General features: G+C 55.6%; 53 protein-coding genes, 2 tRNA genes and 1 riboswitch (2 of these 56 cut by a window edge). Of the genes, 17 read left to right on the top strand and 38 right to left on the bottom strand.

What is annotated here, in order from left to right:
• Positions 1–1,278, top strand: the 3' portion of a protein-coding gene (locus tag BUA85_RS08760; protein ID WP_072900576.1) for an ABC transporter ATP-binding protein. It extends 318 nt beyond the left edge of the window; 1,278 of the gene's 1,596 nt are visible here — the last part of the coding sequence; the start codon falls outside the window, past its left edge; its stop codon occupies positions 1,276–1,278.
• Here BUA85_RS08760 and BUA85_RS08755 read toward each other — a convergent pair whose 3' ends face one another.
• Positions 1,279–2,727 (bottom strand): D-alanyl-D-alanine carboxypeptidase family protein, encoded by a 1,449-nt coding sequence (locus BUA85_RS08755; RefSeq protein WP_083526229.1) that lies wholly within the window; start codon positions 2,725–2,727, stop codon positions 1,279–1,281.
• 318 nt (positions 2,728–3,045) lie between these two features.
• Between BUA85_RS08755 and clpS the strand changes: the two genes are divergently transcribed.
• Genes clpS through BUA85_RS08740 form a run of 3 tightly spaced genes read left to right on the top strand, consistent with a single transcriptional unit; the run spans position 3,046 to position 5,242 of the window.
• Positions 3,046–3,387 (top strand): ATP-dependent Clp protease adapter ClpS, encoded by a 342-nt coding sequence (gene clpS / locus BUA85_RS08750; RefSeq protein ID WP_072900575.1) that lies wholly within the window; start codon positions 3,046–3,048, stop codon positions 3,385–3,387.
• 23 nt (positions 3,388–3,410) lie between these two features.
• Positions 3,411–4,385 carry a class I SAM-dependent methyltransferase gene (locus BUA85_RS08745; RefSeq protein WP_072900574.1) on the top strand — a complete coding sequence of 325 codons (975 nt, stop codon included), beginning with the start codon at positions 3,411–3,413 and terminating at the stop codon, positions 4,383–4,385.
• A 44-nt stretch (positions 4,386–4,429) separates the two neighbouring features.
• On the top strand, positions 4,430–5,242 hold the full coding sequence (locus BUA85_RS08740) for an SDR family NAD(P)-dependent oxidoreductase (RefSeq protein ID WP_072900573.1): 813 nt from the start codon (positions 4,430–4,432) through the stop codon (positions 5,240–5,242).
• Here the strand turns inward: BUA85_RS08740 and BUA85_RS08735 are convergent.
• Positions 5,239–5,625 carry a hypothetical protein gene (locus BUA85_RS08735; RefSeq protein ID WP_083526228.1) on the bottom strand — a complete coding sequence of 129 codons (387 nt, stop codon included), beginning with the start codon at positions 5,623–5,625 and terminating at the stop codon, positions 5,239–5,241. The genes BUA85_RS08740 and BUA85_RS08735 overlap by 4 nt on opposite strands.
• 98 nt (positions 5,626–5,723) lie before the next feature.
• Here BUA85_RS08735 and hemF point away from each other — a divergent pair, with 98 nt between their 5' ends.
• Positions 5,724–6,614: an oxygen-dependent coproporphyrinogen oxidase gene (hemF, locus tag BUA85_RS08730; protein WP_072900571.1), complete on the top strand. Its 891-nt coding sequence runs from the start codon at positions 5,724–5,726 to the stop codon at positions 6,612–6,614.
• Here hemF and BUA85_RS08725 read toward each other — a convergent pair.
• Both BUA85_RS08725 and hemE read right to left on the bottom strand, forming a co-directional pair.
• On the bottom strand, positions 6,611–6,967 hold the full coding sequence (locus BUA85_RS08725) for a hypothetical protein (RefSeq protein ID WP_131802782.1): 357 nt from the start codon (positions 6,965–6,967) through the stop codon (positions 6,611–6,613). The genes hemF and BUA85_RS08725 overlap by 4 nt on opposite strands.
• A 17-nt stretch (positions 6,968–6,984) precedes the next feature.
• A complete protein-coding gene (gene hemE / locus BUA85_RS08720) occupies positions 6,985–8,019 on the bottom strand; it encodes a uroporphyrinogen decarboxylase (protein ID WP_072900569.1) in 1,035 nt (344 codons plus the stop codon).
• Positions 8,020–8,100: 81 nt separating this feature from the next.
• Between hemE and hemC the strand changes: the two genes are divergently transcribed.
• Positions 8,101–9,048 carry a hydroxymethylbilane synthase gene (hemC, locus tag BUA85_RS08715; protein WP_072900568.1) on the top strand — a complete coding sequence of 316 codons (948 nt, stop codon included), beginning with the start codon at positions 8,101–8,103 and terminating at the stop codon, positions 9,046–9,048.
• Here the strand turns inward: hemC and BUA85_RS08710 are convergent.
• Entirely contained in the window at positions 9,045–10,451 is a 1,407-nt protein-coding gene (locus tag BUA85_RS08710) for an FAD-binding oxidoreductase (protein ID WP_072900567.1), read from the bottom strand. The genes hemC and BUA85_RS08710 overlap by 4 nt on opposite strands.
• A 132-nt stretch (positions 10,452–10,583) precedes the next feature.
• Positions 10,584–10,660 (bottom strand) — tRNA-Met (locus tag BUA85_RS08705).
• Positions 10,661–10,779: 119 nt separating this feature from the next.
• Between BUA85_RS08705 and BUA85_RS08700 the strand changes: the two genes are divergently transcribed.
• Positions 10,780–14,355: a hydantoinase B/oxoprolinase family protein gene (locus BUA85_RS08700; protein ID WP_072900566.1), complete on the top strand. Its 3,576-nt coding sequence runs from the start codon at positions 10,780–10,782 to the stop codon at positions 14,353–14,355.
• On the opposite strand, the gene BUA85_RS08695 is transcribed toward BUA85_RS08700, so the two are convergent.
• Positions 14,346–15,356, bottom strand: coding sequence for a cytochrome d ubiquinol oxidase subunit II (locus tag BUA85_RS08695; RefSeq protein WP_072900565.1), 1,011 nt, complete (start codon positions 15,354–15,356; stop codon positions 14,346–14,348). The genes BUA85_RS08700 and BUA85_RS08695 overlap by 10 nt on opposite strands.
• Positions 15,357–15,361: 5 nt before the next feature.
• Entirely contained in the window at positions 15,362–16,738 is a 1,377-nt protein-coding gene (locus tag BUA85_RS08690; protein WP_072900564.1) for a cytochrome ubiquinol oxidase subunit I, read from the bottom strand.
• A gap of 188 nt (positions 16,739–16,926) precedes the next feature.
• Between BUA85_RS08690 and uraH the strand changes: the two genes are divergently transcribed.
• Entirely contained in the window at positions 16,927–17,286 is a 360-nt protein-coding gene (uraH, locus tag BUA85_RS08685; protein WP_072900563.1) for a hydroxyisourate hydrolase, read from the top strand.
• Here uraH and BUA85_RS08680 read toward each other — a convergent pair.
• The 10 genes from BUA85_RS08680 to BUA85_RS08635 all read right to left on the bottom strand — a co-directional run bounded on the left by BUA85_RS08680 (position 17,283) and on the right by BUA85_RS08635 (position 28,603).
• Positions 17,283–18,251, bottom strand: a complete 969-nt coding sequence (locus BUA85_RS08680; protein WP_072900562.1) for an aldose epimerase family protein — start codon at positions 18,249–18,251, stop codon at positions 17,283–17,285. The two genes, uraH and BUA85_RS08680, sit on opposite strands and share 4 nt — an antisense overlap.
• Positions 18,251–20,152: a beta-galactosidase gene (locus BUA85_RS08675; protein ID WP_072900561.1), complete on the bottom strand. Its 1,902-nt coding sequence runs from the start codon at positions 20,150–20,152 to the stop codon at positions 18,251–18,253. The genes BUA85_RS08680 and BUA85_RS08675 overlap by 1 nt, the downstream gene beginning before the upstream one ends.
• Before the next feature lie 47 nt (positions 20,153–20,199).
• On the bottom strand, positions 20,200–21,021 hold the full coding sequence (locus BUA85_RS08670) for an SMP-30/gluconolactonase/LRE family protein (protein ID WP_072900560.1): 822 nt from the start codon (positions 21,019–21,021) through the stop codon (positions 20,200–20,202).
• Positions 21,018–21,623: a 2-dehydro-3-deoxy-6-phosphogalactonate aldolase gene (locus tag BUA85_RS08665; protein WP_072900559.1), complete on the bottom strand. Its 606-nt coding sequence runs from the start codon at positions 21,621–21,623 to the stop codon at positions 21,018–21,020. Before BUA85_RS08665 ends, BUA85_RS08670 begins: the two co-directional genes overlap by 4 nt.
• Positions 21,624–21,626: 3 nt before the next feature.
• Positions 21,627–22,517, bottom strand: coding sequence for a 2-dehydro-3-deoxygalactonokinase (locus BUA85_RS08660; protein ID WP_072900558.1), 891 nt, complete (start codon positions 22,515–22,517; stop codon positions 21,627–21,629).
• Positions 22,514–23,275, bottom strand: coding sequence for an SDR family NAD(P)-dependent oxidoreductase (locus BUA85_RS08655; protein ID WP_072900557.1), 762 nt, complete (start codon positions 23,273–23,275; stop codon positions 22,514–22,516). Before BUA85_RS08655 ends, BUA85_RS08660 begins: the two co-directional genes overlap by 4 nt.
• Positions 23,272–25,434: an alpha-galactosidase gene (locus tag BUA85_RS08650; RefSeq protein WP_242649031.1), complete on the bottom strand. Its 2,163-nt coding sequence runs from the start codon at positions 25,432–25,434 to the stop codon at positions 23,272–23,274. Before BUA85_RS08650 ends, BUA85_RS08655 begins: the two co-directional genes overlap by 4 nt.
• 12 nt (positions 25,435–25,446) lie before the next feature.
• Positions 25,447–26,295, bottom strand: coding sequence for a carbohydrate ABC transporter permease (locus tag BUA85_RS08645; protein WP_072900556.1), 849 nt, complete (start codon positions 26,293–26,295; stop codon positions 25,447–25,449).
• A 13-nt stretch (positions 26,296–26,308) separates the two neighbouring features.
• Complete coding sequence (locus BUA85_RS08640; protein WP_072900555.1) at positions 26,309–27,250, bottom strand: carbohydrate ABC transporter permease; 942 nt, start codon at positions 27,248–27,250, stop codon at positions 26,309–26,311.
• Positions 27,251–27,343: 93 nt separating this feature from the next.
• On the bottom strand, positions 27,344–28,603 hold the full coding sequence (locus tag BUA85_RS08635) for an ABC transporter substrate-binding protein (RefSeq protein ID WP_072900870.1): 1,260 nt from the start codon (positions 28,601–28,603) through the stop codon (positions 27,344–27,346).
• A 177-nt stretch (positions 28,604–28,780) separates the two neighbouring features.
• On the opposite strand from BUA85_RS08635, the gene BUA85_RS08630 reads away from it, so the two are divergent.
• Positions 28,781–29,584, top strand: coding sequence for an IclR family transcriptional regulator (locus BUA85_RS08630; RefSeq protein ID WP_072900869.1), 804 nt, complete (start codon positions 28,781–28,783; stop codon positions 29,582–29,584).
• 3 nt (positions 29,585–29,587) lie between these two features.
• Complete coding sequence (locus BUA85_RS08625; protein WP_072900554.1) at positions 29,588–30,649, top strand: ABC transporter ATP-binding protein; 1,062 nt, start codon at positions 29,588–29,590, stop codon at positions 30,647–30,649.
• A 51-nt stretch (positions 30,650–30,700) separates the two neighbouring features.
• Here BUA85_RS08625 and BUA85_RS08620 read toward each other — a convergent pair whose 3' ends face one another.
• From BUA85_RS08620 to pdxR, 10 genes are all read right to left on the bottom strand, one after another.
• Positions 30,701–31,582 (bottom strand): dimethyl sulfoxide reductase anchor subunit family protein, encoded by an 882-nt coding sequence (locus BUA85_RS08620; protein ID WP_072900553.1) that lies wholly within the window; start codon positions 31,580–31,582, stop codon positions 30,701–30,703.
• On the bottom strand, positions 31,582–32,343 hold the full coding sequence (locus BUA85_RS08615) for a 4Fe-4S dicluster domain-containing protein (protein WP_072900552.1): 762 nt from the start codon (positions 32,341–32,343) through the stop codon (positions 31,582–31,584). The genes BUA85_RS08620 and BUA85_RS08615 overlap by 1 nt, the downstream gene beginning before the upstream one ends.
• Positions 32,340–32,489 (bottom strand): hypothetical protein, encoded by a 150-nt coding sequence (locus BUA85_RS16795; RefSeq protein WP_165611601.1) that lies wholly within the window; start codon positions 32,487–32,489, stop codon positions 32,340–32,342. The genes BUA85_RS08615 and BUA85_RS16795 overlap by 4 nt, the downstream gene beginning before the upstream one ends.
• Positions 32,486–35,308, bottom strand: a complete 2,823-nt coding sequence (locus BUA85_RS08610; protein ID WP_072900551.1) for a molybdopterin oxidoreductase family protein — start codon at positions 35,306–35,308, stop codon at positions 32,486–32,488. Before BUA85_RS08610 ends, BUA85_RS16795 begins: the two co-directional genes overlap by 4 nt.
• A gap of 11 nt (positions 35,309–35,319) precedes the next feature.
• A complete protein-coding gene (locus tag BUA85_RS08605) occupies positions 35,320–36,081 on the bottom strand; it encodes a sulfite exporter TauE/SafE family protein (protein WP_072900550.1) in 762 nt (253 codons plus the stop codon).
• A complete protein-coding gene (locus tag BUA85_RS08600; RefSeq protein WP_072900549.1) occupies positions 36,078–37,142 on the bottom strand; it encodes an acetate/propionate family kinase in 1,065 nt (354 codons plus the stop codon). The genes BUA85_RS08605 and BUA85_RS08600 overlap by 4 nt, the downstream gene beginning before the upstream one ends.
• Positions 37,139–38,077 carry a phosphate acyltransferase gene (locus BUA85_RS08595; RefSeq protein WP_072900548.1) on the bottom strand — a complete coding sequence of 313 codons (939 nt, stop codon included), beginning with the start codon at positions 38,075–38,077 and terminating at the stop codon, positions 37,139–37,141. The genes BUA85_RS08600 and BUA85_RS08595 overlap by 4 nt, the downstream gene beginning before the upstream one ends.
• A 9-nt stretch (positions 38,078–38,086) precedes the next feature.
• Positions 38,087–38,827: a TSUP family transporter gene (locus tag BUA85_RS08590; RefSeq protein WP_072900547.1), complete on the bottom strand. Its 741-nt coding sequence runs from the start codon at positions 38,825–38,827 to the stop codon at positions 38,087–38,089.
• Positions 38,828–38,830: 3 nt separating this feature from the next.
• On the bottom strand, positions 38,831–40,603 hold the full coding sequence (gene xsc, locus BUA85_RS08585) for a sulfoacetaldehyde acetyltransferase (RefSeq protein WP_072900546.1): 1,773 nt from the start codon (positions 40,601–40,603) through the stop codon (positions 38,831–38,833).
• A gap of 186 nt (positions 40,604–40,789) precedes the next feature.
• Positions 40,790–42,262, bottom strand: coding sequence for a MocR-like pyridoxine biosynthesis transcription factor PdxR (gene pdxR, locus BUA85_RS08580; RefSeq protein ID WP_072900545.1), 1,473 nt, complete (start codon positions 42,260–42,262; stop codon positions 40,790–40,792).
• Between the two features lie 116 nt (positions 42,263–42,378).
• A riboswitch (FMN riboswitch) is annotated at positions 42,379–42,519 on the top strand.
• Positions 42,520–42,588: 69 nt separating this feature from the next.
• On the opposite strand from pdxR, the gene BUA85_RS08575 reads away from it, so the two are divergent.
• Positions 42,589–43,455 carry a DMT family transporter gene (locus tag BUA85_RS08575; protein ID WP_072900544.1) on the top strand — a complete coding sequence of 289 codons (867 nt, stop codon included), beginning with the start codon at positions 42,589–42,591 and terminating at the stop codon, positions 43,453–43,455.
• A gap of 56 nt (positions 43,456–43,511) precedes the next feature.
• Here the strand turns inward: BUA85_RS08575 and BUA85_RS08570 are convergent, their stop codons facing one another.
• The 4 genes from BUA85_RS08570 to uvrB all read right to left on the bottom strand — a co-directional run bounded on the left by BUA85_RS08570 (position 43,512) and on the right by uvrB (position 48,179).
• The gene (locus tag BUA85_RS08570; protein ID WP_072900543.1) at positions 43,512–44,897 is read right to left on the bottom strand and encodes an aminotransferase family protein; all 1,386 of its coding nucleotides are present in this window, start codon (positions 44,895–44,897) and stop codon (positions 43,512–43,514) included.
• Positions 44,898–45,040: 143 nt separating this feature from the next.
• Positions 45,041–45,517 (bottom strand): HugZ family pyridoxamine 5'-phosphate oxidase, encoded by a 477-nt coding sequence (locus tag BUA85_RS08565; RefSeq protein WP_072900542.1) that lies wholly within the window; start codon positions 45,515–45,517, stop codon positions 45,041–45,043.
• Positions 45,514–45,981 carry an excinuclease ABC subunit B gene (locus BUA85_RS08560; protein ID WP_242649030.1) on the bottom strand — a complete coding sequence of 156 codons (468 nt, stop codon included), beginning with the start codon at positions 45,979–45,981 and terminating at the stop codon, positions 45,514–45,516. Before BUA85_RS08560 ends, BUA85_RS08565 begins: the two co-directional genes overlap by 4 nt.
• Positions 45,972–48,179 carry an excinuclease ABC subunit UvrB gene (uvrB, locus tag BUA85_RS08555; protein ID WP_072900541.1) on the bottom strand — a complete coding sequence of 736 codons (2,208 nt, stop codon included), beginning with the start codon at positions 48,177–48,179 and terminating at the stop codon, positions 45,972–45,974. Before uvrB ends, BUA85_RS08560 begins: the two co-directional genes overlap by 10 nt.
• A gap of 155 nt (positions 48,180–48,334) precedes the next feature.
• On the opposite strand from uvrB, the gene BUA85_RS08550 reads away from it, so the two are divergent.
• Together BUA85_RS08550 and BUA85_RS08545 are read left to right on the top strand one after the other, a co-directional pair.
• Positions 48,335–49,564 (top strand): aminopeptidase, encoded by a 1,230-nt coding sequence (locus BUA85_RS08550; RefSeq protein WP_072900867.1) that lies wholly within the window; start codon positions 48,335–48,337, stop codon positions 49,562–49,564.
• A 56-nt stretch (positions 49,565–49,620) separates the two neighbouring features.
• Positions 49,621–49,932: an ETC complex I subunit gene (locus tag BUA85_RS08545; RefSeq protein ID WP_072900540.1), complete on the top strand. Its 312-nt coding sequence runs from the start codon at positions 49,621–49,623 to the stop codon at positions 49,930–49,932.
• Between the two features lie 4 nt (positions 49,933–49,936).
• On the opposite strand, the gene bluB is transcribed toward BUA85_RS08545, so the two are convergent.
• Complete coding sequence (gene bluB / locus BUA85_RS08540; protein ID WP_072900539.1) at positions 49,937–50,560, bottom strand: 5,6-dimethylbenzimidazole synthase; 624 nt, start codon at positions 50,558–50,560, stop codon at positions 49,937–49,939.
• A 95-nt stretch (positions 50,561–50,655) separates the two neighbouring features.
• Between bluB and BUA85_RS08535 the strand changes: the two genes are divergently transcribed.
• Positions 50,656–50,732: transfer RNA gene (locus BUA85_RS08535), tRNA-Arg, on the top strand.
• Between the two features lie 251 nt (positions 50,733–50,983).
• Positions 50,984–51,493: a CAP domain-containing protein gene (locus BUA85_RS08530; RefSeq protein WP_072900538.1), complete on the top strand. Its 510-nt coding sequence runs from the start codon at positions 50,984–50,986 to the stop codon at positions 51,491–51,493.
• Here the strand turns inward: BUA85_RS08530 and BUA85_RS08525 are convergent.
• The 3 genes from BUA85_RS08525 to BUA85_RS08515 all read right to left on the bottom strand — a co-directional run bounded on the left by BUA85_RS08525 (position 51,490) and on the right by BUA85_RS08515 (position 54,360).
• Entirely contained in the window at positions 51,490–52,431 is a 942-nt protein-coding gene (locus tag BUA85_RS08525) for a phosphatidate cytidylyltransferase (RefSeq protein ID WP_072900537.1), read from the bottom strand. The genes BUA85_RS08530 and BUA85_RS08525 overlap by 4 nt on opposite strands.
• Entirely contained in the window at positions 52,428–53,069 is a 642-nt protein-coding gene (locus BUA85_RS08520) for a lysophospholipid acyltransferase family protein (protein ID WP_072900536.1), read from the bottom strand. Before BUA85_RS08520 ends, BUA85_RS08525 begins: the two co-directional genes overlap by 4 nt.
• A 64-nt stretch (positions 53,070–53,133) precedes the next feature.
• Positions 53,134–54,360, bottom strand: coding sequence for a mandelate racemase/muconate lactonizing enzyme family protein (locus BUA85_RS08515; RefSeq protein ID WP_072900535.1), 1,227 nt, complete (start codon positions 54,358–54,360; stop codon positions 53,134–53,136).
• A gap of 43 nt (positions 54,361–54,403) precedes the next feature.
• Between BUA85_RS08515 and BUA85_RS08510 the strand changes: the two genes are divergently transcribed.
• Both BUA85_RS08510 and BUA85_RS16790 read left to right on the top strand, forming a co-directional pair.
• Entirely contained in the window at positions 54,404–54,709 is a 306-nt protein-coding gene (locus tag BUA85_RS08510; protein ID WP_083526227.1) for a GNAT family N-acetyltransferase, read from the top strand.
• Positions 54,693–54,845 (top strand): GNAT family N-acetyltransferase, encoded by a 153-nt coding sequence (locus BUA85_RS16790; protein WP_165611600.1) that lies wholly within the window; start codon positions 54,693–54,695, stop codon positions 54,843–54,845. The genes BUA85_RS08510 and BUA85_RS16790 overlap by 17 nt, the downstream gene beginning before the upstream one ends.
• Here BUA85_RS16790 and BUA85_RS08505 read toward each other — a convergent pair.
• Complete coding sequence (locus BUA85_RS08505; protein WP_072900534.1) at positions 54,842–55,924, bottom strand: Zn-dependent alcohol dehydrogenase; 1,083 nt, start codon at positions 55,922–55,924, stop codon at positions 54,842–54,844. The two genes, BUA85_RS16790 and BUA85_RS08505, sit on opposite strands and share 4 nt — an antisense overlap.
• Before the next feature lie 67 nt (positions 55,925–55,991).
• Positions 55,992–56,248 carry the end of a TCR/Tet family MFS transporter gene (locus BUA85_RS08500; protein ID WP_072900533.1) on the bottom strand. The gene runs 964 nt beyond the window's last position, so 257 of the gene's 1,221 nt are visible here — the last part of the coding sequence; its start codon lies off the right edge, out of view; the stop codon is at positions 55,992–55,994.

Below are 56,248 nucleotides of genomic sequence, written 5' to 3'. Positions count from 1 at the left end.
ACGCTTGAAAAGCAGTTGACCGAATCCATCGAACTGCACCAAGGGCTTCGAGGCGATGCCGTGCGTGAGCGGATCATCGAACTGCTCACACAGGTTGGGATACACGATCCTGAAACGCGGCTTGGGTCATATCCGCATCAGCTGTCCGGTGGTCAGCGGCAGCGAGTGATGATCGCTATGGCTTTGGCAAACGGACCCGAGCTGTTGATTGCGGATGAGCCGACAACGGCTTTGGACGTGACGATCCAAGCACAAATCCTTGATCTACTGGCAGAGTTAAAGCGGGATGTTGGCATGTCGATGCTGTTCATCACCCACGATCTGACAATCGTTCGAAAGATCGCGGATCGTGTCTGCGTGATGAAAGACGGTGAAATCGTCGAACACGGGCCCACGGCCGAGATATTCGAGAACCCGCAGCATCCTTATACGAAGACATTGTTGGCGGCGGAGTCGGGCGGGCGACCTGCGCCTGTGCCTGTTGAAGCCGATACCGTCGTGGAGACCGACAGTTTGCGCATCTGGTTCCCCATCCAGCGCGGATTGTTGAAACGCACGGTTGGCCATGTGAAGGCTGTGAACAGCGCGACATTGGACGTGCGGGCAGGGGAGACTTTGGGCGTTGTGGGCGAGTCTGGCTCCGGTAAGACAACGCTTGCCTTGGCGATCATGCGGCTTCTGCAATCGGAAGGGCGGATCAGTTTCCGAAACTCTGACATTCATACGTTGAGTCAAAGGCAGATGCGACCTTTGCGCAGCGACATGCAGATCGTTTTCCAGGACCCCTTCGGTAGCTTGAGCCCGCGCATGACGGTAGAGCAGATCATTGCCGAAGGGCTGACGGTGCATCAAGTCGACCCCGATCGGAAGCCACGCGAATTGGTTGGCGAGATCATGAGCGAGGTGGGCTTGGACCCTGACCTGATGGATCGTTACCCGCATGAATTCTCGGGCGGTCAGCGGCAGCGTATTGCGATCGCGCGGGCGATGATCCTGCGGCCTAAGCTTGTGATTTTGGACGAACCGACATCAGCCTTGGATATGACAGTGCAGGTGCAGATCGTCGAATTGCTGCGCGATCTGCAAGAAAAGTATGGGCTGGCTTATCTGTTTATCAGCCATGACCTGAAGGTTGTGCGCGCCTTGTCTCACAAGGTGATGGTGATGAAGCAAGGGGACGTAGTGGAAGCAGGAACGGCCGAAGAAATTTTCGATGCACCGCAGACAGATTACACCAAAACGTTGATGGCCGCGGCCTTTGAAGGCCGCGCTGCCTAGCTACTCAGTCCCGATCATAAAGCAGGACGTTCCTCGCGCTTGCAATCTGCGACAAGCAAGGTCGGCGCCTTCCCGGCTGAGGCCCATGAAATTGGCGTCAAACCCGCCAGAACGCGGGACGACGCGCCGCAACGATCCGTCAAGCGAACTCATTTCGTTCAGGGCGACCTTGAGCAAGACGCGTTCGGCTTCATAGCGCGTATTGTAACGGCCCACGTTGATACCCCAATGCCGTCCGCCAGATGTCGAGATGCGGGTGACGATCTCTTGCACGTCGGGCTGAGGTTGTGGGTTCGCCGCTTGGGTGATCTGGGCCAAAACCTTGGATGGTCGGGCTTGCGGAACGACGCTTTGTTCTAGTGCAGGTGTGGACGGAGCAACAGCTGCTGTTTCGACGGCTTCGGCGAGCGCAACGGCGATGACGTTTGTGTCCACGGCCAATAGTAGTTCCTCTGCCGGGGCAGCCTGTTCAGGTCTAGCGACCGGGCGAAGGCTGCGCGAAATGATACCTGTCACACGGATGGTTTTGCTGCCATTGGCTGGACGCGAGTTGTTTGAAGAGATGATTTCCGCCTCTTGTGCGATGCTAGCACCCGGCGGTTGAGGCCTGCGGATCGTTGCACGGCTTGGGGCGCGGCTGAACCCCATGTCCATCAATTCCGTCACACGGCGATTGCGCGCGGCGGTTGAGGACCCACCGAACATGGTTGCAATGATACGTTCCTGTCCGCGCTGAGCAGAGGCAGTCAGGTTAAACCCTGCAGCGCGTGTATAACCAGTTTTGATGCCATCCCCACCTTCGTAGCTGTTCAGCCAGCGTGTGTTGGTATGGCGTACGGTGCGGACACCTGCATCAGCGGTGCGGCGAGAGAAGAGGTTATAATACTGCGGGAAATCATAGATCACGTGACGGCCAAGGATCGACATATCGCGCGCTGTTGACATATGGCCGCGTTGTGTGAGCCCGTGGGCATTGCGGAAGGTTGTGTTGCGCATCCCCATTGCTGCAGCGGTGCGGTTCATCCGAGTGGCAAAGGCTTCTTCCGACCCGGAGATTGCCTCGCCAATGGCAGTTGCCGCATCATTGGCCGATTTCACGGCGGCTGCGCGAAGGAGATACCGCAAGCGAATCTTTTGGCCGGCGCGCAAGCCAAGCTTTGACGGCGGTTCGGAGGCCGCGAGCGAAGAAATCGTGACTTCGGTGTCCAAACCAATCTCGCCCCGCTGTACCGCTTGGAACGCGATGTAGAGCGTCATCATCTTGGTCAGTGATGCTGGGTGAAGGCGCGTATCTGCATTTCGAGAGTGCAGAACCTCACCGGTTCGGGCGTCCATCACCATCGCCGCATAAGGCGCTGGCACACCTTTCGAAGGCGCGAAAACCAAAAGAAGTAGAAGAATGAATAGCACGAGCCCGCTATGGGCCGCATGTCCCAGACGACTGATCACGTCGCTTGCCTCTCAAATCTGCCTCAACGACCCCGAATTTTTTCGGCGGCCTTTATTGTTGGACAAAGTATAGCACAGCAGCATCCGCCAAGAAATACCTTGTTTATAAGGGTTTAGACTGTGCCATTCCTGCACTTTGCCTATATCTTGTGTGGTGAATGGGACGTTCATCTACATTCAGTGGTCAATTTTGATTTAACTTTTGTAGGTGAAAATGAATTTACTTTAAGTCGATCCCCTCACCACAGGGGTTTTCTTGCGGGCCACGTAGCTTATATTAAGCCGCTAAAGGGAAAGATTTAGGAAAACCGATCACCCATGCTTGCTGACTTCTACATGATGTCTGCTGCGTCAAATGATGACGACAGCGACGTTGGTGTTGCGCTTGAAACCAAGCCCAAGACCAAGCGTCCGCCCATGTACAAGGTTCTGATCCTGAACGACGATTTCACACCGATGGAATTTGTCGTGATGGTGTTGGAGCGTTTTTTTGGCATGACCCACGCCCAGGCATTTGAACTGATGCTGACGGTTCACAAAAAAGGCGTCGCGGTCGTTGGTGTTTATAGCCACGAGATCGCAGAAACCAAAGTGGCGCAAGTCATGGATTTCGCGCAGCGCCACCAGCACCCTTTGCAATGCACGATGGAGAAAGAGTAGCCACCTCGGCTGCTTGATCTGAAATGGCTTCCACATCTCGCCTACGCACGGCCTTAAACGATGGTCTGCTGGTCTTGCCTGAGGGCGCAGGAAATATAGTCAGGCCAAAGGTCGATTTCGACATCGGCGCTCTAGCAGATCATCCGTTGACCATTTCGACAACGTTTGCACCAGACGCGGAGCTTTGGTCTGGATCGGGATATGACGTGGCGCAGAACCTTTCGCCGGCTTCCTTCACGGTTATCAACGTGCCCCGCTCAAAGGCCTTTGCCAAGGCTCTGGTTGCGCAAGCGGCGACGCAGTCTGATTTGATCATCGTCGACGGCGATAAAACAGACGGGGTTGATAGCCTGTTCAAAGCGTGCCGCAAGGTGCTTGGCGACGTTCCAAGTGTCACAAAGAACCACGGGCGTATGTTTTGGTTCGAAAGGACAGATGCCTTTCGGGATTGGATGAGTGAGGGACCGAAAGTCGGTGCGCATGGTTTCTTCACCACCGCAGGCATCTTCTCGGATGGAGCAATCGACAAAGGCTCTGCGCTCCTTTTGGAGAAGCTGCCCAAAGATTTATCGGCAAAAATCGCCGACCTTGGCGCAGGGTGGGGCTATTTGTCTGCGGGAATACTGGATCGTACCGGTGTCGAGAGCCTTACCTTGGTTGAGGCTGAAGAAATGGCCTTGGACTGCGCAAAGCTGAACATAACCGACGATCGCGCCAGTTTTCATTGGGCAGATGCGCGAACCTTTGAGCCACCCGAAAAATTTGATGCCGCGGTTATGAACCCCCCATTTCACACCGGTCGCGAGGGGGATCCGAGTTTGGGGCAAGACTTCATCAGGTCGGCGGCACGAATGCTCAAGCCAAATGGGGATTTATGGATGGTTGCCAATCGGCACCTTCCCTATGAAGCAACAATCAATGAGTGTTTTCAAAAGGTTGCACCAGTTGAAGGCAGCGCAGGCTTCAAAATCGTCAAAGCCTCTCGCCCCAAAGGTTAATTTCAGTTAGCGTCAACACTTGGGAATCATCGGGAGAGAGACCCATGTCATTTTCTGTAGCCGGCAAAACGGCGATTGTGACGGGCGCCGCCAATGGCGTCGGGCTGGCGATTGGCCGTCATTTTGCGCAAGGTGGTGCCAATGTAGTCTTTGCGGATATGGACGAAGACAAGCTTCAGCATGAAGTTGGGGATGAGGCGGAGGACGAACAAAATGTTCGCCTTTTCGCGGGTGATCTGCGGAAGAAGTTGACCATCAAGAACTTGATTTCTGCGACGGTCGATTCCTTTGATCGCGTCGATATTCTGGTCAACGCATGTCGACAGGTCATGGAAACTGATCCGCTTGATCCAGACGATACGTCGCTTGATGAGTTACTCCAACAGAACCTCGTGACTGCGATGCGGCTTAGCCAGGCGACGGCACGGCGAATGATCAAACAAGCCGAGGATGAAACGCCAAATGGTCCCATTGGCTCAATCGTCAACATCAGTTCGATTGCTGCGCGGCGGGCGCATCCCGACCTGCTGGCATACTCTGTCAGCAATGCCGCACTGGATCAGATGACCCGCAGTCTTGCCGTGGCGCTTGCCCTGAAACGTATTCGGGTCAACGCGGTGGCCTTTGGTTCGGTGATGAGTGCGAGCCTTCAGGGGCAATTGGTGTCTGATGAAGAGGACCAGTTGCGCGACACAATCATTGATAACACTCCTCTGCACCGGATCGCAGGCGCGGGCGAAGTGTCAGACGCGGTTCAGTATCTGGCATCGGATGCTGCGAGCTTTGTTACGGGTCAGATTGTGACGGTCGATGGTGGCCGAACCTTGATCGATCCGGCCTCAGTCGCGGCGCATTAACTTTCAGGGAATTGCACCCGGCATTGATCGACCCGCGTGTTCAGGTTGCTGCGTAGCTCAGTTTGACGTTCGACCAACGACGCGAGCTTTGCCCGTTCCGCGTTCAGGTCTATGGCGACTGGAACCCGCCGCTCTCTGGTGATTGTCCGGTCGCAAGCGACTTTGATGGCGACCCCATCCTCTGTTTCTCCATCACACAGGCCGCGTCGCACGATCACGTCTTCTTCTGTACCGACCGCAAAGCCGCGTGCGATATTCGCCCGCGTTTCATTCACGAGACCGGTTATGATAGAAAGCTCTCTGTTGGCATCTGATATGCAGCTTTCTTGAGGGGACGCACAGGCAGCCAAAAGCAACGGTAAAACAATACAATTCAAGCGCATAGAAAACTCCGACTTGCACATTTGTCTAGTTTGGTTGACGTTTGCACCTGTGAAGGGCCAATGCCCCTGTTATACAAGATCAAGGAGGCATTTGCACGATGAGCGACGGATTTCAGGCGGAAAAATCCAAGGCAGCCGCTTGGTTTGGTGAATTGCGCGATCAGATCGTCGCGGCTTTTGAGCACCTTGAAGATACCCAGGTTGAGGGGCCGACAGCTGATATGCTAGCGGGGCGTTTCGAACGGACTGTCACCAAGCGGACTGCTGATGATGGGTCAGACGCTGGCGGCGGTGTGATGTCCGTGATGCGTGGAGGCCGCGTGTTTGAAAAGGTTGGCGTCAACACGTCCGAAGTCTTCGGAGAGCTTGGGCCAGCGGCGCAGAAGGCGATGGCTGCTCGGGGCGTGCCGGGAATGGAAGATGATCCCCGGTTCTGGGCATCGGGCATTTCACTGGTTGCGCATATGGAAAACCCGCATGCGCCTGCTGTCCATATGAACACGCGCATGTTCTGGACGCCCCATGCGTGGTGGTTCGGTGGTGGGTCAGATTTGAACCCCTGCATTGAGTATGATGAAGATACTGAGCATTTTCATGCGACGCAGAAATCGCATTTGGACCCGCATGGAGAGGATCTTTATCCGAAACTGAAAGAGTGGGCGGATGAGTATTTCTACATTCCGCATCGCAACCGCGCCCGCGGGGTAGGTGGCATTTTCATGGATGACCGTTGTACTGGCGATTGGCAGGCGGACTTTGCTTTGACCCAAGACATTGGCCGCGCGTTCCTGCCAGCCTATGTGCCTTTGGTCGAAAAACGCCGCAATACGCCTTGGTCTGAGGACGACAAGGATACCCAGCTCGTTCACCGAGGGCTCTATGCGGAATACAACCTCGTCTATGACCGTGGCACGAAGTTTGGCCTGACCACTGGCCATGACGCGAATGCAGTGTTGATGAGTTTGCCGCCTATGGCGAAGTGGACCTAATTCGCTTTCACGAAGAGAGCGCCACCTGCGTCGATTCTGCGATCAGAATCAGCTGAAGCTGTTTCTTGCGCCACTTGGCTGAACGGCTCGCGGCCTTCGGCCTTCGCGATCAGTTGCGCCTTTACAAGATCAGGGGGCAGGTCGGTTGCTTCTGCCAAACGTGCGACGGCAAATTCCGGGGCGACGGTGAGCATCACATTGGCGATCCTCATCTGTACGCGATCCATGCGTTCATGATCTGGTCCAAGTGCCAAGGCTTCTTTCGGTGTTGCAGGCGCAAAAGACAGCGCCAGCATAAGGACAGTTAGAGCGCCGGAAATACCGATCAGAAAAGACTTCAATACGAGTCGCACGACATCCCCCCGGGAAGTTAAGCGTTCCGTACAGTCTCGATCATAATTGCGACATTTTTTGGGTCTGCATCGGGCGTTATCCCATGCCCAAGGTTAAAAATGTGGGGACCTTGGTTAAAGGCCTGACAAATCCGTTTAGTTTCAGAGATCAGCGCGTCGCCACCTGTAACCATATGCGACGAGGCGAGGTTGCCTTGTACGCAGCCATCTTTCTGAACCGCCCCCGCGGCCCATTCGGCCGTGACACCATCATCGAGCGCAATGCAGTCTGCGCCTGTGGCAGCGTGCGCGCCTTCATAGTCCTGACCGGCGCCGCGCGGGAAGGCGATCACGGGAACGCCCGGATGGCGTTCTTTGATCGCTGATGTGATGCGCTGCATCGGTTTGAGGGAATAGTCATTGAAATCAGTGCCTTGCAGGGACCCAGCCCAGCTGTCGAAAATCTTGACGACTTCAGCGCCAGCTTGGATTTGGCGGGAAAGGTATTCGATTGTGCCTTCGGTTAAGCGGTCCAAAATACCTTCAAACGTCGTTTTGCCCTCCGCCTTGAGCGCATGCGCTGGGCCCTGATCGGGGGTGCCATGACCGGCGATCATATAGGTGGCGACGGTCCAAGGGGCACCGGCAAAGCCGATGAGTGTCGTCTCTTTAGGCAGTTCTTCGGAAAGGATTTTCACTGTCTCGTAGACGGGATTCAGCGTTTCGTGAATGTCTTCAACCGGCTTGAGATTCGCCAATTCCGCACCAGACGTAATTGTACTGAGACGTGGACCTTCGCCGGTTTCAAACCAAAGGTCAGCACCCAAAGCCTGAGGTAACAGCAGAATATCCGCAAAGAGAATCGCTGCATCAAACCCATAGCGACGGATTGGTTGCAGTGTCACTTCCGCCGCAAGTTCTGGGTTATAGCAGAGCGATAGGAAATCCCCGGCTTGCGCTCGGGTTGCTTTGTATTCAGGAAGATACCGACCGGCCTGCCGCATCATCCAAATCGGCGGCGTTGGAAGAGTTTCGCCAGCGAGCGCACGGAGGATGGTTTTGGATGCAGTCATGTCTTGTCCTTTTGCTTCCCTATGTGGTCCCAATTACACATACAGTTGTCAAGCACGGTTGACATAATTAGGAATGATCTCATGACTTTGCATTTGCCTACACCCGACGAGACATTCAAGATTGGAACGCGCGGTTCGCCGCTTGCACTGGCACAAGCGCATGAAACCCGGTCTCGATTGATGGCCGCCTTTGACCTGCCCGAAGACGCGTTCGAGATTTGTGTGATCAAAGTGATGGGCGATGCCATTCAAGATCGCGCCTTGCGCGAGATTGGCGGCAAGGGTTTGTTCACGCGTGAAATTGAAGAGGCATTGCTGGACGGTAGTATCGACATCGCCGTGCATTCGATGAAAGACATGCCGGTCGAGCAGCCCAAAGGTTTGGTTTTGGAAACCTATCTGCCGCGCGAAGATGTACGAGACGCGTTTATTTCATTCGACGCAAAAGGCTTGGCGGATTTGGAAGAAGGCGCGACCGTGGGGTCGTCTTCCCTACGGCGGAAAGCGCAATTGCTGGCACGGCGACCTGATCTGAAAGTTGTGGAGTTCCGCGGCAATGTGCAGACCCGCTTGAAAAAACTCAACGAAGGCGTGGCGACGGCGACCTTCCTTGCGATGGCGGGATTGAACCGTTTGGGCATGGATGACGTGCCGAAAACGCCAATTGAGCCAGAGGATATTCTGCCAGCCGTGGCTCAGGGTGCGATTGGGATTGAGCGGCGGTCCTTGGATGGCAGAGCGGCAGAAATGTTGGATGCCATTCACGACGGCCCAACCGGACAACGGCTTGCATCTGAACGCGCGTTTTTGGCGGCGCTGGATGGATCATGCGAGACACCAATCGCCGGTCTGGCAGAAATCCAAGGATCGGATTTGCGTCTGCGGGGCGAGATTTTGCGCGAAGACGGCTCGGAAGTGTTGACGGATGAGGCGACAGCGCCGATTGAAGACGGTGCTGAGATAGGCCGCGAAATGGCGAAGCGGTTGCTATCGCGCGCTGGCCCCGGCTTCTTTTCGCATCGAGACTAAGGAATTACTTTTCCCGGGTTCAACGTGCCTTTGGGGTCCAATGAGTCCTTGATCGATCGCATGGCTGCCAGGGCCACGGGATCTTTTCGGCGTGACATGGTTTTCAACTTTGACAGGCCAACACCGTGTTCGGCGCTGAAAGAGCCGCCGATTTCTTGCACCACATCTTCGACGGTTTCGACGCATTTGTCAAAGAACTCTTTTGATACGATTTCAGAATAGATTGCGTGGTGAATATTGCCGTCGCCCAGATGCGCAACAACAATATCCCATGCCTCCGGGTCCAATTCCTTGTAGCGGCGTTCAATCTCTTCAATCGCAAAGCCGACTTTGTCCAAAGGCACGGCAATGTCGGTGTCGACCCGCGGCCCTTCGGCGTATCCGATATGACCTGCGGCTTCTCTGCGCGCCCACATTTCGCGCCGCTGCGCTTCATTTTGCGCAATCACGGCATCTATTACGGCTTCCTCTTCCAGCATGCCGCCGAGGATGGTTTCCAACTTCTCAATGATACGTGTTTGACCTGTGTCCAAGACCGCAGCGTCTTCGTCGGAAGTTGCGCCAACTTCGATCATGATGTTCGTGTCATAGGCTGTATCGAACGGCTCCTTCGCACCCTCTACTTGCCGCAAATGAAGGTCAATGTAGCTGCGCGTCATCAGCTCAAATGCTTCGACAGCGCCGCCTGTCGCGTCTTGCATACGGTAGAGAAGGGACAGCGCGTCAGAGACCGTAGGTGTCGCAACCATCGCCGTCGCGTAGGCTTTCGGCTTGGAATAAAGCCTCAAAACAGCTCGGGTGATGATCCCAAGCGTGCCTTCGGCGCCGATCATCAGGTGTTTGAGGTTGTAGCCCGAATTGTCCTTATGCAGCGCACTCATCAGGTTCATGACATGACCGTCCGCGAGCACAACCTCCAAACCAAGGCACAGATCGCGGGTGTTTCCATAGCGCAGAACGTTTGACCCGCCCGCGTTGGTGGATAGCGCACCGCCGATCATGGCAGTGCCTTTTGCGCCGAACGTCAACGGAAAGATTAGGTTATGCGGATCAACGGCATCATGGATCGATTGGAGGATAGTGCCTGCGCCGACCGTGATCGTCCGACCCTCGGTGTCGATCTGTTCGATCGTGTTCAAGCGGTCAACCGAGAGCATCACTGCGCCTTGGTTCGATGTTGCACCCGTTAGGCCGGTATTGCCGGAGACGGGAACGACGGTCAGATCATTGGCGTTCGCATAGGCCGCGATCTTGGAAACCTCTTCTGTTGTGGCAGGGCGAACGACGACCAAAGGATCTACGGTATAATCACCCGTCCATTCCTTTTGCCAATTTGCGGCGTCTGCGCCGCTGACAGCAAATTTTTTGCCCACGATGTCGGCAAGTGCGTCTTGATGTGTCATTACAAATCTCCCTGACGCGGACGCTAGTGCGACCAGCGAAAAATGGGAAGACCTGAGGGTAAAGGAGTTTTGAGTGGCAAACGCACGCAGGCCCCGTATGGCAGTTTTTCATTAAGTCTCGGCGGAGTTTGGTGGTGGCGTGGGAGAGACTTGAACTCTCGACCTCGCGATTATGAGTCGCGCGCTCTAACCAGCTGAGCTACCGCGCCGCACCACGAAGGCCCGATTAAGCAAAGGGGCGGGCGCTGTCAAACCGATTCTTGAGTGTTTGTGCGCTTTCGCTCGCTGAATTTGCTGGGTAAATGTTGGGACAACGAAAGGGGTCTTCATGACAGGCAAAAAGTGGGAGTTCTGGATCGACCGTGGCGGTACGTTCACCGACATCGTGGCGCGGCGGCCAGATGGTGGAATCGAGACCCATAAACTGCTGTCAGAGAACCCAGAAAGATACCGCGATGCGGCGGTTCAGGGCATCAAAGAGTTGATGCAGACAAAGACACCGAGCGAAGGCTCTATCCGCGCGGTGAAGATGGGCACGACCGTTGCGACCAATGCCCTGTTGGAGCGCAAGGGCGAAGATGTCTTGCTGCTAATCACTAAGGGTTTTCGCGATCTTTTGGTCATTGGATACCAGAATCGCCCAAACCTTTTTGATCTCGAAATCAAACGACCTGCGCGTCTTTATCAGGATGTTGAGGAGGTGGCAGAGCGCCTGACTGCGGATGGTGAAGTTCTGATCGACCTCGATGAGGACGGCGCGCGGGCTGCGTTGCAAAGCGGCTTTGACCGAGGGTTGCGATCTGTCGCGATTGCGTTGCTTCATGCCTACCTCAATCCAGTGCACGAACTTCGGGTGGCTGAGATTGCTGAGGAGATTGGGTTCACGCAAATTTCGACCTCTCACGGTGTAAGCCGGTTGGCCAAACTCGTCGGGCGTGGAGATACAACCGTTGTTGATGCCTATCTGTCCCCGATCTTGCGGCGTTATGTTGAACAGGTCGCGGGGGCGTTGGACGTCGGCAAGGTTTGTGAGCGATTGCTGTTCATGCAGTCCAACGGTGGATTAACGGATGCGAACCGTTTTCAGGGCAAGGATGCGGTTCTGTCTGGTCCGGCCGGCGGCATTGTCGGTATGGTCAAAACGGCCGAGATTGCAGGGTTCGATAAGCTGATCGGCTTCGACATGGGCGGTACGAGCACCGATGTCAGCCACTATGCAGGCACATATGAACGGTCGTTTGAGACTGAAGTAGCCGGTGTTCGGATGCGGGCACCAATGATGGATATTCACACCGTCGCGGCGGGCGGTGGGTCGATCTGTCAGTTCCGCGATGGCCGTTTGCAGGTCGGGCCCGAAAGTGCGGGTGCTGATCCGGGGCCGGCCTGTTACCGACGCGGTGGGCCACTGACCGTGACAGATTGCAACGTGATGCTGGGGAAATTGTCGCCAGAACACTTCCCGAGGGTCTTTGGACCGAATGGCGATTTGCCGCTCGATACCGACGCTGTTCGGGCGCGGTTTGAGGAGTTGGCTGCAGAGATCGCCGCAGAAACGGGCGACCCGATCCGAGAGCCCGAAGATTTGGCGCGTGGGTTTTTGCGGATCGCCGTCGACAACATGGCCAACGCGATCAAAAAGATCAGTGTCGAACGCGGGCATGACGTCACCGATTACACTTTGCAGTGCTTCGGTGGCGCGGGTGGTCAACACGCTTGTTTGGTAGCCGATGCGCTGGGCATGCGGCGGGTGCTTATCCACCCTTACGCGGGCGTTTTGTCCGCCTTTGGTATGGGCTTGGCGGAGATACGCGCGCTGCGTGAGGCGCAAGTGGACGCTCCGATTGAGGAGTTGGCAACGGCAGAAACCGCCTTGGTGCGGGTCGCAACCGCGGCACGAGCAGAGATCGAAGATCAAGGCGTTGCGAACGTCACAATCGTGTCGCGGGCGCAGCTTCGCTACGACGGATCGCATCAGCCGCTTGAGGTGCCGTTCGGCGACGTGAGCGACATGAAGAATGCCTTTGAGGCTGCGCATAAACAGCGGTTTGGGTTTATCTCGCCCGAACGCGCGATTGTCTTTGAAATGGTCAGCGCCGAGGCGATTGGTGGGACGCCGGATTACACTGCACCTGCGGTTGCGAGCGAAGACGATGCAAAACCTTTCGCCGAAGTTTCCATCGCCTATGAAACCTCCGAAAACGCGCAGTTATTTCAACGCGAAGAATTGGCCATCGGCGCGACTGTTTCGGGTCCAGCGATCATCTTGGAACCTACCGGCACAAACCTTGTTGAACCGGGTTGGGAGGCGACGGTTGACGTCCATGGAAACCTGATCCTGAACCGCATCGCCGAGGCGCCGCGCCCACCGGCGGCAGGCACTAAGGCCGATCCGGTCGTGCTTGAGGTGATGAGCAATCTTTTCATGTCCGTCGCAGATCAGATGGGCGCGACCTTGGCCAATACTTCTTGGTCGGTGAACATCAAGGAACGGCTCGATTTCTCCTGTGCGATCTTCGATGCGCGTGGTGATTTGGTCGCCAATGCGCCGCATGTTCCGGTACATTTGGGCTCTATGTCTGACAGCATAAAAACAGTGATGCGGTTGAATCCTGATGTGGCTGAGGGTGATGCTTACATGCTGAATTCTCCCTACAACGGCGGGACACATTTGCCGGATGTCACCGTGGTAACGCCTGTGTTTGTGGATGGAACGCCAGCGTTCTGGCTCGGCAGCCGCGGCCACCATGCCGATATTGGCGGGCGTACGCCGGGGTCAGGGCCGCCCGATAGCACCCATATCGACGAAGAGGGCGTGCTGATCGACAACGTGCAATTGGTGCGCGGTGGCACATTACTGGAAGATCAGGCGCGCGCTGTATTGGCATCGGGTAAATACCCGTGCCGTAACATCGATCAGAACATGGCTGATCTGAAAGCACAGGTCGCGGCGAATGAAACCGGTCGGCAAGCGCTGTTGAAGGTATGCGAGGCCTATGGCGGGGACGTCGTGACGGCCTATATGGGGCACGTGCAGGACAACGCGGCAGAAAGCGTGGCGCGCGTGATTGAAGGCTTATCAGACGGCCGCTACAGCTATCCGATGGACGAAGGCCAAGTGATCGAGGTTGCGGTGTCTGTCGACAAAGAGGCGCGGACGGCCACGGTAGATTTCACCGGTACAGCGGCTCAACATAGCGGCAATTACAACGCGCCAAAGGCTGTGTGCCGCGCGGTTGTGCTTTATGTGTTCCGCACGTTGGTTGGCACGAATATTCCGCTGAATGAAGGGTGTCTTCGACCGATCAATATCATCGTGCCGGAAGGCTCAATGCTGAACCCGACCTATCCGGCCGCTGTGATTGCGGGGAATACGGAAGTCAGTCAGGCCGCTTGCAACGCTTTGATCGGTGCGCTGGGTGTGATGGCGTGCAGCCAAGCCACGATGAACAATTTCATTTGGGGCAATGACAGTTTCCAAAACTATGAAACCATCGCTGGAGGAACAGGGGCCGGACCGGGGTTTGATGGGTGTGATGCGGTGCAAACGCATATGACAAATACGCGGATGACGGACCCGGAAATCTTGGAAAAACGGTTCCCGGTGAGGTTGGATACCTTCGGCATTCGCGATGGCTCTGGCGGGGCAGGGCAATGGCGCGGTGGGCATGGATCGTATCGGGAGATGACGTTTCTTGAGCCTGTCACTGTGACGACGCTGTGCTCGCACCGTGTCGTGCCTCCTTACGGCGTTAACGGAGGGGCATCAGGGCAAGTGGGTCACAACTGGATACGCCTTCCAGATGGTACCACACGCGATCTGCGCGGGAATGACGAGGTCAATTTGCCCGCAGGCGGGACTTTCATTCTTGAAAGCCCCGGTGGCGGTGGTTGGGGTCAATCGTAGCGCAGTTCCGTCGCCTTGCCGCGGAAGATTGTGTAGGCCAGTACTGAGTAGCCGAGGATTGTTGGCAAAACGATGCAGGTGCCAATTAGGATGATGAACAGGCTTTCCGGCGCGCTTGCTGCATCATAGATCGTCAGTTTCTCGGGCACGACGTAAGGGTAGAAACTGTAAGCCATGCCTGCGAAAGCCAGCAGCCAAAGCGCCGTTGCTGCCGCGAAAGGCAACCATGATCGCGCGTCCGCTTCAAAGGGCATCCGACGCAGCATCGACCAGAGCCACACCACCAAGAGGCCGGATAGGATTGGCAATGGTGAGAGGTAGAGGATGCTTGGGAAGCTGAACCACTTGTCAAAGATGCGGTCGCTGACAAATGGTGTCGCCAAAGAAATTGCGCCTATCCCGAGGACCAATCCCCAGATGCCGCCCTGCGCCCATGACACGGCTTTGAATTGGAGGCCTCCATCCGTCTTATGTATGATCCAAGTCGCGCCGATGAAACTATAGCCGACAGTCAGAAACACGGCTGTCAGCATCGCAAAGCCAACGTTGCCCCAGGTCCAATCCAACCCCATCACATAAAGACCGAGCATGAAACCCTGAGAAAGCGATGTGATCAACGACCCTGCGAAGAAGGCGTTGTCCCAAAGGCGCTTATACGCAGCCGGTGCTTTAACCCGAAACTCAAACGCGACGCCGCGCAAGATCAGCCCGATCAGCATAATTGTGACGGGCAGGTAGAGCGCCGTCAGGATTTCGCCATGGGCAGCAGGGAAGGCCACCAGCATCAGGCCAATCGCCAGGACCAACCAAGTTTCATTGGCGTCCCAGAACGGCCCGATAGAGGCGATCATCCGATCCTTTTCTTCGCCATCTGCAAAGGGAAATAAAACACCGACGCCAAGGTCGAATCCATCAAGCACAACGTAGATCAGGATCGCAACGCCCATCAGAAAGGCAAAGACGAAAGGGAGCCAGATTGTCGGGTCTCCAAAGAGATACATCGTATTTACTCCGCTGGAACTGGGCTAGGGGCAGCTATTCCACCCCCTAGGTTTTCCCCGCGAGACGCCTTAACCGCGAGATAGAAGATCACGCTGATATAAGCGCCCAGCAAGATCACATAGACCGCGAGGTAGGTGAGCAGGGTCGATAGCACCATCGGCGCGGGCACATCAGCAACCGCTTCTTTGGTTGTTAGGACACCCTGCACCAGCCACGGCTGACGCCCGATTTCAGTGGTGTACCAGCCCGCCAGCGTTGCTAGCCACCCGCTGAAGGTCATACCGACAAGCGCCCACAACATAACCTTGGGCAAACCTTCGACACCGTGACGTTTGCGTAGCATCATGACACTTGCGGTCCAACTTAGTAGCAGCATCGCAACGCCTGTCCCAACCATCACTCGGAAAGACCAGAAGACTGGCGCGACGCGGGGGTGCATGATTTCGCCATCGTCAGTCACAAAATCATTTAGTCCCGGAACCTCACCATCTGCGTGGTGGGTCAAAATGATCGAAGCAAGGTTTGGAATCGCTATTTCGAACCTATTTTCGCGCGCCTCATCGTCAGGGATCGCAAACAAAATTAAGGGAACATGCGTATCTGTATTCCAGTTTGCTTCCATCGCTGCCACCTTCTGTGGTTGGTACTCTAACGTGTTAAGACCATGCTGATCGCCAACGAAAATCTGTATGGGGATCAGAACAGCCGCACCGAATACCGCTGTCTTCAAGGCAGCCCGCACGCCTTCTGTTCGGCCACCAATCAACCAGCGGAACGCAGAGACGCCCGCGATCAAGAAGCTCACGGTGAGGAAGCTCGCGATCAGCATGTGGAAGAACCGATAGGGCATCGAGGGGTTAAACACGATTGCCCACCAGTCCGTCGCGTGGGCAACACCGTCAATCATTTCGAACCCTTGCGGGGTATGCATCCAAGAGTTCAGGACGATGATCCAGAACGCTGACATCGTGGTGCCAAAGGCGACGAGGAAGGTTGCGAGTGTGTGGACCCAGCTTGGTACGCGAGAAGCGCCGAACAGCATGATGCCGAGGAACACCGCCTCCAAGAAGAAGGCGGTCAGAACCTCATAGGCGAGTAATGGACCGGCCACGTTGCCGACTTTCTCCATAAAGCCGGGCCAATTTGTTCCGAATTGGAAGGACATGGTGATGCCAGACACAACGCCCATTGCGAAGGAAAGTGCGAAGATTTTGACCCAAAAGCCGTAGGCATCCATCCAGCGCTGCTCACCAGTGCGATTGTAGCGCAGTTTAAAGAACAAGAGCACCCAGCCGAGGGCGATCGTGATCGTCGGGAAAAGGATGTGAAACGAAATATTTGCCGCAAATTGAATGCGCGACAGTAACAAAGTGTCCAACATGTCTGGGCCTCTTTTCAGGGAGTCGTGACCTCCGACCCGTAATATACTCTATGCTAGCAGAATTTCAGCAGGGTGCGACAGCAAAGCGCAAGTGTTTCCGTTGAGGTCGTTGTCTTGGGCTGCCGAATTACTCAAGTTGTTGACAAACCGTCGATTTTTGCATTTCAAACACCTTGGAGGAGATCAGAATGCCAAATGGATTTTTGACGACGCATGTGTTGGACACATCGCGAGGATTGCCAGCTGCTGGTATGGAGATCGCGCTCTATCGTTTGAATGGTGAAGAGCGTGAGCATTTGGTGACGATGACGACCAATGATGACGGCCGCACCGATAGCCCAATTCTTCCTGCTAGCGATTTTGCGACTGGCCAATACGAGTTGGTCTTTAAGGCTGGGGCTTATCTAGATGCGGTTGGCGCTCCGCTAGAAGACCCACGGTTCCTCTCTGACATACCAATCCGTTTTGGTATCTCGGATCCAGACAGCCACTATCACGTGCCACTTTTGATCTCCCCCTTCGGCTACTCGACCTATCGCGGGAGCTAGGGCTTGAAGAACGACCATTCAGTGTCCTGAGTGTAGGGCGTGTCAGGTGTTACTTTGATCGAGGGAAATCCGCGGTGTGTTGGGGCATCCGGCCAGTTTTGCGCTTCGATCGCCAATCCCTCATAGGCCTTTTTGCCGGGGCGGATGGCATGACGACCATCGTAAACCTGAATGCCATTTTGATCGGTGTGTACTTTCATTCTGACGCCACTCGCACCTGTTAGTGTCAAAACCTCTCGCAATGGCTGCGGGTCTGTCGACAAACAGAAATTTGTGTCCATCGGCGGGTTTTGCGGATCAATCACCCGAGGATTTCGGAAGTTCAATGCGCTCCCTTCCACGTCGGCAATTTCTCCCGTCGGATAAAAATCATCAGTGGTCGGAAGGAATTGATCCGCATGAACGTGCAAAGTGTGACCTGACCAATCTTCGGTTCCGTCAAAATTCCAATAACTGTGGTTGGCGAAATTCATTAAAGTCGCGGCATCAGTTGTTCCGGTTATCGCGAGCGACAAGGTCGCGGGTGCTGAGATGGAATAGGTCGCTTCAATGGTGCGGTTGCCCGGAAGACCGCATTGGCCATCGACAAGGTCACATCGTAGCGTCAACGACGTGTTGGTAACTTCCACAACGTCCCAAACCTGCAACAGCGTTGAATCGCTGCCTGAGTGGATATGCAAGCGGCCGTCCATATTGCGTTCTAGCTCGTACATCATCCCATCAATCAGTACCCGTGACGTACTGATGCGATTGACGATGGGACCTATAAGAGAGCCGTGATAGCGCATGGCGCCTTCGTAGTCGGACAAGGTGTCGGAACCGAGCGTCAGCGATCTATCTACGCCCGCCAGCCGCACGTCTTGAACCACGGCACCCCATGTGAGGATCGATACCGATAGGTTGCCGTCGAACAAGGTGACTTTGTGAACTTCGCGCCCGTCTTTTGTTGTGCCAAACGGGATCATCACAGCTCTTCCCAGTGGACCCCAGCAGGTGGGATTTCGGTTCCATTCCACGAGATGCTTTCGGGCGCGTAGTTGAAGACGAACCGATGCGTCTTCGTGCAACGCGTACGTAACCCTTGTGGCATGTCCATGGTCTCAACACCGGTTTCCTTCAGGATGTCCGACAGGAGGGATCTAAACGTCTCGTCGTCGGGCCATCCGGCAAGGCAGCGAACGTGGTCGTTCCCCATCAAGGCGGGCAAACCGCCCTCGGTCTTTCGATAGACCGCCGCATCGCCGTCCAAATGCTCAAACCAATGCCGGAAGCCGCCACCATTTTCCAAGGCTATGAAATCGGTTGGCGGGATGCTTTCCGCTAGTATTGCGGTAACGTCAGTATTGGAAAGGTTTGGCCCCATCGGCGAGGGGATCGAAAGTTCTTCGGTTTTGGTATCAGTGCGTGGCCCGATGAGGGCGATACCTTTATAGGTTTTTAAGGCAGATCGGAAACCTTCAGAGAGTTTTATGATACCAGGCGCGAGGACAAGATTGTAATCGGACAGGTCACTCGTCTCAGGGCTAATAATGTCGATATCGACGCCAAGACTGCGCAAAGCGCGGTAAGCGGCGAAGGCAAGTCGGAACATATCGAAATCGGCCCCTTGGGGCTGGGTGTCCCACGCCCAGGCACTCTCATAGTCAAATACCAAAGCGACGGGCGCATCAGCAGTGCCAACATTAGCAAGCCCCGCGATCTCATCCGCGACTTGTCGTGCTTCTGTCTGCGCAGGTGCGTTTTCGTTGTCAGGCCGCAGTAATCCTGCGTGCATCTGCTCTTGCGCCCAGGGCGCTTGCCGCCAGCGGAAATAGCACACCGTCTCAGCACCATGGGCAAAGGCTTCCCAAGCCCAAAGGCGTGCCATGCCGGGCAGTGGGGCAGGGTTGTAAGGCGCCCAGTTCACCGGACCCGGTTGCTGTTCCATCACCCACATGCGGCCCTTGCCGACAGCGCGGTAAAGGTCGTGGTGAAAGGCTTGATTGTCAGGATGCCCTTGGCGGAGGAAATATTGCTTTTCCTCAGGCGTGCCCTCAATCCGGTCGCTCAGGAACCCAATTGGGTAACTGTCCCAAGACGCGATATCGAGGTCTTTGCCAACGGCCCAATGATCGAAGGTCGTCACCCGACCCATGTAGTTGTGAATGAGCGGCGCATCGGTGTGTTTGCGCAACTCATCGGCTTGCACTTTGTTGAATGCCACGACCTGATCCGAACTATACCGCCGGAACGCCAAGACATGCGCGGGATTTGGTTCCGTGACCGTGAGGTTTGGAAGTTCGATTTGGTCGAAGTGATCGTAATCCATCGACCAGAACACATTGCCCCAAGCACGGTTCATCGCATCAGTTGACTGATAGCGCTGGGCCAACCAATCCCGAAAACCGGTCAGAGCGGCGTCTGAATAACTGAGCGCGGTGTCATGACAGTCATATTCATTGTCGATCTGCCAAGCGGCGATATGCGGGTTCGCACCATAGCGTTCGCCCATTAACCGTACGATGCGCTGGCATTCCTTGCGATAGCCTTGGTGGCTGAAATCATAATGCCGTCTTGATCCGAACTTACGAACCCGTCCGTCGGCATCGACGGGGAGCATATCGGGCATCTCATCCACCAGCCATCGCGGTGGCGTGGCGGTTGGCGTGCCCATGATGATCTTCAAATCCGCAGACCCAAGCGTTTCCACAGCTCGATCCAGCCAGCCCCAATCGAAGGTGCCGCGTGAGGGTTCCATCCGCTGCCACGCGAACTCTCCGATCCGCACCCAGCTGAGGCCGGTTTCGACCATTCGGCGGGCGTCGTCGGCCCACATCTCTTCGGGCCAATGTTCAGGGTAATAGCAAACGCCGAGCGTGCGTTTCATGGTCGTCCTATTGAGTTTATTGGCCAAGGTGAAAGAGCAGGGCGCGCCTAAAGGATCACGCGGTATTCTTTCTGGCCGGTGTATTTCGTTTCAATGGCAAAGGTTTTGCCGTGATCGCCGCCGGTTTGTCCAACCGCGGCAGAAGTGCAGAAAAGGGTGGAGAGGTCTTCGCCGCCAAATGACGGGCAAGAGGATTGAATTGCCGGGACGTCGAAGGCTTCAATGAACTCACCGTCTGGAGCGTAGCCAGCAACGCGACCGACGCCCCATTGCGCGCTCCATAGGTTGCCGTCGGCATCAACTACAGCGCCATCTGGGCGGTAGGGTGTGCCGGTCAGGTCGAGGTGAACATAGGCTTCGCCTTTGGGCCAACCATCTTTGCCTAAAGGGAGAGCCATGACCAGTTGGGTATCGGTATCAGTGTAAAAAGCCGTCTTACCATCTACAGCAAAACAGATACTGTTGGAGATGGTCACGTGGCCCACGATTTCGCGCAGCTCGCCTTTGTAGAACCGATAGATCGTTCCGGCGTAAGCTTCGGCAGATTTGCCCATCGTCCCAATCCAAAACCCGCCTTGGGGGTCTGCGCGGCCATCGTTGGACCGCGTTTCTGGGATGTCGGCTTCGAGGTCGATGATCTTTTCCTGTGCGCCGGTTTCGATGTTGAACCGAAATAACTTAGTTTCAGAGGCGATCAGGAAATGATCGTGATCGACCCAACCTGCGGCGGATATATGTTCATCAAATTGCCAATACTGGCCTTTCGTGTGCAATCGCTTGCCCAGAATGTCGAACCAGAAGAATTGTTTGCGTTCTGGATGCCAAAGCGGACCTTCGCCCAGCTCGCAAACCGTATCGTCATAAATCATTGAGCTGCCTCATCATAAGCCCCCACCATATCCTTGGCGCGCGAAGCAACTTCTTCGACAGAGAAACCCGCCTTGTAGAGCGATGAGCCAATGCCAAACCCATCTGCCGTTGCCGCCATCCATTCTGCGAAGTTTTCAGCGCCTGCGCCTCCGACGGCGAAGACTTGAGTCCCTTCCGGCAGGACCGCGCGAATGGCTTTGATGCCGTCGGGGCCGAGCAAGCTGGCCGGGAAAATCTTCAACCCGTCGGCACCGGCCTTGAGTGCGGCAAAGCACTCCGTCGGGGTCATCACGCCAGGCCAGCTTTGCATGCCGGCTGTCTTTGTGGCGACAATAACACGCTGATCGCAGTTTGGAGAGACGATGAGTTTGCCGCCTGCTTGGGCCACGCGCCCAACATCGTCCGTTGAAAGAACCGTTCCGGCGCCGATCAATGCGTCGGTTCCGAATGCGTCGGACACGGCTTTGATGCTGTCAAACGGATCGGGGGAATTCAAAGGTACTTCAATGCGGTCGATGCCTGCATCGATAAGGGCTTCGGCAATAGGGGCTGCTTCTGGCGGTGTGATGCCGCGCAAGATCGCGATCAATGGGCGCGACATGGGCTACTCCTTGTATTTGCGATAGGCGGCCGTCAATCCGGCCAAAGTGGCGCGCTCTGCCTGCACCTGTATGGCGGGAACGGACTGCGTTGCCAATGCGTCGACATAGAGTTTTGCCAGCGGTCCAGCCCCTAGGACGGCAACTTGTTGGCCGAGCCAATAGGGCTTTGCCCCCGCAAGCTCCGCCCCAATCAGCAATCCTGAAAGCCGACCTGTCGCTATGTCAGGGTCTTGTTCGCTCAACAACCCTTCTGCACGTAATGAGAATAGTCGTGCCGCCAAACGCTCAGGTCGCGCCATCGCCTCATCCAAACCTCGTTTGAACCCGACGTCATCCAATCCGTTGCCGACGGAGTGGCGTAGGACAGAGTTCTTGCTGAGAAGCGAAAACATCTCGCCAGTCATAAAGGTCTGAAAACTCACAACCTCATTCGCGCTGATATGAACCCATTTGGTGTGAGTCCCAGGCAGGCAAATCACGCCATCCCAGTTGGGGTTAAGCGCGAGGAAACCGGCGATCTGGGTTTCTTCGCCACGCATGACATCGGCAGGGTCCATCTGCCGAATGCCCGGAATGATGCGCACATCGAGGTTTGGATCGGCCACGTCTGGTGCGAAAAACGCGCTGGGTGAGGTTTCGCAAGGAACGGTGGCATAGGTCGCCTCGGTCCACCCTTGCCGACTGCCAACCATACCGCAGGCGATCACCGTGGTCGGGCCAGTTACCCATGGATGAACCAGCGCCTTGAGCGCTGGTTCATAGTCAGTGCGGGAAAGCTTGCCCATACCGCAATCGGACTCGGCACTCTCAACGATTGTGCCGCTCTGGGACATGCCCCAGACGCGAAGGTTACTTGTGCCCCAGTCGGCGGCGATCCAGTCAACCTTGCTCATCCTGTGACCACCCGCCCGGCATCGACGACAAGGACTTGGCTCGTCACCATGGATGAGGCATCCGAGGCCAGAAATAGCGTTGGCCCAACGATGTCTTCTGGTTTCATCATTTCAGGAATGCACTGCTCTGCTTGGTATTTGGCAAGGCCCTCAGGCGTTGCCCATTTGTCGAGCTGCTTTTCTGTCAGAACCCAGCCAGGGGCAAGAGCGTTTACCCTGATCCTGCGATCTCCCCATTCGCGCGCGAGCGCGCGAGTCATTCCTGTAATGCCCGCGTTTGACGTCACATAAGGCGTCATGCCCGCCGCACCGAACATATAGCTGATCGATGAGAAATTGATGATCGTGCCGCCGTCCGGCATGAGGCGGGCGGCTTGTTGGCAGGCAAAGAAATATTGCTTGAGGTTGACGTCAATCATGTCCTGCCATTGGTCTTCGGTGACGTCGATCGCCTCCATCCGCAAATCGTTCGCAGCGTTATTCACGAGTACACCTAGTGGCCCAAACTGATCGACGGCTTGCTGCATCGCCTTTTGTAGTGCTTGGGTGTCCGTCACGTCGCACTGAATAAAGAGCGGTGTGGTTTGGGCCGTTTCACCAAGCTCATTCGCAAAATCCGAATAGTCAGACCGCCCGACAAAGGCCACCTTTGCCCCTTGGTCGACAAACCCTTTGGTCAACGCGGCACCAATCCCGCTGCCACCACCTGTGAGGAATACGGTCTTGCCGTCGAGGTCGGGGAAACGCGCAGTTGTCATAGCTTCCGCCCTTCCAACACCCACATGCGTTCGGGGAATGTCCACGGCAAAGTGACCCCGTGGCGCATCAGATATGCGCCTGAAAGTGTGAGGTCGTCGGTTTTCAGCGCTGTCGTTCCGCGCGACAATCGCGATGCGGTATCCCGATTGATCAGCCGGATGGAGTACATTGCATCGGGCTCCAGGGCCGTCAGGCGCAAAGGGCGCGGCGCGATTTGGGCGGAGGTGGCGGCTTTGCCAGCGAAGACGACGAACTGGCTACCGTCTCTTGCGTGTTGTTGTTCCGCAAGTACCGCGGGATCTGCGCTGTCTAGGCGCAGAATATCGGCGGTGGTCATCCAATCGCGGTTGGCTTTCCACCACGATGTGACTTCGGTCAAAACGCGCGCTTCGTGGTCGGTCAGTTCTCTTGGGTCCATCTCGAACCCCATATGGCGCTGCGCTGCGACCCATGCGCGGAATGAAATATCCAAAGTCCGGCCTGAGGTGTGACAGACGCGTGGGCCGACGTGGCTGCCGGTCACGGCCAAGGGCAGGAACAGCGCTGCGTCATGCTGAATTCGAAGCCGTTCGAGCGCGTCATTGCTGTCTGACAGCCAGACACGCTGGGTGCGTTCAAGGATGCCAAAATCAATCCTTCCACCGCCGGAGGCACAGCTTTCGATTTCCACCCCAGGAAAATCAGAGCGAAGCCTTTCAATCAACGCGTAAGAGCCGCGCGTTTGTGCTGCGTCAGGCATCGGTAAGACGCGATTGTGGTCCCATTTGATGTAGTCGATGTCATGATCTCGCAGGATCGCCGACATCCGATCATATAAATAGTCGCGTACCTCAGGTAGGGCCATGTTCAGCGCCTTCTGCTGACGCCCCAATGTTTGATCTTCCGATCCCAGAACCCAATGCGGATTGGCACGGTGGATGTCGCTGTCTTCGTTGATCATCTCTGGCTCGAACCAGATGCCAAACGTCATATCCAACCCATGGATATGGTCGATCAGTGGAGATAGACCATCAGGGTACTTACGAGGATCGACCGTCCAGTCAGACAGACTGCGTGTGTCATCGTCACGCTCGCCAAACCACCCGTCATCGAGCACGAAGCGTTCTGCACCCAAAGCCGCCGCGCGATCTGCAATGTCTTTGAGGACAGGCAGCTTGTGGTCGAAATAGATCGCTTCCCAACAGTTATAGTGTACGGGGCGCGGCGTATTCGGTTTCGGCCACGTGACAATACGTTCCCGCAGGTGGCGCTGAAAGCTCACCGCGCAACCGTTCAGGCCGGTGTCGGAGTAGGTGATATAAAGCGGTGCGGTTTTGAACTGTGTCTTCGGTTCCGTTTCCATGCGGGCGGCGTGGCCCCATTGGATTTGCCTGCGGCCATCTTGCAGTTCTTCCGCAATCATCTTGTGGCCACCGGACCAGCCGTAGTGAAACCCGTAGCATTCGCCTTGCGTATTTGTCGTGCCAATCGTCGGGATCAACAGGCTTGGAAAATGCTCATGCCCTGTCCGGCCGGTCCGGTTCTCTCGATAGCGCATCCCAGCTGACCATTGCGTACGGCCTAGCTGGAACTCTCCACACCAGCGGCCAGAGACGTCGATCATCTCTTCTGACTGTTGCGGCGCGGGCAGGACAGGGGCCGCAAGCCAGTGCAGATGAACGGGCCGTGTGGCGTCTAGCGTCGTCTGGCACGTGACGACGTTGGTCTCTACATCTGCTGCAAAGTCAAACGTCAGCGTCAGGTCGTTCTTTGTGTCCTCATACACTAATTGAAGTGTGCCGTTTTGGTCGGCAGATCGCAGGCAAAACTTGGGAAGCAACGGCGTCCCATCCGCGTCTCGGACGATCAAACCGGGCTGGCCGGGGAAACTTCGCGTGGCTTCAGGGCAGAGGGACAGGTCTGGATTTTCGTCCAACATGCCACCCGTGACGTCAATCACATGCGCTGCGTGTATCGTCTCCAAGTCTTCATCGTCTGGCAAACGCGCGCCCCAATAGACGACTTGCGGCAGGCGATCATTGCGCGTGGTCAGCACAAGGGTCTGACGCCCATCATCCAGACGCCATGCGCTGCTGAGACGCTGCGGCGTCCTATCCAGACCAACGCCATCAATAGATGTTTCAGAGACGCTAGGCGTCTGTGCCATCAAATCTGCCATCTGTGCGTCCGTTTACTTGACCGCCCCGAGGGTCAGGCCAGCGATAAAGTGTTTCTGCATCAAAAAGAACATTGCCACTGGTGGAAGCGCTGCAACAATCGATCCGGCACTCATCAAATGATAGGCTGCGCGGAACTGGCTGTTGAACGCTGTGATCCCAGCGGTCACAGGCTGCGCGTCCGGCCCTTGGGTCAGGACGACGGCCCAGAAGTAATCGTTCCAGATGAAGGTGAAGATCAGAACCGACAAGGCGGCGATCGCCGGCTTCATCAATGGCATCACGACGAACCAGAAGATGCGCCATTCTGCAACACCCTCAACACGCGCAGCCTCGATCAATGGGAATGGCAACGCGCGGATGAAGTTCCTCATAAAGAGCGTACAGAACCCGGTTTGGAAGGCGATGTGGAACAGGATCAAGCCAAGCTTCGTGTCATAAAGGTTCATGCTCACGGTCAGGTCGCGCACGGGCACCATGAGGATTTGGAAGGGAACAAAGTTACCCGCGATGAACATAAAGAAGATAAAGAGGTTCCCTTTGAAGCGATAAACGCCGAGGGCAAATCCCGTCATGCACGCCAACGCCACGGTGCCAATCACCGTTGGGACTGTGATAACCACAGAATTCCACAGATACCGCGGCATGTCAGATTCAAAGAAGACCTTGCCGTAGTTGTTGAAGAACTCAAATGAGGACGGAAGACCCCAGAAGTTGCCTTGAACAAAATCGGAGTCCGGCTTGATTGAGAAAATCATCACCGCGATCAGTGGCAGCAGCCATAGGATCAGCGCGATGGGCAGCAAGGCCTGATAGCCGACTTGGACGGAGCGGGATTGCTGTTCGATTGGTCTTGGAAACATCTAACCAGCCCTCCTATCGCGCGGCCTGCTCGTCGCGCCACATCGAGTATAGGAAGTAGACGATGAAGCCGAGCATGATGAAGAAAAGGACGACAGCGATTGCGGCGCCGTAACCCATACGGAACCCGAATTCAGAAAGGGATTCCTCGAACATGTAGAAGGACAACACGCGGGTCGAGCCGAATGGTCCGCCGTTGGTCATCACAGCGATGAAGTCAAAGGACCGAAGCGCACCGATAATCGTGACCACGAAGGCAATGAAGGTCGCTGGTTTGAGCTGTGGGATGATAACATACCACAGCATCTTCCAACCGCGCGCGCCATCAAGACGACCGGCCTCGACCTGCTCCGGATCAACTGCGTTAAGGCCCGTCAGATAGAGGATCATACAGTAGGCTGTCTGTGGCCAAAGGCCAGCGGCAATGATGCCGTAGGTGGCCGTGTTTGGGTTGCCCAAGACGCCACCGCGAATATCGATGCCGAACCACCCCGTCATTACATCAAAAAGGCCGTCGTTCGGCAGGTAGAACCAGCTGAAGACGAGGCCCACAACAACCTGTGAGATCACGAATGGGAAAAAGAACAACGACTTGTAAAGCCGGATACCTCTGACCGTTTGGTTCAAAAGCAGCGCGATAAACAAGCCCATTGGGATCGCGAGCAGATAGAGAACAAGCCAGCGAATATTGTTCCAAAAGGACGTCTCGAATTTACGGTCCATTCTTTGATCGCCAAGACCAAGAAGCCGCTCGTAGTTGTCCGTTCCGATAAATATCTTCTCACCCAATCCGTCCCATTCATGGAATGAGATCCAGAAAGATTGGCCAATCGGGATAATCACATAGACAGAGAAGAACAGGACCGCTGGTGTCAGAAACAGCCAAGGCGTGATCGCAATTTCATTGCGCTTGTACCATCCACGTTGGGGTGGTGCATTTGTGCTGGCTGTCGCCATGGCGTTCCCTTCCAAGGTCAACTCATGCGGAAGGCCAATCGCGGCCTTGCGAATGGGTTGAAAAGGGGCGGCGCAATGCCGCCCCAGATCAGATTAGTTGTAGATCCGCTGACGCGTTTCTTCGAGGCGGTCCAAGATGTCATCCAGGTTGTCTGGGAACACCATGAACTCCTGCAAGCCTTCCATGCCGACAGATGCCATTTCTGCATCGAAGTCACGGTCAAAGAACTGCATGATGCCGCCGCCAGCATTGTTGGACAGCATGTCGAAGCCTTGCTGAATGAACTTGTCATCCGCGATAGACGCGTTCGCGTTCACAGGAAGTTGACCAAGTGCGTCGCCGCCGTTGATCTCGGTCTGAACTTCAGGAGATGTGACATAAAGCAAGAACGCTTTCGCTGCGTCTACGTTCTGAGCACCAGAGGCGATGTGGAACGTATCTGTTGGCGCATCTTCTGCATAATCAACATCTGGGTTGATCACTGGGAACTGGTAGAAGTCCAGCTGATCATCCGTCAGACCACCGTCGCGGAACGCCGCAACAGAGAAGTTACCCATCAGGTAAGCTGTTGCTTCACCGTCGATCATGAACGGCATCGCTTCCTGCCAGCTGTAAGACTGGTGGTCGTCGATGAAGGCGCCCATGTCGATCAGCTCGCGCCAGTTGGCGAAAGTTGCGCGCACGCGGTCGTCTGTCCATGGAACCTGACCAGTGGCCAGTTCGATGTGGAAGTCATAACCATTTGTGCGGGAGTTGATGTAGTCAAACCAACCGCCAGCGGTCCAAAGGAACTTGGACCCGATGGTGTAGCACTTGCGGCCAGAATCGATGATCGCTTGGCAGTTCGCTTTTTCTTCGTCCCAAGTTGCTGGTTCAGACAGACCCAACTCGTCAAAGATGTCTTTGCGGTAATAAACGCCCCACTGGTAGTATGTGTAAGGCACGCCCCACTGCTTACCATCAAGGGTCATAGCGCCCTTCGTGGAAGCAAGTGCAGCCATTTCAGGCTCTTCCCAAAGATCAGAGATGTCCATGAAAAGGCCTGCATCGACGTATGGTGTCATACGTGTTGCGGCATACCAGTTCACAACGTCTGGTGGGTTTGCAGACAGCGCGTTGCGGATCTGAGTTTTCCACGCTTCGCGGTCAACGATTGTCAGTTCCACAGTCAGGTCTGGGTGAAGCGCATCGAAATCCGCCGCCATCTTTTCCATCACCGCACGTGGTGCTGGGTTCGACATGTCAGAGCTGATGCGAAGTGTGCCGGAAAGCGCGTGGCCGTCGGCAGTTGCAGTTGTTGCTACGCCAGCAGCAACTAACGCCGCAAGCGACGTTTTCGTAATGGAATGCATGGTGTCCTCCCTAAATGCCTCCATGATGTAAACCGTGTCTCAAATTAGTTTCATTATTCGAAACCTGGTTTTGGATGTTGATACTAAACCGCGAGTCACCTAAGGTTGTCAACAGTCTCACGGTTACTCGCGGTCGAAATGTCGGCGTAGAAGATGGACCGGAGCAGGGAGGAAAACATGTCACGCGGATCCGGCGACGGTACGGTTGGCAAAGCATTGGAAGTGTTGGAAGAGGTCGCCAATTTTGGCCGACCTGTGCGCTTCAATGATGTGCTCGCTCAATCGCGCTTTCCTAAGCCGACGCTGTACCGCCTCATCCAAACGCTGACGAACCAAGGCATGTTGGATTTTGATCCTGAGCGGTCCACCTACGCACCCGGCGCCCGACTGGTGCGATTGGCCCACGCGGCATGGCAGCAATCCTCACTCGCTCAAGTCGCCAGCCCCTATTTACAAGAGCTTAGCGAGCAAACAGGTGAGACGGTCCACCTTGCTCAATTGGACAGCGCGCAGGTGCTTTATCTTGATAAGCGCAATGCAAAGCAGCCGGTCGAGATGTATAGCCAAGCTGGCAAAGTCGGACCCGCCTATTGCACAGGTGTCGGTAAAGCGATGATGGCGTTTTTGCCCGATGCTGAGGCTGAAAAGGTCATTGGCCAACAATCCTTTCACATCTTCACGGAACACACACTGGCGAATGCCGAAGCGCTGAAGGAAGAATTGGCTGAAATTCGGGAACACGGATACGGTTTCGATCGTGAGGAACATGAGCCCGGAATCATCTGCGTCGCCATGCCGATTCTCACCGAACGAGGCCGCCTGATTGGCGCGATGTCCGTCACCAGCACGACGGATCGCACGAATCTCGCAAGCCTCGAAAAGAATGTACCGCTACTGAAAACCGCAGCGGATGCCATTTCACGGGAAGCCCAAAGGTGGTCTTTCCCAGATCATCAGAAACAACAAGCGACAGGACTCTAGCCCATGCCCGGTGTATCCATGAACAAAGTCATCAAAAAATATGGTGACGTGCAGGTCATTCACGGCATTGACCTTGAAATCGACGATGGCGAGTTCTGCGTGTTCGTTGGCCCGTCTGGTTGCGGCAAATCCACATTGCTCCGCATGGTGGCGGGTCTTGAAGAAACGACAGAAGGCCAGATGCACATTGGTGAGCGTAATGTAACAAAGCTCGATCCGTCGGATCGGGGTGTTGCGATGGTGTTCCAGACCTATGCGCTATACCCGCACATGACGGTGAAAGAGAACATGGGCTTTGGTCTGAAGATGAATGGCCACCCAAAACCTGAGATCGAAGAGAAAGTCGCCGAAGCGAGCCGTATTCTTAAGCTTGACGAATACCTGTCCCGCAAGCCAGCAGCCTTGTCCGGTGGTCAACGTCAGCGCGTGTCTATCGGCCGGGCCATTGTCCGTGGACCGGATGTCTTCCTCTTTGATGAGCCTCTGTCCAACCTAGACGCGGAATTGCGTGTGGAAATGCGGGTTGAGATCGCGCGGCTTCACAAAGAAATCGGCGCCACGATGATCTATGTGACCCACGATCAGGTTGAGGCGATGACGCTCGCGGACAAGATCGTTGTGCTCCGCCTTGGCAACATTGAACAGGTCGGCGCGCCAATGGACCTCTACCGCGATCCAGACAATAAATTCGTGGCGGGCTTTATTGGGTCGCCCGCGATGAATTTCATGGACGGCAAAGTCGTGGATGGCGGCGTTGAAATTCCGAACATCGGCATGACCGTACCGGCGCCGATAGCGACGGCCTATAAAGGTCATGACGTCATCGCCGGTTTGCGGCCAGAGCATTTGTCCATTGATCCGAAAGGCGATGCATTGACCGTTGATTTGACGGAAAGCCTTGGCGGTGTGTCATATGCCTATCTGTCTGGTGCAACGGGCGAAAAGCTCGTTGTCGAAGAACGCGGTGATGATCGCGTCAGCGAGGGCGACAAAGTCGGTCTGAGCTTCGAGCCGGAACGGATGTATCTTTTCGATGCGAAAACGGAACAGCGTATTCGCGGTTGATAGGACAAGGCGCTGAGGTGAGAGGCCCCGGTTCTGTGAACGGGGCGGGCTTTAGCGTTTTCCGTAGTAAAGACCGACGACATGTTCCGCTTGCGCGAAGAACAGCCATCTTAGGGCAAGAACGCCCACGATGTGACTGATGACTGCGAACAGAGCGAGGATATGGCTTGCGCTGGCCTGAACCATCAGCAGCAAAACAAACGGAATGGCAAAGCCAAAGACCATTGAGATGATGCGCAGCTTCTGAACATGCTTGCGGCCAACTTCGAACGCAAACTCCTTCAGGAGGTAGTTTGACCCGGTATGCGGCGGCTCAAACGCGCGCACGCTGCCAATGCCGCCGAGACCCGTTGCATTGGCAAGGTTCGACCCACTTTCTGCGAAGCGCTTGTCGCCAGTAGCCCAGTAGTAAGCTGTCATGCCGCCAGCAATCACCAACATGATCAAAGCAATAACGATATTGCCCGATAGCAATGCACCGCCAGCCACCGAAAGATCGATAAAGAGCGCAGGGGTGCTCCAATGCTTCCAACGCGGTACGGTCTTCATTTGCGCATAGATCATGGAGGTCGTGTAGACGACGCCCAAGGACAGAACAGCGCCGACCCAACCCAAAATCGTGAGTTTGGTGCCAAAGAACACAAGCCCCGCGCCATAGATCGCCATAATGATCAAAGCTGCAACAGCACAAATGCCTTCACGGCTTAGCCAACTTGTCCGCCACTGGCTGAACGCTTTGATCGCGCGTTCCGGATGGCCCAAGTGGAAGGTCGACGCGATCAGGCCACCGACGGCCATGATGTAGGCGATGGCGAAAAACACGAAAGCGACCCAGCCTGTTGGGGCGGGAAATCCAAGGCCAAGAAAAAAGAGCAACCCAAATCCGATGCCGGAGAAGGTGTTGAAGATGATCACGGATGGTGCTGGATGCATTACTTTGATCCTCCTGGCATGGCTGTCAGGGCTTTGTCGAGCCACCCCATCAAACCCTTGGCGTCTTGCGCGACGGGCTCAAGGTAGGGGGCCAGAATATCGATCTCCGGCTCCACGTCCTTAGGGCGCGGTGGCAGGTATTTGTTCACAGGCTTGGTGCCTTGCTCTGGCATCAGATCAAACCCGCCGCGTTCGGCAACCAACTGGCTGACGTCACTGTCAGGATCACCAAGATCACCAAAGTGGCGCGCGCCTGCAGGACAGGTCCGAACGCAGGCAGGCTGACGATCTTCTTCTGGTAGGTTTTCGTTGTAAATCCGATCTACGCAGAGGGTGCATTTCTTCATTACACATTCCGCCGCATCCAGCTCACGCGCACCATAAGGGCAGGCCCAAGCGCAGAGGCCGCAGCCGATGCAATCCTGTTCATTCACCAGAACGATGCCGTCCTCTTGCCGCTTGTAGCTTGCGCCAGTCGGACAAACAGTGACGCAAGGGGCATCTTCGCAGTGCAGGCAGGATTTCGGGAAGTGGATCAGCTGAGCCGCGCCTTGATCCGGCTGCACCTCATAAGAATGCACGCGGTTCAGGAACGTTCCCTGACCGGCGGCGGAATAGGCGTTTTGGTCAGACAGAGGAGCACCATAGTTTTCCGTGTTCCAGCCCTTACAGCTAACAACGCAGGCGTGACAGCCCACACAGGTATCCAGATCGATGACCAGACCTAGCTTTTTCGCGGAAGGTGGGGGGAGTGTCGTCATGATAAATCCCTCTCAGTGGGCGTTGGCACTGTCAGGCTAACAGGTTGTTCTTTTTCGGCATCCCAAGTGGCGATGAACCAAATGAAACTGGTCAGTGTCAGGGTCAAAAAGGCCTCGATCAGCAGTAGGAACTGCAAATTGCTCATTCTCCAACCTTCCATTTCAGTTCTTTTGGCCCCTTTGGCACCGGTGATTTGATCGCTGGCACGGCGGGCAAACAGTGATTGGCCTGATCTGTTTTTTCGATCTTGACCCGCAGATCGAACCAAGCGGCTTGCCCTGTGATCGGGTCGGAGTTGGCCCAACGTAGCCCGTCGCCCTTTGGTGGCAGAAGCTCGTGGATCAGGTGGTTAAGCAAGAAGCCTTTCGTCGTTTCGGATGCGTCCTCTTCCAAGGCCCAAGCGCCTTTGCGTTTCCCAATCGCGTTCCATGTCCAAACGGTATTTTCGTTTAGCGACGCCTGATGCGCGACGGGCACGACGATGAAACCGTGAGCAGACGATACCTTGGCCCAATCGCCCTCTTCAAAGCCGTTGGCTTCCCAAACCTTCGTTGGCAGGTACAGCGGGTTGTGCCCGTGAATCTGGCGCAGCCACGCGTTCTGTGTGCCCCAAGAGTGATACATCGCCATCGGGCGCTGGGTCAGCGCGTGGATCGGGAATTCGTCAGGATCGACGTGACTGTCTTCAAACGGCGCGTACCAGATTGGCAGCGGGTCCATCGTTTCTTTGATCCGATCCCGCAAGTGATCCGGTGGCTGGCGCGTGCCGATGCCTTCGGACGCCAGTTGGAACTTGCGCATCGGTTCCACATAAAGCTGGAAGATGTAGGGTTGCACCACATCATAGAACCCCATCTTCACAGCCCAGTCCTGATAGGCCGCATTGAAAGGTTTGAAGTAGGCGCAGTCGTCCGGCACATGCTCGATCCAGAACCCACCGTTTTCGATATAGCGATCGATCTGGTTTGGGTTCACCTCACCTCGGCCATGATCATCGCCATTGCCTCGGAAACCGGCCAAAGGTCCAACGCCCGGACGGCGAATGTGGTTTGTGATGTAGTCAGCGTAGTCCTTATACTTGGTACTACCGTCTTCATTGACAAAACCCGGCATCCCCAGACGCCCGCCAAGATCACAAAGCACCGATTGGAACCCGCGCACATCGCGATCTGGTTCCACGACGGGCCAACGGATCGCATCCGCGACACCATCCGCCTCACATATCGGACGGTCGAGTAGCGAGATACAGTCGTGACGCTCCAAATAGGTGGTGTCGGGCAACACAAGGTCAGCATAGGCCACCATTTCGGACGAATATGCGTCCGAATAGATGATGTTCGGGATCACATAGTTCCCGTCTTCATCCGTGTCGGTCAGCATGTTCATCACACCGGATGTGTTCATGGAGGAGTTCCACGACATATTCGCCATATACATAAACAGCGTGTCGATTTTGTAAGGGACACCGGCATGAGCGTTGGAAATCACCATATGCATCAGCCCGTGGGCCGACATCGGATTTTCCCATGAATAGGCTTTGTCGATGCGGATCGGGCTGCCGTCGTCGTTGATGCAAAGGTCTTCTGGTCCCTGCGTGTAGCCGAGATGCGGACCATCCAACGCTTCGCCCGGTGTCACTTTGCAATGCGGCTTGGGATGCGCGGTTGCTGGCTTCGGGTAAGGTGGTTTGAACCGCATCCCGCCGGGGGTTTCGACGGTGCCGAGGATGATTTGAAGCGTGTGAAGCGCACGGCAGGTCTGGAAGCCGTTTGAGTGCGCCGAGATCCCGCGCATGGCGTGGAAGCTGACAGGGCGACCGACCATTTTGCTGTGCGTCACGCCACGGAAGTCAGCCCATTCGCGGTCCAGCTCGATCGCCTCATCAAACGCGACCCGCGCTAGTTCTGCCGCCATTTGGCGGATGCGCGCAGGGGTCAGGCCGCATTTCTCGGCCACGTTCTCAGGTGCGTATTCGTCTGACATGTAGCGTTCAGCCATCGAATGAAACACGCTGCGGTGGGTGACGCCCTTGGCGCGATGGGTGCCGGCCAAATCAGGCTCGACGCCTGCACCATTCCACGGCGCAAGCTTACCTGTGCGACGGTCGATGACCTGTGGTTGCCCATCAGCATCGCGCAAGAACAGCCCTCGCTGTTCGCTCTTGGGGTCTTCGTTGATCAGCACGGATGCGTTGGTGAACCGAGCCAGATAGTCGAGGTCGATCTTTCCCGCTTTCATCAGGCAATGGATCATCGACAAAATGAACAATCCGTCCGTGCCGGGGGTGATGCCTACCCAGTCGTCGGCGACAGCATTGTAACCAGTGCGGATTGGGTTCACGCCCACGACCTTTGCGCCGTTTTTCTTGGCCTTACCGATACCAATCTTGATCGGGTTAGAGTCGTGATCCTCAGCAACACCAAAGATCATCACCATCTTGGTCAGGTCCCAATCCGGTTGCCCAAATTCCCAAAACGCACCGCCCATTGTGTAAATGCCGGCAGCGGCCATATTTACGGAACAGAAGCCACCATGGGCCGCAAAGTTTGGCGTCCCATAAGACTGCGCCCAAAGGCCGGTGAAGGACTGCGATTGGTCCCGACCTGTAAAGAACGCGAGCTTCTCTGGGTTTTTCTCTCTGATCGGCTTCAGCAGCCCAACCGCGATATCGAGCGCTTCGTCCCAGCTGATTTCCTCGAATTTGCCAGAACCGCGCGGACCAACTCGCTTCAAAGGCGCCTGCAAGCGCGAAGGCGCGTTGTGCTGCATGATCCCAGCGCTGCCCTTGGCGCACAGAACCCCTTGGTTCACTGGGTGATCTTTGTTGCCTTCGATGTAGGCAACCTTGCCATCCTTCATGTGGACGTTAATCCCGCAGCGGCAGGCGCACATATAGCAAGTCGTCTTGCGTACCTCGTCCGACACCTTAGGCGATGTATCTACATGGGGCTGGTCTAACGACATGGCATTCCCTTTCAAGCGAGTACGGTTCGGACCAACCCTGCACCGGCGAGCGAGCAAAGCAGAACCAAACAAAATGGACGATAATAGGCGGCGAACCGTTCTACAAACAGCTGTTGACCAAGAAACACTCCGAACATTGTGGGGAGCGCGAATATGAGGCCTCGGGTGATGCTGGTCGTGGTCATAACGCCAAAGGACAGCATGATGACCATCGACATGATCGAACTGAGGAAGAGGTATAGAACGAGTGTTCCACGCATCGAGCGCGCAGAGGCGTCACTGGCAAGGACGTAAAGTGCCACGATCATGCCGCCGACGCTTGCCAAACCACTTACAATGCCAGACACGACCCCGCTGCCGTAAAGCCCCGGCGTTGTGGCAAGGAAAGGCAACCGGATCTTGGTCAGTTGCAACGCGGCAAGCACCACGATGATTGTCAGGGCGATGGCTTTGGACGTGTCCACATCAAGCGACGTGGTGAGCCAAAGGCCAAACGGCCACCCAAGAGCACCACCAATCACAAGGCCATAGGCCGTTTTGCGATCTGCGTCGGCCCAGCCGCCCTTCATCATCATCAGTGATGCCGACATTTCCAACCACCAAAGCATCGGGATCAGCTCAACGGGCGGAAGGATAATGATGGCAGAAGCCATGATCAGCGCAGAGAGCGCGAACCCCGAAAAGCCGCGTACGATGCCGGCGGCAACAACAATGCCTGCCAAAATCCAGAACTCTTGTTCTGTTAGTCCGGCCATGTCGTAGAACCAGTTCATTGCCCAGCCTCGATAAGGCTCAGCGCATCGCGGGCAATGGCCTTTTCTTCGTCGGCCGCAATCACGTGGACGTCGAACGATCCAAAGCAGGACAAGTGCTCCACGATTTTTTCGCGCACGGGTGCTGCGTTCTCTCCAATGCCACCAGTGAAAGCAACGGCATCGACGCCCCCCATAGCAACAATGGCCGACCCCGCATGGCGTGCTGCCCAGTAGCAGAAATGCTCAACGGCAAAGGCTGCGTCTTCGTCATCGCGCTCCAACAACGTCTTCATGTTGTTGTCGCCCGCCAGCGCTTTTAGACCACTGTTCTTGTTCAGCATCCGGTCGGTTTCATCTTCGCCGAGCGCTTTTGACATCCGTAGCACCGCCGCGCCATCAATGTCGCCGGATCGCGTGCCCATCGTCAGGCCGGACAAGGGGGAATAGCCCATAGAGGTCGCGATCGATTTGCCATCCTTGATCGCGCAGAGCGAGGCACCATTGCCGAGGTGCAAAGCGAGAAGTCGTGACGGCAAGGCCTCACCAAATTCCGCGACCATGTTTGCATAGGACAGTCCGTGAAACCCATACCGCCGGATGCCTGCGTCATGTTGCGTTTGCGGGATTGCGTAACGCACTGCCACATCTGGATTGGTCGCATGAAAAGCAGTTCCAAAGCTGCAGTATTGCGGTAGCTCTGGTGCAGCCTCTTGCAAGGCGAGGATACCTGCGAGGTTGTGTGAGTTGTGCAACGGGGCGAGGGGCGTAACGTTCTCAATCGCGCTGATCACTTGCGGTGTCACTTGCGCCGGTTCGGTCAGGAGTGTCCCGCCATGGACGACGCGATGGGCCGCGGCGCTTAACTTCTCCAGACCAACTCCATTCTCATTCAATGCTGCAAGCATTGCAGACAGTGCGTGGGCATGGCTGGCGGTTTCGATCTCTTGCTTCCTGCCGCCAACTGATAGCGTGCCAGACGTTCCGATGTTTGTCACAGACCCACTCAACACAGACGTCAATTGCAGGTCGAACACTTCGACCTTCAAAGATGACGATCCTGCGTTGAGCACCAAAATCATTTTGGCAACGCACACTTGATGGCGGCAAGAGCAACTGAGGCCATCCGCGCCGCCGCTGGATCAGCACGAGACGTTAGAAGGATCGGTACCTTTGCGCCGGTCACAACACCCGCCGCACAGCCACCGCCAATGTAGACAAAGGCTTTGAACAGCGCGTTGCCGGACACGATATCTGGCACGATGATTGCATCCGCTTGGCCCGCTACAGGGTCAGCTGTCAGTTTCTTGGTCGCGACCGCATCGGGCGACACGATCAAATCGAACGCCAAAGGGCCTGAGACGTCGGCTTCTGGCACTGCGTCCTTGGCCCAGTCCGCCAGTTCTTTTCCGTCCATAGACGATGGGACAGAAGGAATGGCGCTTTCGGTTGCCGATAAGATCGCCAGCTTTGGGCGCTCTGTGCCCAGCCGGATCAACAGGTCAGACACTTCGCGGATCGCGTCTTGGCGTGTTTCCAAATTTGGTTCAACGTTTACAGCAGCGTCGGAAATCAGGATGGGCTTCGACCCATCTGGCGGGCTGATGTGGAAGATATGCACAAACCGGCGCCCTGTGCGCAAACCCGCATCGCGGCTCACGGCGGCTTTCATGAAAACGTCAGTATGCAGCTGCCCCTTCATCAGAACATCGGCCTTTCCAGCACCACAAAGCTCTGCCGCTTTGCGCCCAGCTTCTTCTTCGCCAGTGGTATCGTGCAGGTCGAAACCAGAGATATCCCAATTGAGATTCGCCGCTTCCGCTTCGATCATGTCCCGTTCGCCCACAAAGACAGGGATCATCAAATCCGCTTCGGTCGCCTCCTTTGCGGCCTGCATGGGTAGAGGCGCACCGGCGCGGGCAATCGCGACGCGCGGGCTTCCGAAATCTTGCCCCATCTTAATCAGGTTGGCTGGGGCCTGCGGCTCTGTCGATGAAAGAAAGGAAGATGCTGTCATATCACAAACTCATACTAATGCGCGGATTAACCCGAGCGTTGCGAGTGCTAAAAGAAGAATAATCGCAAACCTCCGAAACCCGTCGGGTGACGTCGCGTTGAACCGGCGGCTCCCCAGCCAGATGCCTAAGCCCAGAATGGGAAAGGCAATTGCGAGGCCGTTCAAGGTATCCAAGGTTACCAGCCCTCCGTGCCAAAGAAACGGCAGAGTAATCGAATCCAACCCTGTCAAATAGACGATCATCGTCGCCCGAAATGTCGCTGCGGCCATCGGCTGTGCGGTCATGAACGCTGCAACCGGCAGTCCGCCGACTCCGGCACTGTTGCACACGCCGGAAACGACGCCTACGCCGATATGGCCCGGGGCCGCGATGCGACGTTGTAATGTCCATCCTGTCAGAAGGATCAGCGACATGATCAAGACGATCAATGAGACCGCCAAGCGCGCGGTGTCTGATCCCACAGAAAGAATGAAGGAAACCGAAAAGGGCAGCGCAATCGCCGCCCCACCTAGCATCGCAAAAACGCGCCGCCAATCGATGTGACCGCGAATGCCGCGGGCTTGAAGGGCTGTCATGGCTATTTCGCATGCAAATACCACCGGTATCAAAGGCAATGGGTTCGTCACGAGGGCTGCGGAGGCGATGAATATCGCTGAAAACCCGAAACCCGAATAGCCCCGGACATAGGCCGCGCCAAGCAGCGAAACTGCTAGAAACGCGGCCGTTCCGGGGCCTAGGTCAAATGGCACCGATTATTCGGCAGCCATGTCAGCGGCGTCGATCCCTGCAACGCGCACCGGCTTTTTCATCGCGTCACGGCGGAATGGCTCACCAAGCTCTTGGTTCAGCATCACTTCGATCAGTGTGGTTTTGTTGTTTTCCATCTGATCTTTGATCGCTGTGTTTAGAACTTCGGTCAGTTCGTCCATGGTGCGTGCTACGACACCTTTCAGGCCACAAGCTTGCGCGATACCCGCGTAAGATACCTCTGTATCCAGCTCTGTGCCGACGAAGTTATCGTCGAACCACAGTGTGGAATTCCGCTTTTCAGCACCCCACTGATAGTTGCGGAAGACGATCTGCGTGATCGCAGGCCAGTCGCCGCGACCAATCGCGGTCAGTTCGTTTACGGCGATACCGAATGCGCCGTCACCCGCGAAGCCAACAACTGGCACATCAGGTTGACCGATCTTCGCGCCGACGATGGACGGCAGACCGTAACCGCAAGGACCGAACAGGCCGGGTGCAAGATACTTACGACCTTCTTCGAAGTCAGGGTAGGCGTTACCGATGGCGCAGTTATTGCCGATGTCAGAAGAGATGATCGCTTCACGTGGCAGCGCGGATTGGATCGCACGCCATGCCATGCGAGGGGACATCCAGTCAGGCTTGGCAGCGCGCGCACGCTCGTTCCAAGTTGTGCCTGGATCGTCATCCTCATGATCCATGGAAGACAGTTCCTGCTTCCATTTGGATTTCGTATCGGCGATCAGCGCCTTACGATCAGCTCGACCTGCATCACCAGCATCGTCAGCGAGTTGCGCTGCAATGCCCTTTGCCACCTTTGCTGCATCGCCAACGATACCGACCGTGACCTTTTTGGTCAGACCAATGCGATCGGGGTTAATGTCGACCTGAATGATCTTCGCATCTGTCGGCCAGTAGTCGATACCGTAGCCAGGGAGGGTGGAGAATGGGTTGAGGCGAGTGCCCAGAGCCAAAACAACGTCTGCCTTAGCAATCAGTTCCATGCCCGCTTTGGAGCCGTTGTAGCCCAAAGGACCGGCGAACAACGGGTGAGAGCCTGGGAACGCGTCGTTGTGCTGGTAGCCAACGCAAACCGGAGCGTCGAGCTGTTCGGCCAACGCTTTGGAGGCATCGATACCGCCTTCGGATAGGACAACACCCGCACCGTTCAAGATGACAGGGAACTTTGCTGAGGACAGAAGCTCTGCAGCGGAAGCGACGGAATTCTCGCCGCCCGGAGACACTTCAAACGAAATCGGCTCAGGGATTTCGATGTCGACCACCTGAGTCCAGAAGTCGCGTGGGATGTTGATCTGCGCTGGGCCAGACAGGCGGTGCGCTTTAGAGATCACGCGGGCCAGAACTTCGCAGACGCGGGACGGGTCGCGCACTTCTTCTTGGTAGGCGACACAGTCAGCGAACAGGTTCATCTGTTCCATTTCTTGGAAGCCACCCTGACCAATGGTTTTATTGGCCGCCTGTGGTGTCACTAGCAGAACCGGAGTGTGGTTCCAGTAAGCCGTCTTAACCGCAGTTACGAAGTTTGTAATTCCCGGACCGTTTTGCGCGATCATCATGGACATTTCGCCGGTCGCTCGCGTGTAGCCGTCAGACATGAAACCAGCGGAGCCTTCGTGGGCGCAGTCCCAGAACTTGATGCCAGCAGCGGGGAAGATGTCAGAGATTGGCATCATGGCGGAGCCGATGATCCCGAATGCGTGCCGAATGCCATGCGCTTGCAGCGTTTTGACAAAGGCCTCTTCAGTGGTCATTTTCATGGGTCTGTCCTTACAATTGGTTCTAGCGTCGCAGATTTGGCGCCTTGGATTCGGGTGCACAATAGGCATGTGTTTGGCTTACGGTTAGGACCAGTTTGGATGCCAAATTAAGGCCAATGGGAAATTTTTTGAGACTATAAGTCTCAAAAAAGCGCAAAACGGTTCCAAAATGTAAGCGTTTGCATTTTAGCTATTTCCGAGCTCACTTTCAATCGCTTTGCCAATAAATGACACGCCCTTTTCGATTCTTTCTGCTGGAATTGATGAATAGGCCAAACGAAAATAGTTTCTTGGAGGTTCGTCGCCCGAAAAAAACGGCGAACCTGGCTCTATCAATACACCGTCCTCACGCAGTCGCCTTGCGAGTTGGACAGTATCGACAGGTTTTGGCGCTTTAACCCAGACGGATGACCCGCCATAAGCGCCTTTGCCTGCAACTGTTATCCCATGTTTTTCCAACGCTGAGTCCAAAACACGGCGCCTGTCGTGGTAAGCTCGAGACATTCGTCGAACCAACGCGTCGTAGTGGCCCAGTGAAAGGAAATAACTGACAGTACGCTGTGTATGTCCTGGAGCGTGCCGGAAAACCGCAGCTCGAAGCGCGCGAGCTTCTCGTATGAATTGAGCGGGACCAACCAAATAGCCAAGACGCAGACCGGGGAAAAGAGATTTGGAGAATGATCCGACGTAGATCACTCTTCCATTCTTATCTAGCGATTTTAAAGACGGCGAGGGCGGCTTCAGAAAAGCCATCTCGAATTCGTAGTCATCTTCTACGATCAGAAAATCCTCGCTTTCTGCTTTGTCTAGAAGCTCGTGTCGCCGCGTGATGGGCATTGTTGCTGCGGTCGGGCATTGATGGCTGGGCGTTGTGAACACAACGTCAGTTCCTTCTGGTAGGTGAGCCGGTACCAAACCATCCTCATCAACGTCGACAGTCGCCAATTGGCATCGAGACTGGAGCAAAATGGAGCGCAACGCTGGATAACAAGGATTCTCAATTGCCGCGATCCGACGCTGAGTTAGGAGGATCTGTGCAGTGAGCCACAACGCATTCTGCGCGCCCATGGTCACCAAGATCTCATCCGGTCCAGCGGATATTCCCCGACGAGGTAGTGTTTGCCTCGCAATGAATTCGACCAACTGCGGATCGTCGCCATCGAAGTAGTCAGCGGTCAGTGAAGAAAAATCCCGTTTCCCTAGCGCTTGCAATGCGCACATCCGCCAATTCGCCCCATCAAAGAGTGTGGGATCGGCCTGTCCATAATTGAACGGGTAACGATAGTCTGCCCAATCCGCAGGTTTATCCATCCCCAGGACAGGAGCGAACCGTTGCCCAATAGCACGGCTCCAATCCACGCTACTTCGATTTGATCGCCGTGCGGGAAATGCGGGAGGCTCCGGCGCGTTTTCGGAAACGAAATAGCCGGAACGTCCTCTTGACGAGAGATAGTCGTCAGCAACCAATTCGGTATAGGCGAGTGTCACCGTGATCCTACTGACGCCTAGATGTTGAGCCATTTTGCGGGACGAGGGGAGCTTTTCCCCTCTTCGAAAGCGCCCGTCCAAAATTCCTTGGGCGACCATCTGCTGTATGCGCGCTTGAAGCGTGCCCTCCGTACTTGGATCAAGGAAGAATGTCTCTAAAGGTATGGCCATGCTGCACTTTGCTTTGGTCTTAGTGGAGAGTCAAATTGGACTTACCCTTAGTTTAAATTGATACAGCATTGATACACAATTCAGTTTCCATTATTTTCGAACTGCCGCACATCGCGGCACATTCTCAGGGCGGGGTGGAATTCCCCACCGGCGGTAAGTCATTAGACAAGCCCGCGAGCGCCTCTTTTCCAAGAGGGTCAGCAGATCTGGTGCGACTCCAGAGCCGACGGTCATAGTCCGGATGAAAGAGAATGGGTGCATCCCTGCTCAGGCAGGGCTGTCCTGTTTTGCCTTGGGTCAATCGCTAGCAAGAAAGGACAAATGCGATGACTCATATTACCTCAATTTCGCGGGACGGTCGTTTGATCGGACCCCTCTTCATGATCATGGCAGGGGCTTTGTTCGCAGGCGCCAATACAGCTGTCCAAGCCGCCGGAATGACCTATGGCGTTCCGTCACCCACAACCGCCTTTTGGCAATATGCGATCGCAACGGTCTTCGCCGTTCCGATGCTCCTGCGCAGCTCTTGGCAGACCGATCAATTAGGATGGCATCTTTTCCGAGTTCTGCTCGCTGTTTTTGGCGTCCAGGCTTGGGTTGCGGGACTGGCGGTCGTTCCGATTTGGCAGGCCATTGCGCTTCTGATGCTTTCACCGATCTTCGTGTCGCTTGGCGCAAAAATCTTCCTCGGAGAACACCTCGGAAATGGCCGGTTGCTGGCCGTCTGTCTAGGGGCCGTCGGAGGTGCCATCATTCTGAAACCGTGGGCGGATGGATTTTCGCCCCACGCCTTTCTGTCGGTTGCAGCCGCGGCCTTTTGGGCGGGTTCGTCTTTGGTCACCAAGCGTCTGACCACAACCGAAAGCACTGAGGTTTTGACCGTGTACCTCTTGGCGCTCTTACTCCCTTTCAACGCCTTCGCGGCCCTAGGATCAGGCTTTGCGTTAGGGCCGGATGCCTTCGGGATCGTCGGCCTAGCTGGCTTGTTCACTGTCGCCGCGCAATTTTGCCTCGCCAAAGCATACAGCTTGTCTGACGCTGCTTATCTGCAACCGTTTGACCATTTGAAGCTCCCGCTCAACGTCGGCTTGGGTCTTTTGGTTTTCGGCTTCGCACCACCCGGCTCCATGTGGATTGGTGCTGCGATCATCGTCGCGTCCGGCGCTTGGCTCGTCCACACGGACAATGCCTAAAAAAGAAAAAGCGCGCCAAAGTGCTGGCGCGCTTTCTCCACCGTGAGTGTATCCGTTTATCCCAAAACGCGTGTCATCGCTTGATCAACAGCGTCCACAACGTGGTTTAGGTCGTCCTTCGTTGCGATCAAAGGTGGCGCAAACAACAGCGTGTTGTTGTAGCCTGGCAGCGACCGGTTCGTCGCACCGATGATCACGCCTTGGTTCATACAATCGGCCACAATTCCCATGACCTTCTTCTCGTCGACAGGCTCTTTAGTGCCGCGATCCTGCACCAACTCGATACCGGCAAACAGACCCATGCCGCGGACATCGCCGATCCAGTTGTGCTTATCCATCAATTCATGAAGTTTTTCATTCAAATGCAGACCCATCGCTTTGGAATTATCCAAAAGGTCCTCTTCAATGATGATGTTCATGTTCTCGATCGCTGCGGCAGGTCCGCCGGTACATCCGCCAAAGGTCGAGATATCGCGAAAATAGCCAAGGTGATCAGACGCATCCTTGAACTTATCAAACACTTCATTGGTCGTCACACAGCAAGAAATAGCCGCGTAGCCAGAGGCCACACCCTTCGCCATCGTCACGATGTCAGGCTTTACACCGAACTGCTGATACCCGAACCAAGTACCCGTCCGCCCTATGCCGCAGACAACTTCGTCGATGTGCAGAAGGATTTCGTACTTCTTACAAATCTCCTGCACTTTTTCCCAATAGCCTTTCGGCGGGACGATGATGCCGCCGCCAGCCGTAATCGGCTCGAGGCAAAGCGCGCCAATGGTGTCCGGCCCTTCTCGCAGGATCACTTCCTCGATCGCTTCGGCCGCTTTCACGCCATAGCTATCACCAGCGTAGTCATTTTGTGCACGGTATTCGAGGCAATGTGGAACGCGAATAAAGCCGGGCGCAAATGGGCCGTACTGTGCGTTGCGCTCATCCTGACCACCGGCGGACATCGTGGCCAAAGTGGAGCCGTGATAGTCGCGCTCTCGGTAAAGTATTTTGCTCTTCTTGCCGCCATAATACTTGTGGCTGATCTGGCGCACCATTTTGAACGCCTTCTCATTCGCCTCTGACCCTGAGTTCGCATAGTAAACGCGGTCGAGACCCGGCATTTTGTCGATCAACATTTCAGAGAATGTTGCACCCGGGATGGTACCAGCTGTACCTCCAAAGAAACACATCTTGGTCACCGCATCGCTGATCGCCTTACCGATCCGCTCGCGACCGTAGCCAACATTCACGGTCCAAACACCGCCGGACACAGCGTCAAGATGCTCTTTGCCCTTGATGTCCCAGACTTTCATACCTTTGCCTTCGACGATGATCCGAGGGTCAATGTCTTTCTCGAAAGGCTTGTGCTGGATCAAATGATGCCAAACGTGAGCACGGTCGGCTTCTACGATGGCTTCTGGGTCATTGGTGAGCTGGTTCAGGTCCATGACAAACCTCCTGTTTTCGGCGAGTTTCGAAGGCGCACGAATCCGCGCGCAACTAAATAAGATCGGACCATATGACTATGAGTGGGTCTATCAAAATAGGGCCAAACATAAGGGTTGGATATGTCCAGAAGGAGGTGGCTGGATCAGTTGGCGAAATCACTTGCTTCCAAGTGGAATGCTTTGCCAAATCCACCGTTCAAATGCGCTTTCGTGATTGTTAGACGAAACATCACAAAATCGGTGAAATCATAATAGAGCTTTGCCTTTGGTATCGCCTCTAGCCATGTCTCTTTGAGCGAGGCCTTATCGGCAATTTCAGCGCGTGCCATGAGTGTCATTCGAGGGTGGGTAAGAGGATCACCACGATCTTCGGGCTCTCCGATCAAGAGGGAGCAGTCTGGGTGCGTTGTTAGGGCTTTGGTATGTAGTGACAGCTCTGACACCAGCAGATGCGGCGCGCCCTCGATGGCTACCGTCGCGACACGCGACACGTAGGGCGCTGTTTGATCCGGCAAAGACACCGCCAGCGCGCCAAAACGCGCCTCAGTCAACAGAGTACGGGCAAGCAATCGGGCCTCATCATCCGTTGGGCGAATGGGGGAGGGTTGGTCTTTGGTCAAGACGTCAGCTCGGCCCCGCAATTGCGAAAGGCGCGCACCGGTTCGGCCGCATCGGAGAGGTCAAACCGGAACAGCTCATCCCCTGCTTGCGCGATGGCAAAATTGTTAAATTCCAACCCATCTAGGACATTCCCGAACCCTTTGTCGGTTGCCGTGATGGTTCTTTGATCGTCGGACAATGTATGTCGATCGGTCCCAATCTGAATTTGCCTTGGCCCAGCGAACAGGATGCCGAAGACAGGGGCATTGGGCCAGAGGCCATTAGCACGGGTCAGCGAAATCGCATAGTCGCCAAGCATCGGATCATAAGTGACGATGACCGATCCGCTTTCGCCCTCATAGCTCAGCTTGCAGATCGGCGTCGGGCTGTACTCCCAAGCGACGGCGGAGCTCGCTATCAGCGAAAGCGACGCGATACGGATGAGGTCCCAGATCACGTCCGGGACGCGGCGCGCTAGTTCCATTTCTTTTTCCGTTTCACACCGCCGCGCATCCCGCCGCGGCCCATCGTGCTGCGACCTGACTTGCTTTGTGCATCTTCGACGGCTTTGTCGATGGCGTATTGACGGGCCAAGGGATCGTCCGCGACGGCCAGTTCGACAGCTTCGAGCCGCTTGACCTCATCGCGCAATCGCGCGGCCTCTTCAAATTCGAGGTTCTCGGCGGCTTTGCGCATATCCGCCCGCAACCCATCCAACACAGCCTGCATGTTCTGGCCGGGCTTTTCGACCTTGGTGGTCACACGCGCCTGATCTGTGTCGCCGTTATAGAGGCCCGCCAGAATATCCTCGACGTTCTTTTTGACCGTCTCAGGCGTGATCCCATTTGCCTCATTATAGGCGATCTGCTTTGCGCGCCGTCGCTCCGTCTCTTTCAAGGCACGTTCCATCGAGCCGGTGACACGGTCGGCATACATGATTACGCGTCCGTCGGCGTTCCGCGCCGCACGGCCAATGGTCTGGACGAGCGAGGTTTCCGACCGCAGAAACCCTTCCTTGTCCGCATCCAAAATCGCAACCAGCCCGCATTCGGGAATATCCAGACCTTCGCGCAACAGATTGATCCCGATCAGCACATCAAAGGCCCCAAGCCTCAGGTCACGCAGGATCTCAATCCGTTCAATCGTGTCGATGTCTGAGTGCATGTAGCGTACGCGGATGCCCTGTTCGTGCATGTATTCGGTTAAGTCTTCGGCCATACGCTTGGTCAATGTCGTCACCAAACTGCGATAGCCATCGGCGGCGACCTTGCGCACCTCATCGAGCAAATCATCAACTTGCATATCCACCGGTCGGATTTCGACTTCTGGGTCCAAAAGGCCAGTGGGTCGGATGATCTGTTCTGTGAAGACCCCGCCGGCTTGCTCCAACTCCCAAGCCGCTGGGGTCGCGGAAACATAGACGGACTGCGAGCGCATCGCGTCCCATTCTTCAAACTTCAGCGGGCGGTTGTCCATGCAAGAGGGCAGGCGGAAGCCATGTTCGGCCAAGGTGAACTTGCGCCTGTAGTCGCCTTTATACATCCCGCCGATTTGCGGAACACTGACGTGGCTTTCATCGGCGAAGACAATCGCATGATCTGGAATGAACTCGAACAATGTAGGCGGAGGCTCGCCCGGCGCCCGACCGGTCAAGTAGCGAGAATAGTTTTCAATTCCGTTGCAAACGCCGGTTGCTTCCAACATCTCAAGATCGAAATTTGTGCGCTGCTCCAATCGTTGCGCTTCCAGAAGCTTACCGTCATTCACCAGTTGATCGAGCCGGATTTTCAGCTCTTTCTTAATGCCAATGATCGCCTGCTGCATCGTCGGCTTTGGCGTCACGTAGTGCGAATTGGCGTAGACTCGAACTTTGTCGAACGTATCTGTTTTCTCGCCAGTTAGAGGATCAAACTCCGTTATGTTCTCCAATTCTTCACCAAAGAAAGACAGCTTCCAAGCGCGATCGTCCAAGTGGGCGGGCCAAATCTCCAGGCTGTCACCGCGCACGCGGAAGGTGCCGCGCTGAAATGCCTGATCGTTGCGGCGGTATTGCTGGGCGATCAGATCGGCCATGATCTTGCGCTGATCATACATTTTGCCCGCATGGATATCTTGGGTCATCGCACCATAGGTCTCGACCGAGCCGATACCGTAGATGCAAGAGACAGACGCCACGATGATCACATCATCCCGCTCCAACAACGCCCGCGTGGCCGAGTGGCGCATGCGGTCGATCTGTTCGTTGATCTGACTTTCTTTCTCAATGTAAGTATCCGACCGCGCGACGTAGGCTTCGGGTTGGTAGTAATCATAGTAGCTGACGAAGTACTCAACCGCGTTATCGGGGAAGAACCCTTTGAACTCGCCATAAAGCTGGGCAGCCAAGGTTTTGTTCGGGGCGAGAATGATCGCGGGGCGCTGCGTTTCCTCGATGACTTTCGCCATGGTAAAGGTCTTACCCGTACCGGTCGCACCTAAAAGCACCTGATCGCGTTCGCCATCCCGAACCCCATCCGCCAATTCTGTAATGGCCGTCGGCTGATCCCCAGCCGGCTCAAACTCCGTCACCATTTTGAATTGAATGCCGCCCTCCATCTTCTCCCGCTCCCGCACGTTGGGTGCTGGGTTCGACAGATAGGCCGCATCTTCGATTTCGCGCTTGTCGGAGTGAGCGTAGGCCATAAAGGTCTCCTAAGATCAGGTCTCTATAGTTGTGCCAATTCGAGTTGGGTTCAAGGCCTCCTCCTGACAGGTTTTGTCAGTAGAATGTCAGGGAGTGGTGGTTGACCTCACAGGAGAGCGGCGTAGGTTCCGGAAAAACCGCCAAGGAGCCTGTCATGACCATTGATCCCCAAAAACTCGATCGCCTTGCAGAAGTAGCGGTCCGAACAGGTGTAAATCTTCAACCCGGTCAGGATCTGGTCATCACGGCGCCAATGGCTGCTTTGGAACTGGTGCAGCGCATCGCTGTCCACGCTTACAAAGCAGGAGCAGGGATCGTGACACCGTTCTTCAATGACGACGCTATCACCTTGGCACGGTATGAAAACGCGTCCGATGAAAGCTTTGACAAGGCTCCGGCTTGGCTATTTGAGGGCATGGCGCAGGCCTACAAAAATGGCGCTGCGCGTATGGCGATTACCGGCGACGATCCTATGCTCTTGGCCGATCAAGACCCAGAAAAAGTAGCGCGCCTATCCAAAGCGACATCCATCGCCGCGAAACCCGCGATGGAACCGATCGTGGGTTTTGAAGTCAACTGGAACATCGTCGCCTACCCCGGTGCGGCTTGGGCCTCTCGCGTGTTCCCGGAGTTGCCTGTGGAAGAGGCGCAAGGCAAGCTCATGGACGCGATCTATGACGCCTCCAGACTGGATGGCGATGATCCGGTCGCCAATTGGGCAGATCATACAGCAAACCTGAAAAAGCGCGTGGATTGGCTGAATGAAATGAACTTCGCCGCCCTTCACTACACCGGCCCCGGGACCGACCTGAACCTTGGCCTTGCTGAAGGGCACATTTGGAAAGGTGGTGCTTCTCCTGCGTTGAATGGCGTGACGTGTCAGCCCAACATACCGACCGAAGAGGTGTTCACCTGCCCACACGCCTACAAGGTCGAGGGAACAGTCTCTGCCACCAAGCCGCTCGCGCATCAGGGGAGCCTGATCGAGAATATCAAAGTGCGGTTTGAAGCAGGAAAGATTGTCGAGGCCTCCGCCACTAAGGGTGAAGACGTGTTGCAAGCCCTCCTGAAAACCGACGATGGGGCCAGTCGTATCGGTGAAGTCGCACTCGTCCCGCATTCCTCGCCGATCAGTCAGTCTGGCACGTTGTTCTACAACACGCTGTTTGACGAAAACGCCTCTTGCCACATTGCTTTGGGCCAATGTTACGCCGACACGATCAAGGGCGGCAGCGAATTGAAACCAGAGGAGCTTCAGCAACTCGGCGGCAACCAAAGCTTGATCCATGTGGATTGGATGATGGGTTCGGATGCTGTGGACATCGATGGGATCAAGAAAGATGGAACCATTGTTCCGGTTATGCGGGCCGGAGAGTGGGCATAATATCTTGCACTGTCACAAGGTTTTTCAGATAAGGCGCATAGCCAAGGGAGTCAGCCATGCGCGCACGCATTTATAAGCCAGCGAAAACGGCCATGTCGTCTGGAACAGCTAAGACGAAGCATTGGGTGCTTGAGTTTGCAAAGGACAGCTCGCGCGAGATTGATCCGCTCATGGGTTGGACGAGTTCGTCTGATACGCAAAGCCAAGTCAAACTGACGTTTGAAACGAAAGAGGCTGCAATTGAATACGCGGCGGACAACGGCATCGATGCAACCGTGACAGAACCAAAGCCCCGTAAAGCCAATATCCGTGCTGGAGGATACGGCGAAAACTTCGCCACCAACCGTCGCGGCGCTTGGACTCACTAGGGTCCTAACGATCTATCCACACCGTTTCAGTATTGCTCTGCCACCCGCGCCGTTGAAGTTCAGGCGTGTCGTGGTCTTCTTGCGGATAGCCCAGACATAGATAGCCTGTAAGTTGCCAATCTTCGGGTACGTCCAACGCGTCGCAAACTGCAGCGGGTTCCAAGATGGACACCCAACCGATACCCACGTTCAAGCTGCGCGCGACCAGCCACATTGTATTGATTGCCCCAACCGTCGAATAGGCGAGCATCTCTGGCATCGTTTGCCGCCCCAGACCGCGCCCTTCTTCGGGGTTCGGGGCCGTGAAAACGGCAATATGAACCGGTGCTTCTCGCAAACCCGCAAGTTTCAGGGCGCGATAATCGGTAGCCTCATCCTCTGCGTAGTCCAATGCCGCTGCTTCATTGCTGTTCTCAAAGGAAGCAATGACAATCTCGCGCACAGCTTCAGTCTGTACCCGAACGAACCGCCAGGGGCGGCTGTTGCCTACGCTGGGCGCATAATCAACTGAGGCTTCAATGGCAGCGAGAACTTCTGCCTCTATCGGATCTGATCGAAAATGCCGAACATCCCGACGCCATGTCAGGATGTCTCGCAACGCGTCTTGGTGAGCATCGTCAAACTTCATGCCCTGTGCTTAGGAGGGTTTCGGTCCCTCCACAACGCCCGAACCGACATTCCATCTTGCCAACATGCCGCAGACCGCGCAAAAGCATAACCAGCGGGCCCATAGCTCAACTGGATAGAGCAGCCGACTTCTAATCGGCAGGTTGAGGGTTCGAGTCCTTCTGGGCCCGCCATTCTCGCAACGGTAAAGCGCCATGTTACGATCTCAGCTAAGGGTTGCGGGAGGATCAATTGGCGGTAATACGCTGATTTTGTTATAGTTTCCGCTTTGGAAACGAATTGTTTAAAAATTCTTAGCCGAACTACGCCCATTGCCATTGGCCCGCCAGCGGATTGCCGCGCTAATGCCTCGTTTCCAGACCCAATTGATTGTTGCGCAGAAAATTTTCGTCATGCGTAGGGGGTGTCAATTGGGGTGTAATCCATGAAGTCTTTCATTCCGGTGATATTATTAGTTTTGACCGCCGCTTGTGGTGGTACGTCGGTTCCAACAAACAGCGCTTCTTTTGCCGCAGCGCCAACGCCCACGGCATCTACGCCATCAAGGGGCACAACGGGCGATGTCTCGTTCCAAGGTCTCCTGAACGAAGTTCGCTCCGATGCTGGATCGGCACCCGTTACCTATAACGCACAACTCGATGTTGCAGCTCAGCGCCACGCCCAGGATATGCTGGACAACAATTACTTTTCGCACACGGGTCTAAATGGCTCCAGCGTCGGTGATCGGGCAACTGCGGCAGGTTACAACTGGCGTACCGTGGGTGAGAATATTGCCGCAGGTTTCAGTTCAGAAAGCTCTGTTTTGCAAGCATGGGTAGATTCCCCTGGCCACCAAGCCAACAACATCAACCCCGCCTTTGAGGAGTTTGGTCTCGGTTACGCGGCCAATGGTTCTGGAAATCGATGGGTTCTGGTCTTTGGTGCGCAGCGCTAAATCACCCAGAAGAACATCGTAAGATGATAAAAGATTGGAGCAGCGAAGATAACACTATCGAGCTGCTCCACAAACCCACCTTGCCCCGGGATAAGGTGTGACCAGTCCTTGACGCCCCTGTCGCGCTTGATCGCCGCGAAGACGAGATTGCCACCCATTCCGACAAGTGAACTGACCCCAGCCATAACCATCGCACCGTAAACCCCAAAGGGTGTGATCCAGTGCAGAAGGCCGCCGATGATGATCGCGGAACCTACGCCGCAGATGAGACCTTCGACCGTCTTAGGCGATAAGGTTGGGGCTATCTTTGTCCGACCAATGCGGCGACCAAAGAAGAAGTCCAGCAAGTCGCCGAGTTGCACGACAATCACCAAAAAGGCGATCAACAACAAGGATCGATCTCCATAGTTCGGGAAGTCGATTGTCACCAGCGCGGCGACATGGCTGACGCAGAACACAGCTATCATAAGCCCCCATTGCGTTTCTGCCACGCGGATCAAAAAGCGATCCGAATTGCCACGGATCGCCGACACGATGGGGAGCAATAGAAACGCATAAACGGGAATGAAGATCGTATAGATAGCCTCCCACTCCAATCCAATGAAGACGTATTGAAGGGGCAAGATCACAAAAAAGGCTAAGGCCAAGGAAATATGATCCGCGCGCGCTTTGTTGGTGAGCGTTAGGAACTCCCGCAGCGCAGCAAAGGACGCAAACGCGCAAACGATCATAACACCGACCTTGCCGCTCAACAGCGCCAATCCAACGATAATGATGATGCCCCACCAGCTTTGTACGCGGGTCATATAGGTTTCAAGCACTGGGCTGTCTTCGTCGCCTCGTCGCGCATGAAGGATTTCGCCGATAATTGTCAGGGCCAACAAGATGCCGCCGCTGGCGAGCGTCAGAAGGATAATGTCGGTGGTGGTCGGGCTCATCCGTCATCCTCCGGGCGCAAGGCCACAAGCGCGTCCGCAGCACGCGCGAGAAAGTCGTCTTTGCTTTCACCCTCTTGCACATGCACCGGTTCACCGAACGTGACGGTGCAGATCAGGGGCAGTGGGATAATCTCGCCTTTCGGCATGATCTCATTCAAATTGGCGACCCAAGTTGGGACCAAATCGACCTCTGGTCGCGCGAGGCCCATATTGTAAAGACCCGCTTTGAACGGCAGTAGGGGATCGTCACCCATGTTTCGGTTGCCTTCAGGGAAGATGATCAAGCTCGAACCGTCGTCCAGAGCTTTGATGATTGTATCAAGCGGTTTGTCGTCCACCTCCGGCCGTCTGTCGATCAAAACGCAATTGAAAACTTCAGGCCCAACAAAAGCGCGCACTTTGTTCTTGAGCCAATAATCCGCTGCCGCGACCGGTCGGACTTCGCGACGCAAGGCCGGAGGCAAAACCGACCAGATCATCGGCATATCCGCGTTAGACGTGTGGTTGGAATAGTAGACCCGCTGACGCGGCACCGGTTCAATTCCGCGCCAATCCGCGCGAACTGCTGTAATAGCCCGGCAAAAAATCCGGATCGCCTGCCCAACAATACGGGCTGCGAGGGCGCGTAGATATTTCATGGGGTAAACTTTGCCAAAGTTTCAATGAATTGCAAAGGACTCTGACACTTCAGACGCGCTGGCCTCAATCCTTAGCAGGCGCACCACCTTCGAAGATGTTTAGGCCATGATAGCTGATTGGGTCTTCCTGCATCTGCAGATGCAAACCATCGCCCTCAAACGGGTTTGCCTTCGCCAATGTTTCATCAAAGTTGATGCCTAAACCTGGTTCTGTCGGCGGTTCGATGTATCCAGCCTCGACTTTGATCGTGCCGCCGATTAACGCGTCGTGAAACGGCGTTTCGATGGTTTCGGCCATCAGGATGTTCGGAATGGAGGCCGCCAAATGCACATTCGCCGCCCATTCCACGGGTCCTGCATATAGATGTGGTGCCATCTGCGCGTTGTAGACTTCAGCCAATGCCGCGATCTTTTTGCATTCCCAAATCCCGCCCGCGCGTCCCAATGCGGGCTGTAGGATCGAAACTCCGGCGCGCAGGGCATCGGCAAACTCCGTTTTGGTCAACAGGCGCTCACCAGTCGCCACAGGGATTGGTACTGCTGCCACAACCTTCGCCATCTCAGCGGGGTTATCGGGTGGGATCGGCTCTTCGAACCAAAGCGGGCTGTAGGGCGCTATCGCCTCTCCCAACCGAATGGCCCCGCCGGTGCTGAATTGCCCATGGGTCCCGAACAGCAGGTCCGCCCGATCTCCTACAGCCTCTCTGATTGATTTACAAAACGCAGCGGACAGGGAAATGTCATGCATCGAGGGCATATGCCCGCCTCGCATGGTATAAGGCCCAGCCGGATCAAACTTCACAGCCGTATACCCATCCGCCACGCGCGCCAGTGCCGCTTCCGCCGCCATGTCGGGGTTGGCCCAGAACTCTGGCATGGGATGGTGCGGCTCAGGGTACAAATAGGTATAGGCCCGCACGCGATCGTTCATCTGTCCGCCGAGAAGCGCATGAACTGGTCGCCCGCGTGCTTTGCCAATGATGTCCCAACACGCGATCTCCAACCCCGACCACGCGCCGATCACGGTCAAGTCGGGGCGCTGGGTGAAGCCCGAAGAATACACGCGTCGAAACATCAATTCGATGTTCTCAGGATTCTCGCCTTCCATGTGCCGTTCGAACACATCACGGATGACCCCTTGCATCGCGTCCGGCCCAACAGAAGAGGCGTAGCATTCGCCGTAACCGACGATCCCATCCGTTGTCGTCAGCTTCGGAATGATCCAATACCGCCCGCCCCAACCGAGCGCTGGCGGTGCGGTGACGATGATTTCAAGATCAGCAAGTTTCATTTCGCAGTGTCCGGTTCTAATCTGGCCGTAGGAGGCGCGTGTTATGAGCGACAAGATCAGATGTGTAGAGATCGGTCCAGACAATCTTGACCTTTTGCTTTCCGTTCCCGAGGGGATATTCGACGGCCCTGTCCGCCCCGATCAGGCAAAGGCTTTTGTCGAGGACACTGGGCACCTGTTGGTTCTCGCTCTAGAGGCTGAAAAAACTGTCGGTTTCGCGAGTGCAGTCATTAACCTGCATCCCGACAAAGATCCGATCCTTTTTGTCTCTGAGGTTGGCGTGATCGAAAGTCATCGCCGTCAGGGTATTGCCCGCCAACATCATGAACCAAATGTTCAAGCTGGCTAACGATAAGGGCTGCCAAGGCATCTGGCTTGCTACAGAAGGCGACAACGCGCCAGCGCGCGGGCTTTACCAAAGCCTGCAAGGTCGAGAAATCAAAGATGTCGTTGTCTATGACTGGGGCGACTCTGGCGAACCCTAGTCGAATACGATCACATTGCGCTTGGCCGAACCGGTCTTGGTATCCGCAATCGCTTCATTGATCTCTTCCAAGGGCCAGGTACGCGACACCAGTTCGTCCAGCTTCAACCGACCCTGCTGATACAGATCCACCATCCACGGTATATCCCGCGCGATCACCACATCGCCCATTTTTGATCCGGTCATCCCTTGCCCAGTCGCTGCCAACATCACCGGTTCATAGGTCGACTGCGCACCTGAATGCGGCATGCCAACCATGATCACCTGACCACCATTGGCCAAATATTGCGGCGCTTGGTCATAAGCCGGAATAGCGCCGACCGTCACAAAGACCGCATCAGCCCCGCGGCCCATTGCCGCCTTTGCTTTCCGCCATGGCTTCGGATCGGTCGCGAGTACGCCTTCCGTCGCGCCAAATTCCTTTGCGACCGCCAGCTTCTCTTCCGACATATCAACCGCAATGATTCGCCGTGCACCGGCGATCCGTGCACCTTGAATCGCATTCAAGCCAACACCGCCCGCGCCAATCACAACAACGTCTTGGCCAGCTTTCAACTTCGCAGCGTTCACAACAGCTCCGATGCCTGTAATGACACCGCAGGCCAAAACACTCGCCGTCACCAAATCCATATCGTCGGGAAGCTTCACCACCTGGCTTTGATCGACAACCACCTTCTCGGCAAAGGCGCCACAGTTCATCGCTTGAACAACCTGCACTCCATTCCCATCGGAAATCGGCCCCTCAGGTGGTGGCGCGGTCTCACAAGCCACCGGCGCACCGCTTGCGCAAGACGGGCAGGTCCCACAAGCGCGGATCAGGGTCACAACGACCGGATCACCCAAAGCCAAACCGCGTACGCCAGCACCGACGGCAGAGACACGCCCTGCTGCTTCATGGCCGTAAACCGCTGGCAATTCACCGCCCCAGCCGCCGTCCATATAAGTGATGTCAGAATGGCAAATCGCACAGGCCTTCAGATCAACCTCGATCTCCCCAAATTCAGGCGCCCGAAGGGACAAAGTCTCAATATCTAACGGCTGGCCAAAGGCATTACACACGGCAGCTCTAATGTCGCTCATCCGAATTCTCCACGATTTTGAAGGCACCATGACACGCGAGGCGGCTCTGGCAAGGGGGCAAGCGACGTCAGGTGTCGCTTTTTGCCTCCGCTAGGATCGGACTGGTGACAAAGATGAAGATACAGCCAATCACCAATACAGCCGACAGCAAGAACGGCGCACCGGGCAGGTAGATGGCCGCGTCATCCTTGGTGAAATACCAAAAGGTCTGTGTGACCACCAAGGGGGCCGCGATCGTCGCAACCGCATTGATAGAGGCAAGCGCCCCTTGCAGTTCACCCTGTTGGTTGTCATCGGCACGACGCGACATAATCCCTTGCAGCG

This window comes from Cognatiyoonia sediminum, assembly GCF_900129845.1.
GTDB lineage: Bacteria > Pseudomonadota > Alphaproteobacteria > Rhodobacterales > Rhodobacteraceae > Cognatiyoonia > Cognatiyoonia sediminum.
Note: the sequence above shows the minus strand (reverse complement) of the source record. Positions and strands in the feature narration are given on the sequence as shown.

Excerpts from the sequence above, each read along its gene's own strand:
- clpS (WP_072900575.1), top strand. The coding sequence starts at position 3,046 with ATGCTTGCTGACTTCTACATGATGTCTGCTGCGTCAAATGATGACGAC.
- BUA85_RS08745 (WP_072900574.1), top strand. The coding sequence starts at position 3,411 with ATGGCTTCCACATCTCGCCTACGCACGGCCTTAAACGATGGTCTGCTG.
- BUA85_RS08740 (WP_072900573.1), top strand. The coding sequence starts at position 4,430 with ATGTCATTTTCTGTAGCCGGCAAAACGGCGATTGTGACGGGCGCCGCC.
- BUA85_RS08735 (WP_083526228.1), bottom strand. The coding sequence starts at position 5,625 with ATGCGCTTGAATTGTATTGTTTTACCGTTGCTTTTGGCTGCCTGTGCG.
- hemF (WP_072900571.1), top strand. The coding sequence starts at position 5,724 with ATGAGCGACGGATTTCAGGCGGAAAAATCCAAGGCAGCCGCTTGGTTT.
- hemE (WP_072900569.1), bottom strand. The coding sequence starts at position 8,019 with ATGACTGCATCCAAAACCATCCTCCGTGCGCTCGCTGGCGAAACTCTT.
- hemC (WP_072900568.1), top strand. The coding sequence starts at position 8,101 with ATGACTTTGCATTTGCCTACACCCGACGAGACATTCAAGATTGGAACG.
- BUA85_RS08710 (WP_072900567.1), bottom strand. The coding sequence starts at position 10,451 with ATGACACATCAAGACGCACTTGCCGACATCGTGGGCAAAAAATTTGCT.
- BUA85_RS08700 (WP_072900566.1), top strand. The coding sequence starts at position 10,780 with ATGACAGGCAAAAAGTGGGAGTTCTGGATCGACCGTGGCGGTACGTTC.
- BUA85_RS08695 (WP_072900565.1), bottom strand. The coding sequence starts at position 15,356 with ATGTATCTCTTTGGAGACCCGACAATCTGGCTCCCTTTCGTCTTTGCC.
- BUA85_RS08690 (WP_072900564.1), bottom strand. The coding sequence starts at position 16,738 with ATGTTGGACACTTTGTTACTGTCGCGCATTCAATTTGCGGCAAATATT.
- uraH (WP_072900563.1), top strand. The coding sequence starts at position 16,927 with ATGCCAAATGGATTTTTGACGACGCATGTGTTGGACACATCGCGAGGA.
- BUA85_RS08680 (WP_072900562.1), bottom strand. The coding sequence starts at position 18,251 with ATGATCCCGTTTGGCACAACAAAAGACGGGCGCGAAGTTCACAAAGTC.
- BUA85_RS08675 (WP_072900561.1), bottom strand. The coding sequence starts at position 20,152 with ATGAAACGCACGCTCGGCGTTTGCTATTACCCTGAACATTGGCCCGAA.
- BUA85_RS08670 (WP_072900560.1), bottom strand. The coding sequence starts at position 21,021 with ATGATTTATGACGATACGGTTTGCGAGCTGGGCGAAGGTCCGCTTTGG.
- BUA85_RS08665 (WP_072900559.1), bottom strand. The coding sequence starts at position 21,623 with ATGTCGCGCCCATTGATCGCGATCTTGCGCGGCATCACACCGCCAGAA.
- BUA85_RS08660 (WP_072900558.1), bottom strand. The coding sequence starts at position 22,517 with ATGAGCAAGGTTGACTGGATCGCCGCCGACTGGGGCACAAGTAACCTT.
- BUA85_RS08655 (WP_072900557.1), bottom strand. The coding sequence starts at position 23,275 with ATGACAACTGCGCGTTTCCCCGACCTCGACGGCAAGACCGTATTCCTC.
- BUA85_RS08650 (WP_242649031.1), bottom strand. The coding sequence starts at position 25,434 with ATGGCAGATTTGATGGCACAGACGCCTAGCGTCTCTGAAACATCTATT.
- BUA85_RS08645 (WP_072900556.1), bottom strand. The coding sequence starts at position 26,295 with ATGTTTCCAAGACCAATCGAACAGCAATCCCGCTCCGTCCAAGTCGGC.
- BUA85_RS08640 (WP_072900555.1), bottom strand. The coding sequence starts at position 27,250 with ATGGCGACAGCCAGCACAAATGCACCACCCCAACGTGGATGGTACAAG.
- BUA85_RS08635 (WP_072900870.1), bottom strand. The coding sequence starts at position 28,603 with ATGCATTCCATTACGAAAACGTCGCTTGCGGCGTTAGTTGCTGCTGGC.
- BUA85_RS08630 (WP_072900869.1), top strand. The coding sequence starts at position 28,781 with ATGTCACGCGGATCCGGCGACGGTACGGTTGGCAAAGCATTGGAAGTG.
- BUA85_RS08625 (WP_072900554.1), top strand. The coding sequence starts at position 29,588 with ATGCCCGGTGTATCCATGAACAAAGTCATCAAAAAATATGGTGACGTG.
- BUA85_RS08620 (WP_072900553.1), bottom strand. The coding sequence starts at position 31,582 with ATGCATCCAGCACCATCCGTGATCATCTTCAACACCTTCTCCGGCATC.
- BUA85_RS08615 (WP_072900552.1), bottom strand. The coding sequence starts at position 32,343 with ATGACGACACTCCCCCCACCTTCCGCGAAAAAGCTAGGTCTGGTCATC.
- BUA85_RS16795 (WP_165611601.1), bottom strand. The coding sequence starts at position 32,489 with ATGAGCAATTTGCAGTTCCTACTGCTGATCGAGGCCTTTTTGACCCTG.
- BUA85_RS08610 (WP_072900551.1), bottom strand. The coding sequence starts at position 35,308 with ATGTCGTTAGACCAGCCCCATGTAGATACATCGCCTAAGGTGTCGGAC.
- BUA85_RS08605 (WP_072900550.1), bottom strand. The coding sequence starts at position 36,081 with ATGAACTGGTTCTACGACATGGCCGGACTAACAGAACAAGAGTTCTGG.
- BUA85_RS08600 (WP_072900549.1), bottom strand. The coding sequence starts at position 37,142 with ATGATTTTGGTGCTCAACGCAGGATCGTCATCTTTGAAGGTCGAAGTG.
- BUA85_RS08595 (WP_072900548.1), bottom strand. The coding sequence starts at position 38,077 with ATGACAGCATCTTCCTTTCTTTCATCGACAGAGCCGCAGGCCCCAGCC.
- xsc (WP_072900546.1), bottom strand. The coding sequence starts at position 40,603 with ATGAAAATGACCACTGAAGAGGCCTTTGTCAAAACGCTGCAAGCGCAT.
- pdxR (WP_072900545.1), bottom strand. The coding sequence starts at position 42,262 with ATGGCCATACCTTTAGAGACATTCTTCCTTGATCCAAGTACGGAGGGC.
- BUA85_RS08575 (WP_072900544.1), top strand. The coding sequence starts at position 42,589 with ATGACTCATATTACCTCAATTTCGCGGGACGGTCGTTTGATCGGACCC.
- BUA85_RS08570 (WP_072900543.1), bottom strand. The coding sequence starts at position 44,897 with ATGGACCTGAACCAGCTCACCAATGACCCAGAAGCCATCGTAGAAGCC.
- BUA85_RS08560 (WP_242649030.1), bottom strand. The coding sequence starts at position 45,981 with ATGGAACTAGCGCGCCGCGTCCCGGACGTGATCTGGGACCTCATCCGT.
- uvrB (WP_072900541.1), bottom strand. The coding sequence starts at position 48,179 with ATGGCCTACGCTCACTCCGACAAGCGCGAAATCGAAGATGCGGCCTAT.
- BUA85_RS08550 (WP_072900867.1), top strand. The coding sequence starts at position 48,335 with ATGACCATTGATCCCCAAAAACTCGATCGCCTTGCAGAAGTAGCGGTC.
- BUA85_RS08545 (WP_072900540.1), top strand. The coding sequence starts at position 49,621 with ATGCGCGCACGCATTTATAAGCCAGCGAAAACGGCCATGTCGTCTGGA.
- bluB (WP_072900539.1), bottom strand. The coding sequence starts at position 50,560 with ATGAAGTTTGACGATGCTCACCAAGACGCGTTGCGAGACATCCTGACA.
- BUA85_RS08530 (WP_072900538.1), top strand. The coding sequence starts at position 50,984 with ATGAAGTCTTTCATTCCGGTGATATTATTAGTTTTGACCGCCGCTTGT.
- BUA85_RS08525 (WP_072900537.1), bottom strand. The coding sequence starts at position 52,431 with ATGAGCCCGACCACCACCGACATTATCCTTCTGACGCTCGCCAGCGGC.
- BUA85_RS08520 (WP_072900536.1), bottom strand. The coding sequence starts at position 53,069 with ATGAAATATCTACGCGCCCTCGCAGCCCGTATTGTTGGGCAGGCGATC.
- BUA85_RS08515 (WP_072900535.1), bottom strand. The coding sequence starts at position 54,360 with ATGAAACTTGCTGATCTTGAAATCATCGTCACCGCACCGCCAGCGCTC.
- BUA85_RS08510 (WP_083526227.1), top strand. The coding sequence starts at position 54,404 with ATGAGCGACAAGATCAGATGTGTAGAGATCGGTCCAGACAATCTTGAC.
- BUA85_RS16790 (WP_165611600.1), top strand. The coding sequence starts at position 54,693 with ATGTTCAAGCTGGCTAACGATAAGGGCTGCCAAGGCATCTGGCTTGCT.
- BUA85_RS08505 (WP_072900534.1), bottom strand. The coding sequence starts at position 55,924 with ATGAGCGACATTAGAGCTGCCGTGTGTAATGCCTTTGGCCAGCCGTTA.